The 56,427-nt window shown below is 65.5% G+C and carries 52 protein-coding genes, 1 tRNA gene and 1 other RNA gene (2 of these 54 running past the window's edge); 28 read left to right on the plus strand and 26 right to left on the minus strand.

The features are described 5' to 3' along the window. The 6 genes from H3H37_RS03110 to H3H37_RS03135 form a co-directional block, all read right to left on the minus strand. Positions 1-63, minus strand: the beginning of a protein-coding gene (locus H3H37_RS03110) for a hypothetical protein (protein WP_182160086.1). 315 nt of this gene lie to the left of the window's left edge; 63 of the gene's 378 nt are visible here — the first part of the coding sequence; the start codon lies at positions 61-63; the stop codon falls past the left edge of the window. A 10-nt stretch (positions 64-73) separates the two neighbouring features. After that, positions 74-454, minus strand: coding sequence for a phage holin family protein (locus H3H37_RS03115; RefSeq protein ID WP_182160312.1), 381 nt, complete (start codon positions 452-454; stop codon positions 74-76). A gap of 24 nt (positions 455-478) precedes the next feature. Further along, entirely contained in the window at positions 479-781 is a 303-nt protein-coding gene (locus H3H37_RS03120; RefSeq protein ID WP_182152609.1) for an ElaB/YgaM/YqjD family protein, read from the minus strand. Positions 782-842: 61 nt separating this feature from the next. Further along, the gene (locus H3H37_RS03125; protein WP_182160088.1) at positions 843-1,379 is read right to left on the minus strand and encodes a ferritin-like domain-containing protein; all 537 of its coding nucleotides are present in this window, start codon (positions 1,377-1,379) and stop codon (positions 843-845) included. 25 nt (positions 1,380-1,404) lie between these two features. After that, positions 1,405-2,292: an OmpA family protein gene (locus H3H37_RS03130; protein ID WP_182160090.1), complete on the minus strand. Its 888-nt coding sequence runs from the start codon at positions 2,290-2,292 to the stop codon at positions 1,405-1,407. 77 nt (positions 2,293-2,369) lie between these two features. Then, positions 2,370-2,768, minus strand: a complete 399-nt coding sequence (locus H3H37_RS03135; protein ID WP_182160092.1) for a DUF4398 domain-containing protein — start codon at positions 2,766-2,768, stop codon at positions 2,370-2,372. A gap of 260 nt (positions 2,769-3,028) precedes the next feature. Here H3H37_RS03135 and H3H37_RS03140 point away from each other — a divergent pair, with 260 nt between their 5' ends. From H3H37_RS03140 to H3H37_RS03175, 8 genes are all read left to right on the plus strand, one after another. Beyond that, positions 3,029-5,062, plus strand: a complete 2,034-nt coding sequence (locus H3H37_RS03140; protein ID WP_182160094.1) for an AsmA family protein — start codon at positions 3,029-3,031, stop codon at positions 5,060-5,062. A 115-nt stretch (positions 5,063-5,177) separates the two neighbouring features. Beyond that, entirely contained in the window at positions 5,178-5,399 is a 222-nt protein-coding gene (locus H3H37_RS03145; protein WP_182160096.1) for a YMGG-like glycine zipper-containing protein, read from the plus strand. Between the two features lie 169 nt (positions 5,400-5,568). Beyond that, complete coding sequence (locus H3H37_RS03150; RefSeq protein WP_182160098.1) at positions 5,569-6,258, plus strand: glycine zipper 2TM domain-containing protein; 690 nt, start codon at positions 5,569-5,571, stop codon at positions 6,256-6,258. 161 nt (positions 6,259-6,419) lie between these two features. After that, entirely contained in the window at positions 6,420-6,566 is a 147-nt protein-coding gene (locus H3H37_RS03155) for a lmo0937 family membrane protein (protein ID WP_182160100.1), read from the plus strand. A 100-nt stretch (positions 6,567-6,666) separates the two neighbouring features. Next, positions 6,667-7,197 (plus strand): DUF3617 domain-containing protein, encoded by a 531-nt coding sequence (locus tag H3H37_RS03160; protein ID WP_182160102.1) that lies wholly within the window; start codon positions 6,667-6,669, stop codon positions 7,195-7,197. Positions 7,198-7,404: 207 nt separating this feature from the next. Continuing rightward, entirely contained in the window at positions 7,405-8,709 is a 1,305-nt protein-coding gene (locus H3H37_RS03165; RefSeq protein WP_182160104.1) for an acetyl-CoA hydrolase/transferase family protein, read from the plus strand. Between the two features lie 115 nt (positions 8,710-8,824). After that, positions 8,825-10,273 carry a cardiolipin synthase gene (cls, locus tag H3H37_RS03170; RefSeq protein WP_182160106.1) on the plus strand — a complete coding sequence of 483 codons (1,449 nt, stop codon included), beginning with the start codon at positions 8,825-8,827 and terminating at the stop codon, positions 10,271-10,273. Between the two features lie 146 nt (positions 10,274-10,419). Beyond that, entirely contained in the window at positions 10,420-10,644 is a 225-nt protein-coding gene (locus H3H37_RS03175) for a hypothetical protein (protein ID WP_182160108.1), read from the plus strand. Positions 10,645-10,754: 110 nt separating this feature from the next. On the opposite strand, the gene H3H37_RS03180 is transcribed toward H3H37_RS03175, so the two are convergent. Together H3H37_RS03180 and H3H37_RS03185 are read right to left on the minus strand one after the other, a co-directional pair. Continuing rightward, entirely contained in the window at positions 10,755-11,837 is a 1,083-nt protein-coding gene (locus H3H37_RS03180) for an AI-2E family transporter (RefSeq protein ID WP_182160110.1), read from the minus strand. Between the two features lie 84 nt (positions 11,838-11,921). Further along, positions 11,922-12,830, minus strand: coding sequence for a LysR family transcriptional regulator (locus H3H37_RS03185; protein ID WP_182160112.1), 909 nt, complete (start codon positions 12,828-12,830; stop codon positions 11,922-11,924). 102 nt (positions 12,831-12,932) lie between these two features. Here H3H37_RS03185 and H3H37_RS03190 point away from each other — a divergent pair, with 102 nt between their 5' ends. Beyond that, complete coding sequence (locus H3H37_RS03190; RefSeq protein WP_182160114.1) at positions 12,933-13,946, plus strand: zinc-binding alcohol dehydrogenase family protein; 1,014 nt, start codon at positions 12,933-12,935, stop codon at positions 13,944-13,946. A gap of 31 nt (positions 13,947-13,977) precedes the next feature. Here the strand turns inward: H3H37_RS03190 and H3H37_RS03195 are convergent, their stop codons facing one another. The 3 genes from H3H37_RS03195 to tssK all read right to left on the minus strand — a co-directional run bounded on the left by H3H37_RS03195 (position 13,978) and on the right by tssK (position 17,371). After that, the gene (locus H3H37_RS03195; protein ID WP_182160116.1) at positions 13,978-14,571 is read right to left on the minus strand and encodes a hypothetical protein; all 594 of its coding nucleotides are present in this window, start codon (positions 14,569-14,571) and stop codon (positions 13,978-13,980) included. A 162-nt stretch (positions 14,572-14,733) separates the two neighbouring features. Then, positions 14,734-15,945, minus strand: coding sequence for an alanine transaminase (gene alaC, locus H3H37_RS03200; protein ID WP_182160118.1), 1,212 nt, complete (start codon positions 15,943-15,945; stop codon positions 14,734-14,736). A 136-nt stretch (positions 15,946-16,081) separates the two neighbouring features. Next, positions 16,082-17,371, minus strand: coding sequence for a type VI secretion system baseplate subunit TssK (gene tssK, locus H3H37_RS03205; protein ID WP_229218642.1), 1,290 nt, complete (start codon positions 17,369-17,371; stop codon positions 16,082-16,084). A gap of 281 nt (positions 17,372-17,652) precedes the next feature. Between tssK and H3H37_RS03210 the strand changes: the two genes are divergently transcribed. Further along, a complete protein-coding gene (locus H3H37_RS03210) occupies positions 17,653-18,078 on the plus strand; it encodes a hypothetical protein (RefSeq protein WP_182160120.1) in 426 nt (141 codons plus the stop codon). 30 nt (positions 18,079-18,108) lie between these two features. Here H3H37_RS03210 and H3H37_RS03215 read toward each other — a convergent pair whose 3' ends face one another. Further along, positions 18,109-18,543 (minus strand): hypothetical protein, encoded by a 435-nt coding sequence (locus H3H37_RS03215; RefSeq protein ID WP_182160121.1) that lies wholly within the window; start codon positions 18,541-18,543, stop codon positions 18,109-18,111. A 203-nt stretch (positions 18,544-18,746) separates the two neighbouring features. Beyond that, positions 18,747-19,667 carry a cupin-like domain-containing protein gene (locus H3H37_RS03220; RefSeq protein WP_182160123.1) on the minus strand — a complete coding sequence of 307 codons (921 nt, stop codon included), beginning with the start codon at positions 19,665-19,667 and terminating at the stop codon, positions 18,747-18,749. A 425-nt stretch (positions 19,668-20,092) separates the two neighbouring features. On the opposite strand from H3H37_RS03220, the gene H3H37_RS03225 reads away from it, so the two are divergent. The 4 genes from H3H37_RS03225 to H3H37_RS03240 all read left to right on the plus strand — a co-directional run bounded on the left by H3H37_RS03225 (position 20,093) and on the right by H3H37_RS03240 (position 25,383). Continuing rightward, positions 20,093-20,899 carry a cyclase family protein gene (locus H3H37_RS03225; RefSeq protein ID WP_182160125.1) on the plus strand — a complete coding sequence of 269 codons (807 nt, stop codon included), beginning with the start codon at positions 20,093-20,095 and terminating at the stop codon, positions 20,897-20,899. 4 nt (positions 20,900-20,903) lie between these two features. Next, positions 20,904-22,214 carry a fumarylacetoacetase gene (gene fahA, locus H3H37_RS03230; RefSeq protein ID WP_182160126.1) on the plus strand — a complete coding sequence of 437 codons (1,311 nt, stop codon included), beginning with the start codon at positions 20,904-20,906 and terminating at the stop codon, positions 22,212-22,214. A gap of 62 nt (positions 22,215-22,276) precedes the next feature. Next, the gene (locus H3H37_RS03235) at positions 22,277-23,986 is read left to right on the plus strand and encodes a CocE/NonD family hydrolase (RefSeq protein WP_182160128.1); all 1,710 of its coding nucleotides are present in this window, start codon (positions 22,277-22,279) and stop codon (positions 23,984-23,986) included. Between the two features lie 218 nt (positions 23,987-24,204). Beyond that, the gene (locus tag H3H37_RS03240; RefSeq protein WP_182160130.1) at positions 24,205-25,383 is read left to right on the plus strand and encodes an OmpP1/FadL family transporter; all 1,179 of its coding nucleotides are present in this window, start codon (positions 24,205-24,207) and stop codon (positions 25,381-25,383) included. A 126-nt stretch (positions 25,384-25,509) separates the two neighbouring features. On the opposite strand, the gene H3H37_RS03245 is transcribed toward H3H37_RS03240, so the two are convergent. Next, complete coding sequence (locus H3H37_RS03245) at positions 25,510-26,211, minus strand: TetR/AcrR family transcriptional regulator (RefSeq protein ID WP_182160132.1); 702 nt, start codon at positions 26,209-26,211, stop codon at positions 25,510-25,512. A gap of 351 nt (positions 26,212-26,562) precedes the next feature. On the opposite strand from H3H37_RS03245, the gene H3H37_RS03250 reads away from it, so the two are divergent. Beyond that, a tRNA-Ser gene (locus H3H37_RS03250) sits at positions 26,563-26,652 on the plus strand. 194 nt (positions 26,653-26,846) lie between these two features. After that, positions 26,847-27,185 (plus strand): YggL 50S ribosome-binding family protein, encoded by a 339-nt coding sequence (locus tag H3H37_RS03255; RefSeq protein WP_182160134.1) that lies wholly within the window; start codon positions 26,847-26,849, stop codon positions 27,183-27,185. Positions 27,186-27,223: 38 nt separating this feature from the next. Here the strand turns inward: H3H37_RS03255 and H3H37_RS03260 are convergent, their stop codons facing one another. The 4 genes from H3H37_RS03260 to H3H37_RS03275 form a co-directional block, all read right to left on the minus strand. Continuing rightward, a complete protein-coding gene (locus tag H3H37_RS03260; RefSeq protein ID WP_182160136.1) occupies positions 27,224-29,275 on the minus strand; it encodes a putative bifunctional diguanylate cyclase/phosphodiesterase in 2,052 nt (683 codons plus the stop codon). A gap of 2 nt (positions 29,276-29,277) precedes the next feature. Further along, positions 29,278-30,444 carry an EAL and HDOD domain-containing protein gene (locus H3H37_RS03265; RefSeq protein ID WP_182160138.1) on the minus strand — a complete coding sequence of 389 codons (1,167 nt, stop codon included), beginning with the start codon at positions 30,442-30,444 and terminating at the stop codon, positions 29,278-29,280. A gap of 292 nt (positions 30,445-30,736) precedes the next feature. Next, positions 30,737-31,384 carry a response regulator gene (locus H3H37_RS03270; protein ID WP_182160139.1) on the minus strand — a complete coding sequence of 216 codons (648 nt, stop codon included), beginning with the start codon at positions 31,382-31,384 and terminating at the stop codon, positions 30,737-30,739. Between the two features lie 28 nt (positions 31,385-31,412). Next, the gene (locus H3H37_RS03275; protein ID WP_182160141.1) at positions 31,413-32,765 is read right to left on the minus strand and encodes a cache domain-containing protein; all 1,353 of its coding nucleotides are present in this window, start codon (positions 32,763-32,765) and stop codon (positions 31,413-31,415) included. Positions 32,766-32,969: 204 nt separating this feature from the next. On the opposite strand from H3H37_RS03275, the gene H3H37_RS03280 reads away from it, so the two are divergent. The 7 genes from H3H37_RS03280 (at position 32,970) to H3H37_RS03310 (ending at position 40,370) form a co-directional block, all read left to right on the plus strand. After that, on the plus strand, positions 32,970-35,042 hold the full coding sequence (locus tag H3H37_RS03280) for a carbon starvation CstA family protein (RefSeq protein ID WP_182160143.1): 2,073 nt from the start codon (positions 32,970-32,972) through the stop codon (positions 35,040-35,042). Next, the gene (locus tag H3H37_RS03285; protein ID WP_182157093.1) at positions 35,042-35,242 is read left to right on the plus strand and encodes a YbdD/YjiX family protein; all 201 of its coding nucleotides are present in this window, start codon (positions 35,042-35,044) and stop codon (positions 35,240-35,242) included. The genes H3H37_RS03280 and H3H37_RS03285 overlap by 1 nt, the downstream gene beginning before the upstream one ends. A gap of 220 nt (positions 35,243-35,462) precedes the next feature. Continuing rightward, on the plus strand, positions 35,463-36,332 hold the full coding sequence (locus H3H37_RS03290; RefSeq protein WP_182160145.1) for a ThiF family adenylyltransferase: 870 nt from the start codon (positions 35,463-35,465) through the stop codon (positions 36,330-36,332). Continuing rightward, positions 36,329-37,423: a nitroreductase family protein gene (locus H3H37_RS03295; RefSeq protein WP_182160147.1), complete on the plus strand. Its 1,095-nt coding sequence runs from the start codon at positions 36,329-36,331 to the stop codon at positions 37,421-37,423. The genes H3H37_RS03290 and H3H37_RS03295 overlap by 4 nt, the downstream gene beginning before the upstream one ends. 2 nt (positions 37,424-37,425) lie before the next feature. Next, positions 37,426-38,094, plus strand: a complete 669-nt coding sequence (locus H3H37_RS03300; protein ID WP_182160149.1) for a DapH/DapD/GlmU-related protein — start codon at positions 37,426-37,428, stop codon at positions 38,092-38,094. A 175-nt stretch (positions 38,095-38,269) separates the two neighbouring features. Continuing rightward, positions 38,270-39,205: a PEP-CTERM sorting domain-containing protein gene (locus tag H3H37_RS03305; protein ID WP_182160151.1), complete on the plus strand. Its 936-nt coding sequence runs from the start codon at positions 38,270-38,272 to the stop codon at positions 39,203-39,205. A gap of 229 nt (positions 39,206-39,434) precedes the next feature. Then, complete coding sequence (locus tag H3H37_RS03310; RefSeq protein WP_182160153.1) at positions 39,435-40,370, plus strand: PEP-CTERM sorting domain-containing protein; 936 nt, start codon at positions 39,435-39,437, stop codon at positions 40,368-40,370. A 103-nt stretch (positions 40,371-40,473) separates the two neighbouring features. Here H3H37_RS03310 and H3H37_RS03315 read toward each other — a convergent pair whose 3' ends face one another. Beyond that, positions 40,474-41,697, minus strand: a complete 1,224-nt coding sequence (locus H3H37_RS03315) for a glycosyltransferase (RefSeq protein ID WP_182160154.1) — start codon at positions 41,695-41,697, stop codon at positions 40,474-40,476. A 317-nt stretch (positions 41,698-42,014) separates the two neighbouring features. On the opposite strand from H3H37_RS03315, the gene H3H37_RS03320 reads away from it, so the two are divergent. Genes H3H37_RS03320 through H3H37_RS03335 form a run of 4 tightly spaced genes read left to right on the plus strand, consistent with a single transcriptional unit; the run spans position 42,015 to position 47,920 of the window. Continuing rightward, on the plus strand, positions 42,015-45,182 hold the full coding sequence (locus H3H37_RS03320; protein WP_182160156.1) for a response regulator: 3,168 nt from the start codon (positions 42,015-42,017) through the stop codon (positions 45,180-45,182). Between the two features lies 1 nt (position 45,183). After that, a complete protein-coding gene (locus H3H37_RS03325; RefSeq protein ID WP_182160158.1) occupies positions 45,184-47,298 on the plus strand; it encodes a putative bifunctional diguanylate cyclase/phosphodiesterase in 2,115 nt (704 codons plus the stop codon). After that, on the plus strand, positions 47,295-47,564 hold the full coding sequence (locus H3H37_RS03330; protein WP_182160160.1) for a hypothetical protein: 270 nt from the start codon (positions 47,295-47,297) through the stop codon (positions 47,562-47,564). Before H3H37_RS03325 ends, H3H37_RS03330 begins: the two co-directional genes overlap by 4 nt. After that, positions 47,561-47,920 carry a hypothetical protein gene (locus tag H3H37_RS03335; RefSeq protein ID WP_182160162.1) on the plus strand — a complete coding sequence of 120 codons (360 nt, stop codon included), beginning with the start codon at positions 47,561-47,563 and terminating at the stop codon, positions 47,918-47,920. Before H3H37_RS03330 ends, H3H37_RS03335 begins: the two co-directional genes overlap by 4 nt. A gap of 34 nt (positions 47,921-47,954) precedes the next feature. Here the strand turns inward: H3H37_RS03335 and H3H37_RS03340 are convergent, their stop codons facing one another. From H3H37_RS03340 to ubiD, 7 genes are all read right to left on the minus strand, one after another. Further along, a complete protein-coding gene (locus H3H37_RS03340; protein ID WP_182160164.1) occupies positions 47,955-49,178 on the minus strand; it encodes a CaiB/BaiF CoA transferase family protein in 1,224 nt (407 codons plus the stop codon). A gap of 19 nt (positions 49,179-49,197) precedes the next feature. Beyond that, the gene (recR, locus tag H3H37_RS03345; RefSeq protein WP_182160166.1) at positions 49,198-49,788 is read right to left on the minus strand and encodes a recombination mediator RecR; all 591 of its coding nucleotides are present in this window, start codon (positions 49,786-49,788) and stop codon (positions 49,198-49,200) included. 15 nt (positions 49,789-49,803) lie between these two features. Next, positions 49,804-50,094: a YciI family protein gene (locus tag H3H37_RS03350; RefSeq protein WP_182160168.1), complete on the minus strand. Its 291-nt coding sequence runs from the start codon at positions 50,092-50,094 to the stop codon at positions 49,804-49,806. Between the two features lie 15 nt (positions 50,095-50,109). Then, positions 50,110-50,436: a YbaB/EbfC family nucleoid-associated protein gene (locus tag H3H37_RS03355; protein WP_182160170.1), complete on the minus strand. Its 327-nt coding sequence runs from the start codon at positions 50,434-50,436 to the stop codon at positions 50,110-50,112. A gap of 37 nt (positions 50,437-50,473) precedes the next feature. Further along, positions 50,474-53,359: a DNA polymerase III subunit gamma/tau gene (dnaX, locus tag H3H37_RS03360; RefSeq protein WP_182160172.1), complete on the minus strand. Its 2,886-nt coding sequence runs from the start codon at positions 53,357-53,359 to the stop codon at positions 50,474-50,476. A gap of 102 nt (positions 53,360-53,461) precedes the next feature. Beyond that, an RNA gene (gene ffs, locus H3H37_RS03365) (signal recognition particle sRNA small type) lies at positions 53,462-53,560 on the minus strand. A gap of 56 nt (positions 53,561-53,616) precedes the next feature. Further along, positions 53,617-55,101, minus strand: coding sequence for a 4-hydroxy-3-polyprenylbenzoate decarboxylase (gene ubiD / locus H3H37_RS03370; RefSeq protein ID WP_182160174.1), 1,485 nt, complete (start codon positions 55,099-55,101; stop codon positions 53,617-53,619). A gap of 472 nt (positions 55,102-55,573) precedes the next feature. Between ubiD and H3H37_RS03375 the strand changes: the two genes are divergently transcribed. Next, positions 55,574-56,427: the 5' portion of a lytic transglycosylase domain-containing protein gene (locus H3H37_RS03375; protein ID WP_182160176.1), read on the plus strand. Its footprint extends 55 nt past the window's final position; 854 of the gene's 909 nt are visible here — the first part of the coding sequence; it begins with the start codon at positions 55,574-55,576; the stop codon falls past the right edge of the window.

Genomic DNA, 56,427 nt, shown 5'->3' on the forward strand with positions numbered 1-56,427 from the left:
CCCTTCGCGTATCAGGCGCGCCTTGCTGGCGGCCAGCGTATCGCGCTCCATCTGTGTCGTCATGCTTCCTCCGCTACAGCAACATGTCACGGTCGGACTTGAGTTCGGCCATGGTCGCCGTCAGCGACAGCTTGCCTTCACGTATCATGCGATGCGCGTAGCGGACCAGGGCCAGCGTCGCCAGCACAAAGGCGCCCGTCATGATCAGCAGGATTTTCCAGCCCAGCGCGTCCCACGCCAGGTAGACGATGGTGACCGTGAAGTAGGCGAGCGCGAAGCAGCCGGCCACCACGGCCAGCGCGAACACCACCACCAGTTGCAGCAGGTGGTTGCGGACCTCGCCCAGCTCCAGCGCCGCCAGTTCCAGCCGCGACAGCGCCAGCCCCAGGATGCTGCGCGCCACCGTCGCCAGCGAGGCCAGCAGCCCCGGTGGCGGCACCGCCCCCTTGTCCATCGGATCGTTCTGGGCCACGGCGGCTTACTTGCGGCCGAGGATGACGCCCACCAGCAGGCCGACACCGGCCGCCAGCGCGATCGAGCGCCACGGATTCTCCTTCACATACACGTCGGCCGACTTGGCCATTTCCTTGCTCGCTTCGAGCGCGCTCTGCTGGGCCTCGTGGGCCTTGGCCAGCGCCGTGTCCAGTGCGCGCATGCCGCGTCCGCGCAGCTCCTCGGCCTTTTCCCCCGTCAGCGCGGTGGCGGCCGTAAACAGGGCCTGCGCATCCTTGACCAGGGTCTTGACGTCGTTGTTCACGGTACTGATATTGTTTTCCAGCATGATGAGGCTCCTGTAATGTGAGTGAAAGAACTTCCCTGCCCTACCTTACCGCAGATCGGACTCAATCGAGCAAATCGCGCATGTCGTCCGCATGTTCTTCTTCCACCGCCATGATCTTGATCAGCAAATGGGTGGTGGTCGGGTCGGCCGTGCCCAGCCGTTCTATCATCTGGCGGTACGATTCGATCGCCACCCGCTCGGCGATCAGGTCGGCCCGCACCATGGCTTGCACGTCGACAGACTCATCATACTCGGCATGGCTACGTGCGAGCAACGTTGCTGGATTGAAATCCGGCTCGCCATTGAGCTGGATGATGCGTTCGGCCAGCCAGTCCGCATGGTCCTGCTCCTGTTGCGCATGGGCCAGGAACTCGGCCTTGATGGCCGCGTTCTGGCGGCCCGTGACCGTGTAGTAGTGGCGCCGGTAGCGCGCCACGCAGACCAGCTCGGTGGCCAGCGCGTCGTTGAGCAGTTCCACCACGGCCGCGCGGTCGCCCTGGTAGCCGGCCGTGACGGGGCCGTCCTGCAGGTGCGACGCGGCGATGCGGATCGCTAACTTGTCGATGCCGCTGCGCGGCGTGGGTTGCAGGTCATCCATGATGTTCCTTTCCAAAGTGGGTGTTTCAGTGGCGGTTGGCGATCGGTGCGCCGTTTTGCGACAGCACGATCTCAACCCGCCGGTTCAGCTGGCGGTTGCCCGCGTTGTCGTTGCTGGCCACCGGGTAAGCCTCGCCATAGCCACGGGTGGCGATGCGGTCGGGCGCGATGCCCATGCCGGCCAGCGCATTGCGCACGGCCTCGGCGCGCCGCTGCGACAACTCCAGGTTGTGGGCCGCGCTGCCGGTGCTGTCGGTGAAGCCTTCCACCAGCACGCTGCTGGCCGGCTGCTGGCGCAGCACATCGGCCAGCCTTGCCGCCGTGCGCATGCCCTGCGCGCTGAGCTGGGCCTGGTCGACGTTGAACAACACGTCGCCGAACGTGATCACCAGGCCGCGGTCGGTCTGCTTGGCCTTGAGGTCGGCCAGTTCCTGTTGCAGGGCGCTGGCCTGGGCGTTGGCGGCCTGGGCCTGGGCATTGGCGCTTTGCGCCTGGGCCTGGGCTTGCTGGGCCTTCATGCGCTGCTGGTCGGCCTCCTGGGTGCGTTCCTGCACCAGCACCTGGTCGCGCTGGCGGCTGGCGTCGGCCACCTGGCGTTCGGCCGCCTTCTGGCGCGCCACTTCCTGCGCGGCCGCGATGCGCTGCTTGGCCGCGTAGGCCAGGCTGTCGATGGTGTTCAGGCTGTCGCGGTGGGCCGCAGCCGCGTTGGCGCGGTCCAGTGCCTCGGTCGCCTGTTGCAGCTCGGCCGGCGCGTCACGCGCCACGGCCGGGTTACCCTGGGCGGCCAGGTAATCGCCACGGGCCTGGTCGAGCAGGCTGGTGGTGGTGGGTGTGCTGCTGCAGGCGGCCATCAGCACCGACAGTGCGAACGCGGCCGGAATGGCATGGCTCTTGTGCATGATGATTTTTTTCATGATGTTCTCCTGGTCTGGCGCCAGCGCTGGCGCCCTGCATCGCTGACACGCGCTGTCCTGGCATGTCAGCGGCGCGGTCATTGCTGCTGGGTGTTGCGGTTGCGTTCGATTTCTTCGCGCAGCGCGCGGATGCTGTCCTGCAGCTGGGCGGCGGCGGTGCTGGCCCGGCCCGCGCTGGCCTTGCTCTGGGCCAGGTTGGCATCGGCCTGGGCCTGCACGGCCAGGTTTTCCGCCGTGCGGTAATCCTTGGCCGCCAGCGCCTGGTTGGCACGCATCAATTTGTCACGCGCGGACTGCATCTCGTCGGGCGCCAGTTCGCCGGCGCCTGCAATGGCCGCGCTGTCCACGGCCGCGCGCGAGGCGGCCACGTCGGCCGTGGCCGGCGTTTTCTGGCTGGCGCAGCCCGCGCACGCGGCCAGCAGGGCCGCGCCCGCCAGCCAGGGCCGGCCGCGTAGGGAAGAGAGGATGTGTCGCATGTTATTTCTCCTTATCACGTGGGGCCGCCTGCATCAGGACAGCCACAATGCCTACCCTTATAGGCGCATGCCGAACAGGATTCAGTACGTTGCCGCACATAGACCGGGACGCCACCATTGCCGCGCCACCGTCGCGCGCACAGGTGTAGGCTCACTGTCGTGGCGCGCTGGCCTGCGGAAGGCCACCGGGTGGCCAACGGCACGCCATTGCGCTATCCTCGCGCGCTCGACCACCGGCACAACAAACGAACAGGCTACGCATGTCCTCATCCCGTCCAGTCTCCCGCCCCGTCCGGCTCGTCCTGTGGGTCGCCGCCGTGGCCATCGCCCTGCCGGCGCTGGCCGTGGCCGTGCTGCTCAACGTGGACTGGAACCGCGCCCGTCCCTGGCTCAGCGCCCGCGTGGGCGACGCGCTGGGCCGCCCGTTCGCCATCCGTGGCGACCTGCGCCTGACCTGGGAACGCCAGGGCCACACGGCGGCCGACACCACCTGGCGCGACTACCTGCCACTGCCGCACCTGGTGGCCGACGATGTCCACCTGGGCAATCCCCCCGGCATGGCGGCCATGGCGGACAAGGCCGGCCCCGCCGCCGCGACGGACGACATGGCCAGCGTGCGCCAGTTCTCGTTCACGCTGGACTTGCTGCCGCTGCTAGAACACCGCATCGTGATTCCCGTGCTGCGCTTTGACACCCCGGCCGTGCTGCTGCGGCGCGACGCGCAAGGCCATGACAACTGGACCTTCAAGCCGGCCGAGCAGCCCTCGCCGTGGCGGCTGCAATTGCACCAGGTGGTGTTCTCCAAGGGCACGGTGCACTACGTCGACGCGCTGACCCGGGCCGATGCCACCGCCGAGGTCGACACGCTGGCCGGCGACCCGTTGTATGGCGTGGCCTGGCGCCTGCGCGGTCAATGGAACGGCCAGCCCGTGCAGGGCAGCGGCAAGGCCGGCGCCGTGCTGTCGCTGCAGCAGCAACTGGCGCCCTACCCGCTCACGGCGCGCCTGACCGTGGGCGCCACCGACATCAGCGTCACCGGCACCCTGACCAAGCCCACGGAACTGGCCGCGCTCGACGTGCAGCTGCAGGTGGCCGGCGCCAGCATGGCGCGCCTGTACGGCTTGACCGGCGTGCTGCTGCCGGAAACGCCGGCGTTCCGCACGGCCGGCCATCTGCGCGCCAGCCTCGGCCCGCACGCCAGCGACTGGCACTACGACCGCTTCACGGGCAAGGTGGGCGCCAGCGACATCGCCGGCGACCTGGCGTTCCGCACCGGCGGCGCCCGGCCCAGGCTGACGGGCGCCGTCCATTCCACGCTGCTGCAATTTTCCGACCTGGCGCCGCTGATCGGCGCCGACTCCAATGCCAGCAAACGCGCGCGCGGCGTGGCGCCGGTACAGCCGGGCGACAAGGTGTTGCCGGTGGAATCGTTCAAGACGGAGCGCTGGACCAGCATCGACGCCGACGTGCGCTTCCAGGCCCAGCGCATCGTGCGCGAACGCGAGCTGCCCATCCACCGGCTCGACACGGCGCTGCGCCTGCAGGACGGCGTGCTGACGCTGGCGCCGCTGAACTTCGACGTGGCCGGCGGCAAGCTCAGTTCCGACATCCGGCTCGACGGCAGCGGCAAGCGCACGCCGCACGCGCTGCAGGGCACGCTCAAGGCCAGCGCCCGCCATGTGCAACTCAAGCAGTTGTTCCCGGCCCTGCCCGCCAAGGAAACCAGTGTCGGCGAACTGAACGGCGAAGCGACGCTGTCGGCCACGGGCAATTCCGTGGCCAGCCTGCTGGCCTCGTCCAACGGTGAGCTGCGCACCGTGATCAACCAGGGCAGCGTGAGCAAGCTGTTGCTGGAGGAAATGGGGCTCAATATCGGCAACGTGGTGCTGGCCAAGCTGTTCGGCGACAAGCAGGTCAAGCTCAATTGCATGCTGACCGACTTCAGCGTCAGCGACGGCCTGATGCACACGCGCCAGTTCATCGTCGACACCGACGACGCCACGCTCAACGTCAACGGCACCGTCAGCCTGGCCCAGGAGAAACTGGATTTGACGCTCAAGCCCGACAGCAAGGGCTTGCGCGTGTTCTCGCTGCGCGCGCCGATCTACGTGCGCGGCACCTTCAAGCGGCCCGACGTGAGCCTGGACAAAGGCGTGCTGGCCCTGCGCGCGGGCGGCGCGCTGGCGCTGGCGGCGGTGGCGCCGGTGGCCGCCATCCTGCCGCTGGTCAACGCCGGCCCGGGCGGCACGGCCGTCAGCGGTTGTGCGCCGCTGCTGGCGCCGCAGCGCAAGTGACACCCATGACGCCGCCGGCCACCTATGTGTGCTGGCGTACTGACTGCCGGCCCGATCCGCCGTAGCCTGCAACCATCGTCACAGGAGGGCAAGCGCTCTCTTCAAGGAGGACATCATGGCTAGCACAGCAAAACTGATCGCCACCTCGGCAATGTTGATCGGCACCCTGGGCCTGAGCGCCTGCTCGGGCATGTCCACGCGCGACCGCAACACGGCCGTCGGGGCCGGCGTGGGCGCCGTGGCCGGTTCGGTGCTGACCAACGGCAGCGCCGTTGGCACGGTGGGCGGCGCGGCCGTCGGCGGCGTGATCGGCAACCAGGTCGACAAACGCCATTGACGCGCGCTGGCGGGCCCTTGCAAGTCTGACATCGGCGCGCAGGGGCCGCCACACCCATAATTGGCCGCTGTATGTACGCTGACGCACAGAAGCGCGCCTGGCATCGGAGGAAAATCGCTGCATTCCGATAGCGGCATGCAAGCCGCCCGTCATCCACCCAGGAAGCGTCATGCATATACACGAAGCCTCGGCCCAGCAGGTCACCCATCCCATTCTTATCGTCGCCGCCGTCGCCGTCGTGCTGTTCTGCAGCGTGGGCACGGCCGCCATCCTGGGCTGGCTGCCGTCGTCCTCGGGCAGCGGCTACCAGCCCGTGCCTGCCATCTCCCGGCCCGCGCCGGCCGTGCTGCCCGCGCCCCAGGCGCCGGCAGCCCCGGCACAACCGCTCCAGGCTGGCACCGAACCCATGCTGGCCCAGCAAGCGGCCGCGCCGGTGATGCTGGCCGCGGCCCAGCCGCCGGCCCCGGTCGCGGACCCGGCACAGCCACCGGCCGCGCAGCCCGCCGCGCCAGCCCCGCATTGCGGCAACTGCGGCGTGATCGCCGCCATCCATGAGGTGCACACCCGGGGCCAGGGCAGCGGCCTGGGCGCGGCCGGCGGCGCCGTGCTGGGCGGCCTGCTCGGCAACCAGGTGGGCAGCGGCCATGGCCGCCAGCTGGCGACCATCGCCGGGGCCGTGGGCGGCGCGGTGGCCGGCAACCAGATCGAAGGCAACATGAAGTCCAGCCATAGCTACAACGTCGTGGTGCGCATGGACGATGGCCGCACCCGCACCGTGCACCTGAAATCGCTCCAGAACTGGCGCGCCGGCGACCCGGTGCGTATCGTCAACGGCACGCTGCGCGCCGCGCCGCACTAACGGACGGCGCGGCCGGCGCGCGTGTACGGCACCGTACAGACCACGCGGGTGCCGGGGGTGAGAATCAGGGCCATACAAGACGCGGTATGTCACAGCAAATGGCCGCGTCATCCTGCACGCCGGCCTGAGTCCGGCGCTCACCCAACGCGAAGGATGCCATCATGCTCTATACCATTGCCGTTATCTTGCTTGTCCTCTGGCTGCTGGGGGTGGTCAGTTCCTACACCATCGGCGGCTTCATCCATATCCTGCTGGTCGTCGCCATCGTCATGGTGCTGCTGCGCCTGATCAGCGGACGCGGCGTCTGACCCCGCCATGGCGCGCCCGGGCACACCGGTCGCGCGCCACTCGCCTCATCGTCCTGTTCGGTATATGCTGCAAGCTTCGCTGCACTTCACAGGAGCTGCCATGTCCCGCCTGCCCGCCATCGTCTTTTTCCTCGCCGCCGCCCATGCGGGCGCCCAGACCATCCGGCCCGGGCAATGGGAAGTGAGCAGCAAAATGAAGAGCGCCAATCCCGAAGTGGATCAGGCCATGTCGATGGCGCTGCAGCAATTGAACAACCTGCCGCCCGCCCAGCGCCAGCAGATGGAACAAATGATGGGCCAGCACGGCGCCACCATGCCGCGCCTGGCCGCCGACGGGGGCGTGGCGATGCGCGCCTGCATCACGCCCGAAATGGCGGCCCGCCACGAACTGCCTGTCGGCCAGCAAGGCCAATGCAGCAGCCACACGCAGCAAGTGAACGGTGGCATGAACGTGAGCTTCAGTTGCACCAATCCGCCGTCCAGCGGCGAGGGGCAGGTGCGCTTCCAGGGCGACACGGCATTCACCATGCACATGAACGTGACCACCAGCGCGCGCGGCACGCCGGAACAGATGGCGGTGGACACGTCGGGGCGCTGGCTGGCGCCCGCCTGCGCGCAGCCTCAGCGCTGACCACGGCCGGCGCGCGACCGTTGCGCCCCCTCGCGCCACCCTGTATGACACCCGATCCGCCTTACAGCGTCCTGACGTCAGGCATGGTTGTGACGCGTCCGGCAACAAAAACAGAAATTAAATTTCCCGGCCATTGCGCTCGCGGCTCGCTGGTTTATAGTGAAAAAAAAGTAATACGAGACAACTATAAAGAAAGGCCGACGACTCATGCAACGCCCATCTGCACAAGCCCTCTACGACAGTAAACGCGGTACTGCCAGCGACGCCCTGCGCCTGCTGCGCAACGGTGACACCATCATCGTCCCGTCCGGCGTCGGGGAACCACCCACCCTGCTCACCGCCCTGTCCGAGGAGCGCCGCCAGTTCCGCGACATCAAGGTCGCGCAAATCCTGGCCATGCGCAAATACGCGTATTTCGATCCCGAGACGGTCGAGCACGTACGCCACACGGCCCTGTTCTTCGGTGGCGCCTCGCGCGCGGCCGGCCAGGCCGGCTGGGCCGATTTCGTGCCCGCCTATTTCTCCGAACTGCCCAGCCTGATCGAGCGCGGCCAGATCGCCGCCGACGTGGTGTTCGCGATGGCCTCGCCCATGGACGAACACGGCTTCTTCTCGCTCAGCCTCGGCGCCGACTACACGATGGCGGCCGTGGCCAAGGCCCGCGTCATCATGCTCGAAGTGAATCCCAACGTGCCCTTCGCCCACGGCCAGTGTCACGTACACGTGTCGCAGGTGGCGGCCGTGGTCGAGAGCAGCGAGCCGGTGATGGAAGTGGGCTTGCCCAAGATCGGGCCGGTGCAGGAAGCGATCGGCAAGTACGTGGCCGACATGATCGACGACGGCTCCACGCTGCAGATCGGCTACGGCGGCATTCCCGACGCCGTCGTGATGCAACTGACCAACAAGAACGACCTGGGCATCCACACGGAGATGATCGGCGACGGCATCATGACGCTGGTGGAAGCGGGCGCCATCACCAACCGCCGCAAGACGCTGTTGCCGGGCAAGATGGTGGCCACCTTCGCGCTCGGCTCCAAGCGCCTGTACGACTTCATGCACCACAACGCCATGTTGGAAATGCATCCGGTCAATTTCACCAACGATCCCTACATCGCCGGCCAGAACGACAAGCTGATCAGTATTAACGCCAGCCTGCAGGTGGACTTCCTGGGCCAGTGCGGCTCCGAGAGCATGGGCCACCTGCCCTACTCGGGCACGGGCGGCCAGGCCGACTTCGTGCGCGCCGCCAACCGCTCGCGCGGCGGCAAGTCCTTCATCGTGCTGCCCTCGACGGCCAAGGATGGCACCATCTCGCGCATCATGCCCACGCTCACGCCCGGCACCCACGTCACCACCAGCAAGAACGATGTGAACTACGTGGTCACCGAGTATGGCGTGGCGCAGCTGCGCGGCAAGTCGGCCAAACAGCGGGCCGAGGCGTTGATCGCCATCGCCCACCCGGACTTCCGGGCCGAGCTGCGCGCCGCTGCCAGCAAGATGCTGCTCTGCTGACGCGCGAGCGGCGCCGTCGGGACGCGCTGGCGCCCATGTACGCCAGCGCACGGAAAGGGCGGAGCGAACACGCTAGGCTGGCGTTTTCATCTATGCGGCCTGGCCGTTGCTCCGCATGCGCGCCCTCCTCCTTCGCTTCGCCGCCGTGCGCGGCGCATTCGCCACGCGTCTGACGTGGCGGGAGGGACCGCGCTGGCTGCGCTGGCTGCCGGTCGTGCTGCTGTGTTCGGCAGTCGGCAGTTGCGCCACCCTGCCCGACGTGCAGCAACTGGGCAACACCCTCACCCCGGCCGCCGCCCCCACCGTCAACGGCGCCCACGGCCCGCTCAGCGACGACCACGCACTGACCCTGCTGCGCAAGCGCTGGCCCAGGAACACGCTGGACCTGCAAGCGGCCGCCGCGCTGGAAGAAGCGGCCACCGGCGTGCCACTGATCGCCGGCAACAAGTGCACGCTGCTGTACGACGGTCCGCAGACCATGGCAGCCATGTCGGCCGCGATCGCCGCCGCCACCGACCACATCAACCTCGAAACCTACATCTTCGAACAGGACGCGCTGGGCCGGCAGTTCGCCGACCTGCTGATCGAACGGCAGCGGCAAGGCATCACCGTCAACATCCTGTATGACAGCGTGGGCACACTCGACGTGCCGGACGCCTTTTTCGAGCGCATGCGTGCGGCCGGCATCCATCTGGTGGCCTTCAACCCCGTCAATCCGGCCCGGCTGCACGGCGACGACTGGCGCATCAACAACCGCGACCACCGCAAGCTGCTGATCGTGGACGGCAAGGTCGCGTTCACGGGCGGCCTGAACATCAGCGGCAGCTATTCGCGCAGTTCGCTGTTCCGTTCCCGCCCGCCGGCCGACGCCGCGCAACTGGGCTGGCGTGACACGGAAGTGCGGGTCGAGGGTCCGGCCGTGGCCGCGTTCCAGTGGGTGTTCCTGCGCACCTGGTCCGGCCAGGATGCGGCCGACCTGCCCGACGCGCATTACTTCCCGCCGCCAGTGCGGGCCGGCGACAAGATCGTGCGCGTGCTGGCAAGCGACCCCGGCGGCAAGTTCGAAATCTACAAGGCCTACAACCTGGCGATCCAGCAGGCGCGCCGCAGCATCCACCTGACCTCGGCCTATTTCGTGCCGGACCCGCAGACGGTGGCCGCGCTGGCGGCGGCGGCCCGGCGCGGGGTGGACGTGCGCATCGTCGTGCCCGGCAAAACGGACCTGGGGCTGGTGCTCTACGCGGGACGGGCCAGCTACGAGGACCTGCTGGCCGCCGGTGTCCATATCCACGCGATGAAACAAGCCATCCTGCACGCCAAGACAGCCGTCATCGACGGCACCTGGTCCACCGTGGGATCGACCAATATCGACACCCGCAGTTTCCTGCACAACAGCGAGCTGAACGTGGTGGTGCTGGGCGACAGCTTCGGCGCGGAAATGGAGAGCGCGTTCCGCGAAGACTTGCGTGATTCCATCGAAATCACGCCCCAGGCCTGGCGCGCCCGGCCGCTGGGCGAGCGCCTGCGCGAATGGCTGGCGCGCATCATGGCGTACTGGTTGTAGGCGCAAAACCGCCGCGCGTGTGTGCGTTGGCGAAAAAACCACAATCCCGACAATTTACTGAATATTTGTACAGTACCTGTGGATTCATACAGTAGTTATGCTATTCTGATGACTCGTTCAACACATCTCCCTTCCAAGGAATTGTCATGACAACACTGAATAGCACTTTTGGTTCCCGTTTTGGTCTGCAATACGCACCGATGTCGTTCTTGCTTCGCATGGGCAAACGCGAAATGCTGGTGTGCCGTGACTTCCGCAAGCGCTACTACGCCGTCAATCCCGTGATCGAGCTCGACACGGGCGTCGAAGCGGGCCACCTGGAAATCCTGTTGCTGCGCCGCTGGCTGCTGATCCTGTCGAAAGCACACTGATGCGCGCCGGGCTGAGGAAGTGTTCGCGCTGACCGCGAACGCTTCCGCGCTCGCCGCCGGCCAAGCTGCCGGTCACGCTACCGTACGCACTGCCGCGTTCGCCCCCATATTCAAACACTGTGATCAGGACTGGCGACGGCCACGCGACTGTCAAACACATCGGCCTCGTACCACAAGGTCATGAACAGCACCATGACGACCGGACCGATGAACAGGCCAACCAGGCCCATCGTTTCCACGCCACCCAAGATGCCGAACAGCACGGCCAGGAACGGTAAGCGCGTCGCGTTGCCGATCATACCGGGGCGCACGAAATGGTCGGCCACGAACAGCACCACGCCGCCCCACGCGGCCACGCCCACGGCGGCCGGCACGCTGCCCTGCACCAGCAGCAAGGCTGCCGCGCTGACAAAGGCCAGCGGCGCGCCGAACGGAATGATGGCCAGGATGCCCGTCACCGCCGCCCACAACGCCGGCGACGCCAGGCCGGCCAGCGCGTAGCCGATACCGATCAGCACGCCCTCGGCCAAGCCCACCAGCACCAGGCCGTTGACGGTGGCGCGGATGGCCGTGGGGATCTTGGCCGCATAGCGGTCCCAGCGCTGCTGGCTGAAGCAGTGGTTGCCGATGGCCGTGATCTGGCGTGTCAACGCCATGCCGTCCTTGTAGAAGAAGAACAGGCACAGCAACGCCAGACCGAAATCGACGAGGCGGTGGAAGAAACCGGCGCCCATGCTCTTGAGCATGTCGCCGGCCGTGTGGAAGCTGCCCAGGCCACTGCCCGAGAGCAGATGGGCCAGGCCGTGCGGCTGGCTCAGCGTGGCCAGCCACCAGTCGGCGATGGCTTCACCGACGAGCGGCAAGCCATGCAGGAATACCGGCACGGCGATGCCGTCCGTATTGGCGCCCGCGATGAAGGCGGCCAGTTGCGGCGCCTGGCGCGCGGCCTGGGTCAGCGCCAGCAGCACCGGCAGCACGAACACACACGCGCACGCCAGCGTCAGCAGCGCCGCCGACAGGATGGCGCGGTTGCCCAGCCGCGCCAGCAGCCGGCGGTACAAGGGCCACGTGGCCACGCACAGGATGCCGGCCCACACCAGCGGCAGGAAAAAGCGCTGCATCACGAACGCGGCCAGCGCGATCAGGGTCAGGGAAAAGCTGGCGCTCAACAGGTCGCGCTGGGAGTCGGTCATGGATGGGCCTCCGGTTAACATTGAACGAATGGTAAGGGCATTTGCGGCTGCCACAACCATGCGCGCACAAATTTTTTCCTCGCTTCAACCGGCCAGCAGGCGCTCGCACTCGCCGCGCAGGAAGTCGCGCAAGTGCAGCACGGCCGGCGTCACCTGGCTGCGGTGCATGCACACCATGGTCAGCGGCGCCGCTTCGCAGGCATAGTCCGGCAGCAGACGCTCCAGCCGGCCGCTGCGCAGATCGGCGATCACGTCCAGCTGCGACTTGCACGCGATACCCATGCCCGCCACGGCCCAGCGCCGCACCACGTCCGCGTCGTCGGCGCTGCGGTCGCCGCCCACCAGCACGGATTGCGGCGGCGCGCCGTGCGGACCGTGGAAGGTCCAGCGGTCATGGATCACGCCATCGATGGCAAAGCGCAGGCAATTGTGCTCGCGCAGCGCGGCCGGCGTGGCCGGATAGCCATGGCGGCGCAGGTAGGCCGGCGCGGCGACCAGCACGCGCCGGTTGTGCGGCGCCAGCGGCAACGCCACCAGGCTGGAATCGTCAAGCTGGCCATAGCGTATGGCCAGGTCCACCGGCTGGCGGTACAGGTCGGACACCCGGTCGCCCACGCTCAGCTGCAACACGATGCGCGGATATTGCTGCTGGAACGCATCGAGCCAGCCCAGCACGATATTGCGGCCGATGTCGGACGGCAGCGCGATCTTCAGCGTGCCGGCGAAATCGTCGCGCCCCTGCAGCAGCGCCTCATGGCCTTCCTTGAGCAGGCGCAGCGCCTCGCGCGCGTGGGTGAGGTAGTGCTCGCCCTGCTCCGTCAGCCGCAACGAGCGCGTGGTGCGGGCGAACAGACGCAGCCCCAGCGCCCCTTCCAGCCGTTTGACGCCGGCGCTGGCCAGGGCCGGCGAAATCTCCAGTTCACGGGCGGCGGCCGACAGGCTGCCGTGCTCAGCCGTGCGCACGAACACGGTCAAATCATCCAAACGCAGCAATTTTCTCGATTCCTTTGAAAGTGTTTCGTCATTGACCTTCTTTTTCTTCAAGATCAGATAAATGATGATACGCCCATTCCTCAAGCCAACCGGAGTATTTCCATGAAAGCCATCGCCTACCGTCACAACCTGCCCATCACGGACGCCGACGCCCTGCTCGACGTCGACCTGCCCGCGCCGCAAGCGCTGGGGCGCGACTTGCTGGTGGAAGTGCGCGCCATCTCCGTCAATCCCGTCGACGTGAAAATCCGCACCGGCGTCGCGCCGGCGGAAGGCGAAATGAAAGTGATCGGCTGGGACGCGGCCGGCGTGGTCAAGGCCGTCGGCCCCGATGTCACCCTGTTCCGCCCCGGCGACGCGGTCTGGTACGCCGGCTCGCTGACCCGCCCCGGCACCAACAGCGAGCTGCACCTGGTGGACGAGCGCATCGCGGGCCGCAAGCCCGAGCGGCTCGATTTCGCCCAGGCGGCGGCGCTGCCACTGACGGCCATCACGGCCTGGGAATTGCTGTTCGACCGGCTGGGCGTGCCGCGCGGCGCCGGCGCGGCCGGGCAAGCGCTGCTGGTAGTGGGCGCGGCCGGCGGCGTCGGCTCCATCCTGGTGCAACTGGCGCGCCAGTTGACGGGGTTGACCGTGATCGGCACCGCCTCGCGTCCCGACACGGCGCAGTGGGTGTGCGACTTGGGCGCCCATCACGTGATCGACCATACCCAGCCGCTGGACCAGGAACTGGCGCGGCTCGGCTTGCCGCCGGTGCACTATGTCGCCAGCTTGAACCAGACCGCCCAGCACTGGAACGCCATCGCCGAACTGGTGGCGCCGCAAGGCAAGGTGGCGCTGATCGACGACCCGGCGGCCATCGACGTGCGCCTGCTCAAGCGCAAGAGCGTGTCGCTGCATTGGGAATTCATGTTCACGCGCTCCATGTTCGGCACGCCCGACATGCAGCAGCAGCACCAGTTGCTGAACGACGTGGCGCAACTGGTGGACACGGGCCTGATCAAGTCCACGCTGTCCGAACGCTACGGCAAGATCAACGCGGCCAACCTGAAGCGCGCCCACGCGCTGATCGAAAGCAATCGCGCAATGGGCAAAATCGTGCTGGAAGGATTCTGAGCGATTTTGAGTAGAACGACAGCGATCCGCGCTAGGCGCCGGACAGCGGCCCACCGGCCGCCAGTTCCTGCGCCCGCATGATGCGCAGCCGGGCCAGCACGGCGTCGTCATGGGCGCTCAGTTCGGCCTGCAACACGCCCGCCAGCGTGCACGAGTCGGCGATCTCCTGCAGCAATTCCTGCTGCCGGCGCCGCAACCGGGCCGACGCATAGCCCAACTGCGCGAACATGGTGTCGATCTCCAGGCAGCAGTCGCGCAGCGCCCACAGGGACTTGCGGGTCGATTCCACCGCGTCCGTCAGGCCCTTGTCGAGATCCAGCAGCTCCAGGCTGGCCCGGCCATCGGACGCCATCTTGCGCACCACGGCGAGCCAGCGGCGGAACTTGGCCGAGATATCACGCATGCGCACGATCTTCCTTTGCAGCATGCGGCAGTAATGCCAGCACAGCCAGCGCATGGGCAGCCGCGCCAGCACGGGCGGCAACCCCATGGCGTGCGAGCGCCGCTCCAGCCAGCGCACGCTCGCGAGCAGGCGTTCCAGGGAAATGCGGATGGGCACGTTGGACATGGTGCGTGGCTCCGGCAGGATGGCGTCGATCCACGCTACGGTAGCAAATGCGGGCACGCTACCGGTGCGCGACGCGCACACCATTTGACGTACCTTAAAAGATCGGACCGGGGGCGCCACGCTCAGTACGCATGCCGCCACGGACGGCGGCGGGAGGCTGTAGGAAGGCGGAGGGAAAGCGGGCGGAAACGGCTGACCGCGCCGTCCCCGCCACGCAGCTTAGCTAGCGGCGGCGCCCTCGCCCTTGCGCAGCATGGCCTTGATGCCGCGCAAGCCCTGGCGGATACGGGCTTCGTTCTCGATCAGCGCGAACCGCACGTAGTCATCGCCGTACTCGCCAAAACCGATGCCGGGCGACACGCATACCTTGGCCTCGGCCAGCAGCAGCTTGGAAAACTCCAGCGAGCCCAGGTGGCGATACGCTTCCGGGATGCGGGCCCAAATGTACATGGATGCCTTGGGCTTGTCGACCGGCCAGCCAGCCTCGTTCAGGCCCTTGTGCAGCACGTCGCGCCGGCTCTGGTATTGCGCCACGATCTCGCTCACGCAGTGCTGGTCGCCTTCGAGCGCGGCGATGGCGGCCACCTGCACCGGCGTGAAGCTGCCGTAATCGTGGTAGCTCTTAATGCGCGCCAGCGCCGCCACCAGTTCCTTGTTGCCCACCATGAAGCCGATGCGCCAGCCTGCCATGTTGTAGCTCTTGGACATGGTGAAGAACTCCACCGCCACGTCGCGCGCACCCGGCACCTGCATGATGGACGGCGCCTTCCAGCCATCGAAAGCAATGTCGGCGTAGGCCAGGTCGTGCACCACGAGGATGTTGTGCTGGCGCGCCAGCGCCACCACGCGCTCGAAGAATTCCAGTTCCACGCATTGGGCCGTGGGGTTGGACGGGAAGCCCAGCACCATCATCTTGGGCTTGGGATAGCTCTCGCGCACGGCCCGTTCCAGCTCGGCGAAAAAGTCCACGCCCGGCGTCATGCGCACGGAGCGGATATTGGCGCCCGCGATCACGGCGCCCCAGATGTGGATCGGATAGCTGGGATTGGGCACCAGCACCGTGTCGCCGCGGTCCAGCGTCGCGAGCATCAGGTGCGCCAGGCCTTCCTTGGAACCGATGGTGACGATGGCTTCCGATTCGGGATCGAAGTCCACGTCGTAACGCGTCTTGTACCACTTGGTGATGGCGCGCCGCAGCCGCGGGATGCCCTTGGAGGCGGAATAGCCATGCGTGTCGGGCCGCTGCACGGTCTCGATCAGCTTGTTGACGATGTGCGGCGGCGTGGCGCCATCCGGATTACCCATCGACATGTCGATGATGTCTTCGCCGCGCCGGCGGGCAGCCAGCTTCAGTTCGGCGGTGACGTTGAAAACGTAGGGCGGCAGGCGGTCGATGCGCGCGAAATTGCGCACAGGAGGAGTGGTAGTCATGAGTTATCTTTACGTAAGCGCCCGGAACCGTCCGAGCGACGTTGGCACAAGGCTGTGCCTGCAACCATACTAGCCGAAACAAATGCGCGCTGGCAAGCCCCACCGCCCGCCACGCCACCGCGCCATCACAACATCGCTAGCTGGCGATCGCGAACAACTCCAGCTTGAGCGACTTGATATTTGTCGGCGCATAGACGGCGATCGCTTCCGCCTTCAGCATGTTGTCGTACAGCGGCCCCTTGCTTTCGATCGAAAAATAATACGTGTTGGGCCGCACCGGCACTTGCGGCGGCACCTGCGGCATGTGCGTCAGCTCCACCCCGGGCAAGGCGAACTGGATGGCGCGCTCCACGTCGTCGGGCGCGCCCGCCTTGAGCAGGCGCGGCACGGCAGCCACCAGTTCCAGCGGCGGCATGTCGGCCTGCACGGCCAGGCACAGCGCCGTGTCGCGCCCGACGCGGGCCGCGTCCAGCGCGCCCTTGTGGTGGGTGGGCTTGGACGGTTCCACCTCCAGTGCGATGGCGACGTAACGCGACGAGATCACCGTGTCCACCAGGTCGCGGATGATGGCGTCCAGCCGCGCGAAGCCGGGTCCGGGGTCGGCATGGTCGTAGGCTGGCAGGTCGGCCAGCGCATACTTCTGCGTGAACGTCATCAGGCCGCCGGCCAGTGTCATCAATTGCTGGAACAGGGACTCCGGATGGTGCTGGCGGTAACGCGCGCCATGGGTCAGGCCGGCGCCGGCCGTGTTAAGCGTGCTCAGCATCCAGAACGAGGCGATGTCGCCGCTGTGCACTTCGATCACATTCCTGCTGGACTGGCGGTGGCGGCTGTACAGCGCCTCGATCTTCACGCTCAGCTTGCCCAACAGCTTGTCGAGCCGCTGCGCCAGCCAGGGCGCGGCGGCCACCGTCACGCTGGGCGGCAGGTAATCGGGGTCCAGCTCGAAGCCGCCGCCGGCCAGGCGCCGCACGCGCGCCACCGGCACGCTGATGCAATCGTCGAGCGCGTCCAGCTCCGACAGCAACCGCACGTGCGGCTGCAAATAGCTGACGTCCACGCTGACGGCATCCGAATACAGGTCCGGCGTGTCGCGCTCCACCGGCGCATAACGCGCGCCGTTGGCGGCGCCGCTGACCACATTGGCGCCATGGTCCTTGAAGCGCGACAAAGCCGCGTGGAAGGTGAAGCTTTGCGTGTCCGGCGGCAGCGTGGACAGGTCCACCGTCACCGGCAGCGGACACGACGCGGGCGCCTCGTACAACTCGCCGTCCGGGAAGATCAGCGACAGGGTCTCGGCCGTCAGCCGGTTGTTGGCCAAGCCGTCGCCATCCCATTGCAAGGCGCACACGCCCCACAGATGGGGATGCAGGGCGGCCGCCGTCCGCTGCAGGCGCGCTTCGTGGTAGCGGTCCAGTTGCTGCAGCTACTGTGGCCCCAGGGGCAATCCTTCGGACCACAAGACTTTGGGTGGCAGGCGCATGACGGTCTCCGGCTGGATGGAAATGTCATACCAGCATGCAACGGCCAGCGCCGGCAGTGTTGATGCGCCTCAGAAAGCATGTCCGTATCCAACAATTCTGCACAGCAACGCACTTTCCCATGCGGAAATTTGATGCGATAATCATGCTTGCGTTAACGGACACTTTCTGTGCCGTTCGCCCCTCCCCGTACCACATGCCCTGAGCGGCGTAGCACAGAATTTCCATGGACAGCGCGGCAATCACACAAGAGTTTCTGGATCAACAACTGAAAAGTTGCGGCTGGCATATTGCGGCCACACTGGGCCTCGGTTTGCTGGCCGTACCGCTGGCCATGTACGGCCAGGACAGCCTGGAAGCGGCGCGCCCCATCTTCCCCATCATCGACCAGAATTACGGCAGCTGGCAGGCCGCTTATCTGCTGGCGCTGCTCGTGCTGGGCCTGGTGTGGGCGGCCGCCATGCGCCAGAAGATCAACCATTTCCAGACCGGCTTGCACAACCTGCGCACCCAGCGCCGTATCGACGAGCACAAGCAACTGCGGGCGCGGCAGGCCGAGGAAGCCCGCCAGGCGCGCGCGGCGGCACTGGCCGAACAGGCGGCCCAGCCCGTGTTCCGGCACGGCGGCCGCAGCGGCAAGTTCGATTACTGACCGGCGGCCAGCGCCGCGCCCTGCCCTGGCTCAGGGCGTGCTCAGGTTGTCGTGGTTTTTTTCCCGGTCGAACAACAGGAATTTGAGCACCACATCCGACACATTGCGATCGTAGTTGGAACGCGCCGTACGCTCCTCCTCGAACCAGCGCCGCTGTTCGCCGGCCGTGGCCGGGGTCCGTCCCTGAAACGGCGACACGAACGGGGTCAGCACGTTGGAGCGGAAAGTTTCACTGTTAAATTCCGCCCGCAATTGCGTGCACAGCCGATAGTCGGACTTGATGCTGATGTGATAGCGCGGTGATTTCTTGATGCCGATACCGCCCGGTGAGTCCGAAATGAAACCCTTCTCCACTGCTTCGGTGATCTGCTTTTGCTCCAGGTCGCTGCGTGCGGACCAGATCCCGTCGGGAATCTGGACATAGCACTTGTCCCTGAGGCCGCCAATCTGTATGAAATGCGCCATGCGTTTCTCCTTGCGCCGCCAGCGGGCGGCCGGTTGAGGTGAGAGGAAAAGACGAACTGCAATCGCGAACCAGCTTTGCGAATGGGATGCGTGAAATACCTGTCAAATTATAAAGCCGGCAGCCAGCCTGACCTCACCGGCAGCACCATTGTTCACTGCCGCAGGGCGCAAGTGTTGTTTTTTTTGAAGCAATTCCGAGACAACTACGCGGGCCGCCGCACGGAGGTATCGCCATGCAGCGCGAACGGCACCGCCCTCGCCCAGCGGTTCGACGACAGCGAGAACGTCAGCGCGCGCACCTGGTGATACCAGCCGGCCGGCACGTAGAGCATGTCGCCGGGTTCGACGATGCACTCGATCATGGCCGCCTGGCGCGCCAGCGGGAAGCGCGCGAAATCAGGCGCCTCGGGGTCGAATGGCGAGCCGAACAGGATGGCGTTCGCTTCCTTGGGGTAGAGAAATTCCTCGTGGTGCGGCGGCGACAGGAAGATGCGCTTGGTGCCCCATACCTGGGCGAAGATGTTGTCATCGTAATCGCAGTGGAGCGGCGTCACGGTGCCCGCCGGGCCCACCCAGAAACGGGGCGGGCCCATCTTGTCGAAATACGCGGGCCAGTGGCACAGGCGGTTCAACTCGCGCAATTCCAGGTTGCCCAGGTACGGTGGCAAGGCATCGGTGCCGGCGGCCACCAGGTCCAGGTATTCCAGCATCGTCATGTCGCGCATGGCCCGGTCCGGCGCGAAGGCCGTGTTGATGTAGTCGCCTACGCGCGCGCGCACGGGCACGTGGCCGTAACGCTCGCGCAGGATGGACGGCGGCAAGGCGGTCAACGGCCAGCGGTTGACCAGGCCGCTGATCAGGAACGGCAAGCCCTGTTCCGCGCGCGCCCGGAACGCGGCCGCGTCCAGCGGACCGAGGCGCGGCACGGCGGTGATGGCGGGCAGATCGCGGGCGGCGCGCTGGATGGCGTCGCGCATGGCCTGGATCGAGGTCACGCCGCGCACCTGCGCGTCGCGCTCCTCCAGCGCCCGTTTCCTTGCGATGGCGTCCTCGGGCGAGGCGGCGATGAACGCCGACCTGGGAGGCGGCAGGCGCCGCGCCATGGCATTGTTTTCCTTCGACATAAACCTTCGCTATCTATCTTCTCGTTACCGCCACGCTGGCGGGCAGACAGTATAGCAAGGACGCGCGTGCAGAACGCGGCGACGCGCTGGCCATGCCGCGCCATGACCAGCCGCCCTCCCGGCGACGGATTTCTGAACAAAAAAAACCCACCGGCAAGGGTGGGCTGAATCCAATTCTTGGAGGAGTTGGAGGAGACAGGTGAATTATGCTGCATCACAGCATATAAGGCCAATTTTGAATTGTAATTAGTTGTATCACCGATGTGAATATCAACTTCGCGCATGCTCCGCTGCGCTCCTATTTGCGCTTGCAATCCAAACTGAACGAGTGTACAGTCCAATAAACTGAACGTACGTACAGTCAGTGTTTGGACGTGCTACCCGCTTCCCCACTTCCCGCACTTTATTTAAAGGAACTTATGACTATGACGCGCCGCTTCGTCGACCTGTCCATCTATCTGGAGAATGATGTGGTCTCTGACCCGCCAGGCTATGGTCCCAGGATTGAATACCAGTCGCATCGTTCAACCGCAGAACAGGTCGCTTCTTTCTTTCCGGGGATGAAACCTGGTGATCTGCCAGATGGCGAAGGCTGGGCAATCGAAAATGTTCAGCTCAATACGCACAACGGTACCCATCTGGACGCGCCCTATCACTTCCACAGCACCATGAATGAAGCAATGGGGCGGCGGGAGCGTGCTATCACCATCGACGAGGTGCCCCTTGAATGGTGTTTTCAGCCGGGGGTGAAGCTCGATTTCACCCATTTCGCGGATGGTTATGTGACGACCGCAGCCGATGTTGAGGCTGAGCTTGCGCGCATCGGCCACGTGCTCAAGCCTTTGGAGATCGTGCTCGTCAATACGCGAGCCGGTAAGCGCTACGGCCAGCCTGATTACGTTGCCTCCGGTTGCGGCATGGGCCTCGAAGCGACGATGTATCTGCTCGAACATGGTGTTTGTCTGACGGGAACGGATGCGTGGAGCTGGGATGCGCCATTCGTGCATACCGCCAAAAAATACGCGGAAACACATGATGCGTCGCTGATCTGGGAAGGACACAAGGCGGGACGCAACATCGGCTATTGCCATCTCGAGAAGCTGCACAACCTGGAGGCGCTGCCGCCCGACGGCTTCTTCATCTCATGCTTTCCCCACAAGATACGTGGGGGCTCGGCGGGCTGGACGCGCGCGGTCGCCATCTTCGACGATGCCTTGAACGCAGCAGGATAACGCCATGGAACTCAATCATACCCACGATGTATGCCGGCGCAGCTGGCTGGAACAGGCCAACACGCCGGACTGCGATTTTCCCTTGCAGAACTTGCCGCTCTGCGTATTCCGTCGGCGAGGGAGTGCCGAAGTCTGGCGAGGTGGTGTGGCAATTGGCGACCAAATCGTTGATCTTGCTGCATTACATCAGCATGCCTGCCTGCAAGACCTTGCAGCCGAGGCTGTGGCGGCTGCGGCAACCACCACCCTGAATGCGCTGTTGGACATGGGGCCGAACGCCTGGCGGGCCCTGCGGCACGGGCTTTTCGCGCTGCTCCAGGCAGGTAGTACCCAGGAGCGCCTGGTGCGCGAAACACTGGTGCCGCAGGTGGATGCAGAGTACACAATCGCGGTGCATATCGGTGACTATACGGACTTCTATACGTCGCTCGATCATGCCGTCAATTGCTGCCGCCAATTCGGGCTGGAGGTGTCGCCAAACTTCGACTGGTTGCCCATCGGCTATCACGGCCGGGTGTCGTCGATTGGGGTCAGCGGTCAGCAGATCTATCGGCCGATGGGACAGTCCAGGCCGGATCCGGCCGGTGCGCCCGTGTACGGGAAATGTGCCCGCCTTGATTACGAATTAGAAATCGGCGCTGTGATCGGCGTCGGCAATGCGCGAGGCACCGCGATTCCGCTGGCCCAGGCGCAGCAGCACATCTTCGGCCTGTGTCTCCTCAACGATTGGTCGGCACGCGACATCCAGACTTGGGAAATGCAACCGCTGGGACCTTTCCTCGCCAAAAATTTTGCGACCACGCTGTCGCCCTGGATAGTCACGCTCGAGGCGCTGCTGCCTTACCGTACCAGCTGGACGCGCGCACCAGAACGGCCCCAGCCACTCGATTATCTGCGTGCGGCAGCGAATGGCTCACACGGGGCTTTTGATATCCAGCTGGAGGTGTCGATCCAAAGTGCCAGCCAAGCCGCACAGGGCCGCCGCCCCCGTCCGCTGACCCGTACCAGTTTCCGCCATCAATACTGGACCCTGGGGCAAATGATTGCACACCATAGCATGGGTGGCTGCAACCTCCGGAACGGGGACTTGATCGGTAGCGGAACCGTCTCGGGACCGACTGCGGCAGAGGCCGGCGCGCTGATTGAACTCACACGTTCAGGCATACAACCAGTGGACATCGGCGACGGCGAACAACGCGGCTTTCTGGAGGATGGGGACACCGTCATATTCCGCGGCTGGTGCGACAGCGCAGGCTACGCGCGCATTGGTTTCGGCACCAATTTCGCCACGGTCGTGCCGCCGCTCACAGCATAGCACTGAGCGCCGGCCTTGCATTCACGATTTTCCACTACATTACAAGCATACAGGAGGCAGACATGCAAATAGATTGGGACATTGTCATCCCCATGGACGACGGGTTGGAACTTCGCGGCGACGTCTTTCGCCCGGACCAAGAGGGACGTTACCCTGTATTAATGTCCTATGGGCCTTATGCCAAGGGATTGCCATTCCAGGTCGGCTACCCTGCGCCGTGGCAATCGCTCACCACCAAACATCCTGAAGTTCTGCGGGGAAGCAGCGGCAAATATGCGAACTGGGAAACCGCCGATCCGGAACGATGGGTGCCGCTGGGCTACGTGTGCATTCGTGTCGACTCACGCGGCGCCGGCAGCTCGCCCGGCGTGATCGACCCGTTCTCGCCGCGCGAGGCACAGGACTTCTTCGACTGCATCGAATGGGCGGCGGCGCAACCCTGGAGCAACGGCAGGATAGGCCTGGCGGGCGTCTCCTACTACGCGGCCATCCAATGGCTGGTGGCGGCCAAGCGCCCTCCGCACCTGGCCGCCATCTGTCCCTTCGAAGGCTTCAGCGACTTTTATCGGGACGCCGTCCGGCACGGCGGCATGCTGTCCACGTTTATGATTTCGTGGTACCCGATGCAGGTGACCACCGTGCAACATGGATTGGGTCACCGCGGGTATATGAATCCCAATAACGGGGTACCGATAACGGGACCAGAAGAGCTGGATGAGAAAGAGCGCATGGCGAACCGGGTCGACATCAACGCTTTGCAGGTCGGCGCCGAGCTCATCACTTCAGACTACTTTGATGGCAGGCGCGCGGACTTGGCTGCGGTCGAAGTGCCGCTGCTCTCGTGCGGAAACTGGGGTGGGCAAGGGCTGCATCTGCGTGGGAATATCGAGGGATATCTGCGCGCCGGGTCGAAGCAGAAGTGGCTGGAGATGCATGGGCTTGAGCACTGGACGGAGTTTTACACAGATTATGGTGTGGAACTTCAACGTCGCTTCTTCGATCATTTCCTGAAGGGGGAAGATAATGGCTGGGACCGTGAGCCGCCGATCAAGCTGCAGGTACGCCACGTGGACGGATTCGTCGAACGCGCCGAGTACGAATGGCCCCTTGCCAGGACGAGGTGGACCCGCATGTATCTGGACGCCGACGCTCTCACCTTGAAACCAGAGGCGGCGACGACGTCGTCGGTGCGTACGTTCGACGCCATGAACGGCAAGGTGAGCTTCTCCACCGCGCCTTTTGAACAGGACACGGAGGTCACCGGGCCGCTGGCGGCAACGGTCTTTGTTTCCACAACCGCCCGCGATGTCGACTTGTTCCTGACCGTCCGCGCCTTCGACCCCGATGGGAAGGAGCATCTGGTGCTCGGCGCGGTCGATCCCCATGCGCCCATCGCGCAAGGTTGGCTGCGAGCATCCCATCGCAAGCTCGACCTTCAGGCCTCGCAGCCGTACCAACCGGTACACAGCCACGATGAACTCGTCCCGCTTGAACCGGATCACATATACGAGCTTCAGATCGAGATTCTACCGACCTGCTTCGTCTTCCCGAAAGGCTACCGCCTGGTGCTCACCGTGAGCGGTTCCGATTTCGAGCACGATTTGCCGGGGCCGCTTCCCAAATTTTATGGGAAGGAGCCACGTGGCTGCTCGGTGATGCTGCATGATCATCCGATCGATCGCAGTCATGAAAGATTTGCCGGCGTAACAAAGCTGCACTGCGGCGGCATCCACGCCGCCAGCCTCTTATTGCCGGTCATCGAGCCCGGCTGATTCATTCTCCAGGACGGGCATCACAGCGGCACGCCAACGCTCCCCACCTGTTGGCGAAGGCACGCTGCGCTCGCCCGTCCTGGCATCCCCTCCCCACACTGAATTGACGCCGCCAAAGCGGCGACATGGTGCTTTGGAAACATATTCCGAAGCTGGCTAAACACGCGCCTACAAAACACATCGACGCGTTCATCCACCTAATAATGAAGGAGACAATCATGAAAAATCAGGCAAAGGCTTTGCTCTTCGCAGCGACCGTAAGCTGCGTGCCTTCCATAGTCCATGCGACCACAGGCATCTATCTGACAGGGTATGGCGCCAAAGAACAGGGCATGGGGGGCGCCGGCATCGCCGTGGCGCAGTCCGCCATGTCCGCAGCCGCCAATCCGGCTGGCATGGCGTTCCTCGGCGATCGCCTGGACGCCGGCGTGGGGGCGTTGCTGGGAGATTCGAACACGAAAGTGTACGGGCGGGAATTCCGTATGGACTCAGTTGTCGTCCCGTTTCTGGAGGTCGGATACAGCCATGCCGTCAATCAAAATATCAGTGTGGGATTTTCCAATTGGGCCTCGGGCGGGGGAACCAAATACGGCAGCCCGTTTGGTGGCATACCCGGGAATTCGGCGACGGATTCCCAAGGCGTTTTTCTCCATTTTGCGCCGACAATGACCTATAAAATCGCAGAGCGGCAGGCGCTTGCCGTATCGTTGGTTGCCAGCCTGGCCACGCTGCGCATTGACGGCATTGAAGCCCAATCCGGCCAGCCTAACCGTGGACGCGAGTGGGAGCCCGGGCTGGGCATCAAGTTTGGTTGGCTTGGCAAATTTTCCGACGAGTTCTCGTTCGGGGCATTCTACGCTTCGAAGATCTACTACAAAAAATTCAAGGAATACAGCCAGCTGCTGCCCGACGGCGGTGATCTGGACGAACCAGCGCATTGGGGCGTCGGCCTTGCGTTCAAGCCGACATCGAACCTGCAGATCGCGATCGATTACCTCCGGTTCGATTACGCGAAGACCAAAGGCTTTGGCAACCGATTGAATTTTTCGGTGCCGCTTGGCAATACTGACGGGTCAGGATTTGGCCTGCGGGATGTGAGCGTGCTCCCGGTGGGGGTGTCCTACGAGCTGTCTTCCAGATGGACAATCCGTGGCGGGATGGCGCTTGGCCAAAGCCCGATCACATCAGACAACACGGCATTCACCTTCTTGTTGCCGGTCACGCCAGACAAGACGTTCACCATCGGCGCGACGGCGCATCTGGCAAGCGGATCCGACATCTCGTTCGTCTACGCGCTAACGCCACGCAAGCGCATTGACGGGACGGGCGCTAGCACAGGCGTGAATCCGGAAGCTGGCGCCAGCTACATTGGCGTCGGGTTTTCGAAGAAGTTTTGATCGATAGCGTCGGGCCAGGTGGGGAGCGGTCTGGGCCTTTGCGGGCATGGGCGCCGGTTTATGGTCGCGCCCAATGACCGATCCCCATCAGGCATGATGAGCCGCGCCGGTGGTCCGCCACCGCGCTCAGCCGGCCGACTTGGCGCTGCCGGCCCGAATACCACCGGCAATAAAAGTGACCAGATGCTTTGTCTTGCTTTGCAAGTCGTTGGCCTTGATCTTGCCGTCGGAGAGACGTTCTATGCGGCTGTCAAAGACGCTCATCACGAGCGCCCCGACGGCAAACAAATAGGCCCAATGGGCATAATCGGCACCATTGTCAGGCAGCGCCTTGCGGATCGCCTGGATGAACTCCCTTGCAAATGGATCGAAATGGTCGCTCACAATGCCGCGCGCAGCCTCGCGCGGATCGGCGGCCTCGCGCGCGACCAATTTTGCGTAGCAAATGCCAGCCTCGGTATTCTGGATTTGCGTGACCGGTAGAACGAAGGCACGCACAATGTGGTCGATCGGATCCGCGCCATCGGCGACGGGATCGCGCAGGGCTGCCAAGCGCGCATCAAGCAACGTCTTGCGGCGGTCGAACACGGCGCGATACAGCTTCTGCTTGGTTTCAAAGTGATAGACGATCAGTGGTAGTCCGACCTCGGCAGCGGACGCAATGTCACGCATCGATACGCCGTCGAAGCTGCCTTCGGCGAACAGGCGTTCCGCCGCGTCGAGTATCCGCTCGCGCTTATTGGTCTGATGGGGAGCCTGCTCTTGCGGCTCACCCCGCGCCTTGGGTGACGCTCTGGTCGCCGCGCGCTGAGCATCTCTGCCTTCCATTCGGTGTCCGCCACAAAAGGCTCAATTGTAACGTACGGGCATCTGGTGCGCGTCAATAATCTTGGCCGGTGCAGCGGGTTATATGGGTGTCTCGGGCACCAGAAGGTTGCTACTCGGTAATCTGTGAAGAACCAAAAAAAAGCCCACCGGCAAGGGTGGGCTGAATCCAATTCTTGGAGGAGTTGGAGGAGACAGGTTCAGTATGCTGCAATACAGCATATTCGTCTAATTCTAAATTGTAATTAGTTGTATCACGGATGTGAATGTCACACCCCAGTCGCGTCGCCTCATCAACAAAGGCGCTGCGGTTGCTACCAACGGACAGTGAATTCTGTATAATGCTGCCACTCAGGAAGCGTGGCCGAGCGGTTGAAGGCAGCAGTCTTGAAAACTGCCGACGGGGAGACCCGTTCGTGAGTTCGAATCTCACCGCTTCCGCCAGAAAATAAAACAAACCGCCGAAAGGCGGTTTTTTATTTTCTGGCGGAAGCGAGCAGAGCGCCTGCGCGCTCTGCGTGTTAGATTCGAAGGGCATGCCCCTGCGAGGCTATCCCGCCCCGAATCGGCCCACTATTGGGCACTCCGCGCCCAGCATCGCACGCCGGACGCGCGCACCCCATGATGAAAGGAACCCAATGGGAGCAATAAATCGGCACAACAGACGTCAGCGCAAGAAAAAACACCTGGGGGAATTCCAAGAATTTGGATTTCAGGTCGACGCTGACATAAGTGGACCAATGAACGAAGCTGATCGTGACTCCTTCGTTGACCAGTTCTTACTTGAGCTCATAGAAGCCAACGGACTTGGATTCGGGGGCGGGATCAACAACACGTTTAGCGGCTACATCGTAGCGATGAAGGCAAATGTCAAGATTGATGAAACCCACCGTGAGCTGGTGCGCGCCTGGCTTGAACGCCAGTCAATGCTGAAAAACGTTGTCATCGGCCCGTTGCAGGACGCTTGGTATAACTAAGACTAACTGCGCCTAGTTCTCGACTACACCGGGCGGTATCAGGCGGCTTTATCCGCCTGAGCGGGCTGCCAGTTATCGCGCAAGGCCTGCTCGAACTGGGCCGCCGGCAACGGTTGCGAGAACAGATAACCCTGCACTTCGTCGCAACCCGACGATTTGAGGAAGGCCAACTGCTCCACCGTCTCCACACCCTCGGCGATCACCTTGTGCTTGAGCTGCTGGGCGATGCTGATGATAGTGCTGGCGATCGCGCAATCGTTCGCGTCCGACGGTATCCCGGTGGTGAACGAACGGTCGATCTTGAGCGTGTCGATCGGGAAGCGCTTCAGGTAGGACAAGCTCGAATACCCGGTCCCGAAGTCGTCGAGCGACAAGGTCACGCCGAGCGCCGTGATGCGGTCCATGATGCCGATCACGCGGTCGATGTTGTGCATCAGCGTGCTTTCGGTGATCTCCAGCTCCAGCCACGACGGCTCCAGCCCGTAGCGCTTGAGCGTCTCCGTCACCCGCCCCGGCAGCGCCGACGTGAATTCGCGCGCCGACACGTTCACGGCCAGCCGGATCGGCGGCAAGCCCGCCTCTTTCCACTTCTGCGCCTGCGCGCACGCAGCCTCCAGCACCCATTCGCCGACCTGCACGACCAGCCCGGTGGCCTCGGCCAGCGGGATGAATTCGGCCGGCGGCACCAGCCCCCGTTCCGGATGATGCCAGCGCACCAGCGCCTCGGCGCCGATGATCTTGCCGCTGCTGATGGAAAACTTGGGCTGGTAATGGAGCAACAACTGGCCGTTGCCCAGCGCATGCCGCAGTCCCGTTTCGATGCGCATGCGCTCCTGCATGCCCTGGTTCATGTCCTGACTGTAGAACGCCACGTGGTCGCCATCGGCGTCGCCCTGCTGCTTGGCGCGGTACATGGCGATGTCGGCCAGCCGCAGCAAGGTTTCGGCGTCGGCGCCATCCTGCGGATAAACGCTGATGCCGATGCTGCCGCCGACCCGCAAATCATGGCCGTCGATCAGGAACGGGGCGCTGAGCGCCGTCAGCAGCTTGTGCGCCACCATGCTCGCTTCGTAGTGCTGGCTGATGTCGAACAGGCCGACGGCGAACTCGTCGCCGCCCAGCCGCGCCACCAGGTCCTGGTCGCGCAACACGCTGCGGAAACGGCGCGCCGCTTCGCGCAGCAGCTCGTCGCCGGCGTGGCGGCCCAGGGTGTCGTTGATCAGCTTGAACCGGTTGAGGTCGATGAACAGCACGCAGCCCTGCAGCTTGCTGCGCTGGGCCACCGTCAGCGCCTGGTCCACCAGCTTGGTCAGCAGGCTGCGGTTGGGCAGGCCCGTGAGCGCGTCGTAATACGCCAGGTGGTGGATGCGCTCCTCGGCCAGCTTGCGCTCGGTGATGTCGGTCAGGTAGGCGATCAGGCCGATCGAGCGGTCGTTGATGTCGCACAGCGGCGACAGCGACAGGCTGGCCCAGAACACTTCGCCATTCTTTTTCTTGCGCCGCACTTCCATCAGGCGCCCGCCCTGCTCCAGGAACGCGTCGCGGAAGCCGGTGTCTTCGTCGTCGTACAGGAACAGGATGTTGCGGCCCACGGCTTCCACGGCGCTGTAGCCGAACAGCCGTTCGGCGCCCTTGTTCCAGCTGGTGATGAAGCCATTCAAATCCATCGTCAGCACCGATTCGTGCATCTGGTCGAGGATCTGGGACTGGTGCTGCAACTGGGCTTCGACCTGCACGTAGGCATGGGTGGAACGCTGCGCCAGCGAGTGCACTTGCAGCACGCTGCCGGCCAGGCTGGCCAGGCTGGCCAGATGCTGCTCGTCGAGTGCACTGTAGTTGTCGCGCCCGCTCACCACGAAGCGGCCGAACAGCTGGTGCTCGAAGCGCACTTCCTGCACCAGGCCGCTGACCGGCGCGCCGCCCTCGCCAGCCTGTTCGTCGACCGGCAGATAGTAGCCGGCCGGGCTGGCCAGCACTTCGCGTGCGATGCGTCCCAGCTCCTGCGCCAATGCCTGGCCCCGCAAACGCAATACCGCGTCGCAGAGGGCGGCGCTGTGCTGCAGGAAGTTGGAGACGGGATGGGCCAGCATGGCTATAAGTTCCTGCTCACCTGGATCGCCCAGTGATAGGCGTGTAGCTGGCCTTGCCAGTAGGTTTCGTGATCGATGCCAGCCGCGTCCAGCGCGGCGGGGTCGGCCTGTTCGACCAGGGTCAGCAGTTCACCCAGCGGGCCGGTGCGCTCCAGCAGCGCGCGCACCACGTCCAGGTCCAGGCTCAGGGCGCTGACGATGTCGGCCATGGGCATGCCCAGCAGCACATCGAGCAGCGAGAACACGCCGGCCACGAAGGCCATGTCCTGCTGGTCGCGGTCGCCGCCACGGGCCTTGCTCAGCGTTTCCATTTGCGATGCGCGCACGGCCGCCAGCGGCAGCAAGGGGTTGACGCCGCCCTCGTCCTGCTGGCGCGCGTACAGCAGCAGTTGCAGCCAGCGCTGCAACTGGCGCCGGCCCAGCACGTTGATGGCCTGGCCGAAACTGTGGATCGGGGTGCTGAGCGCGAACGCGGCCGAATTCACCAGCTTGAGCAGGTGGTAGGACAGGGCCGGGTCTTGCTTGAGCAGTTGTTCCAGTTCGCGCGAATCGGCGTCGCGCGCCAGCATGCCCAGCAGCGCCAGCAGGCGCTTGCGCGAAGTGCCGTCGCCGCTGGCGGCGTCCTCGGCCGGATGGCGGGCGAACTCGCCCATGAACCAGCTGAAACCGGCCGCGCGGCATTCGGCCTGGCGGGCCTGGCTGTCGACGTGGCTGGCCAGGTGCGGACCCGGCTGCGCCACCAGCGACAAGGCGGGCGGCAGTTCGGCCGCGCAGTTGAACAGCAGCGCGCGCGCGCCGGCCTTGGTGGCGGCGGGACCGGCCACGCCATCGACCATGATGCGGTAGCCAGCTTCGGCCAGCGCACCGCACTTCTTTTGCATGGCTTCATCAAGCAAGGCGACGGCCGGCACGCGCAGGATCACGCGGTGCGGCGGCAGCGAGGCCAGGTGGTTCGCTTCCAGCACGCGCGGATCGGGCAGCGGCACGATGCAGTCGAGCGGCGCGAGCGCGCTCAGCGCGTCGGGATAGTTGAGCAGGGTCAGCGTGGCCTGCAGCACGTTGTCGGTGCCGGGCGACCATTCAAATGCCAGCGCCACCCACTCGTTGTGGGCATTGGACACGGCATGCAGGCGCACGAGCGGAAACGGACTGGGTTGAGGCACGGACATCGGAATCTCGGTTGGGTCGTGCGCGTTATCTTAGTTCAAGTATTGTTGGAGAGCAATCAGTTGCTGCGCAACGTATCCAAGCCAACCACCTTCAGACCAATCTTTACACGCGCAACGTTTTATTTTTTGCAAGTAACAATTTTCCCTAGTGGGAACGGGAATATAGCAGATATTGACGAGGGAACCGGACACAGTTGAACAATGCTCAATGGTATTAGTAGTGGCCTTCAACTTTTTCGCCACAGACCAGTTCGCCATGCAGTTCGCCCTACCGTTCCCCTACCGGCCGGCACTAGCCGCCGCGTCCGAACTGGGCGTGCTGGACCGCGAAGCGGATCAGTTCGGCCTGCCCTTCGATGCCCAGTTTGCGCTTGATGTTGAGGCGGTGGGTTTCCACCGTGCGCACGCTCAAATCCAGCGCGCGCGCGATCTGCTTGTTCGATTCGCCGTTGGCGATGTGGCGCAGCACTTCATGCTCGCGCACCGTCAGCTGGTTGTCCTGGGTCTGCGGCTTGGCCAGCTGGCGCGCCAGGCCGGCACTGTAGTAGATGCCGCCCGACATCACCGTCTCGATGGCCACCACGATATCCTTGCCCGGCGCATCCTTGAGCACGTAGCCGCGCGCACCGGCCTGCATGGCCTGGGTCACGTATTCGAGCTTGTCGTGCATGGACAGCACCAGCACGGCGATGGCCGGATAGGCCAGCCGGAACTGGGCCGTGGCCTCGATGCCATTGCTGCCGCGCATGTTGATGTCCATCAGCACCAGATCGGGCCGGTGCAGGCCAGCCTGTTCCAGCGCCTCGGCCGCCCCGCCCGCCTCGGCCACCACCTGGAATTGCGGCATGGCTTCGAGCCGGGCCCGCAAGCCATCGCGCACCAGCGGATGGTCGTCGACCAGCAGGATCTTGATTACCGAATTGCTTACCGAATTGCTCACCGAGTTGCTCACATTCGTCCTTGCGTACTCAAGTATTGTTCAGGGCCCGCGCCGTCACCACCGTGCCCTCCGGCGACGAGGCGATGGCAAATTGGCCGCCGATCGCTTCCATGCGCTCCATCATATTGCGCAAACCGATTCCGTGCTTGGGATGGAGCGCGATACTGTCCACGTCAAAGCCCACGCCATCGTCGCGGATGGTGAGCGTGACGCCGGCGCCATCGCCGACCAGGCCGATATCGATGCGGTGCGCGCCAGCGTGGCGGCCGATGTTGGTCAGCGCTTCCTGGGCCACCCGGAACAGCACCGTATTGGCCACGTCGGGCAAGCCGTCCGTGGCGCCCTCGGCCGTGAAGTGAATGGGGATCGCGCTGCTGAGCGTCACTTCGTGGGCCAGGTGGTCGAGCGCGGCCGCCAGGCCCAGGTCGTCGAGGATGGCCGGGCGCAGGTTGTGCGAGATGCGCCGCACTTCGCCCAGCACGTTGTTGAGCTGCTCGGCCGTGTGCTCGAACGCGGCCTGGGCCGCCTGGCACTGGGCCGCGTCGCCGCCCAGGCGGATGATGCCGGCCTCGATCTGCAGCTTGATCGATACCAGCCACTGGCTGATGCCGTCGTGCAAATCGCGCGACAGCCGCGCCCGCTCCTCCTCCTGCGATTCCACCACGCGCTGGGCCAGCACCTTGAGCTTGGCGTCGGCCACACGCGATTCGCTGATGTTGAGCGCCAGCCCGGAGCCGCCCACCACCAGCGCGGCGGCGATGGCGATGGCGGCGATCCACAGCATGGTGTTGCGGATGTTGGCCGACTGCTGGGCGTCGATGCGGGCCAGCGCCCGGTCCACGTCATCGAGGTAGATGCCGGTGCCCAGCATCCAGCCCCAGTCCGGCAGCGCCACCACGTAACCGAGCTTGGGCGCAGCCTTGTGGCTCGATGGCTTGACCCAGGAATAGCGCACCAGCCCGCCGCCGGCGCGGGCCCGCTCCAGCAGGCGCTGGATGGTGGGATTGCCCTGCTCGTCGCGCAGCTCGAACAGGTTCTGGCCCACCAGTTCCGGCTGGCGCGGATGCATCAGGGCCTTGCCCTGCATGTCGTACAGGAAGAAATAGCCATCGTCGCCATAGCTGAGCGAGGACAGGATGCGCTTGGCCTCGTCCAGCGCGGCCGTGTCGCCGCGCCCGGCCAGGTGGGCGATCGAATGCTGGGCCAGCGCCACGTAGTGCTTGAGTTCGGCTTCCTTGCTGGCCAGGTAGGCTTGCTGGAAGGTGGCGCGCTGCTGTTCGGCCAGCGCACTGGCCTGGTGCAGCACCGCCAGCGCAATCGCGCACAGCGCCAGGATCAGCGGCGTGATGGCCAGGAAGATGACTTTTTGCCGCAGTTTCATGTCGCGTCCACCGAAAAGGTTCCGTGCCGCATTCTACGCCGGACGGGCCAGGGTCGCGTACGTAGTTCCACGTAGCAAAGCTGCGTAGTGCTGCGCTTGTTCCAGATATTGCAATCCTGAATACTATCCATAAGCTGCGGGCATGCCAAAACACAACACCGGGCAGGTGCACAACGCAGCGTTCCACATTCTCTGGAGGGAAGTATGCAACACACACCAAACCGGCTCGTGAGCCGGCTGGGCTGGACAGCCCTGTCCCTGGCCGGCGCCTGCGCGCTGGGCGTCATCGGCCTCAAGCGGGGCGAATCGATCAGCGCCATCTGGATCGTCATCGCCGCCGTCTGCGTCTACCTGATCGCTTACCGCTTCTACAGCCTGTTCATCGCCGACAAGGTGCTGGGCCTCGATGGCCGCCGCATGACGCCGGCCAACAAGCACAACGACGGCCTCGACCACGTACCGACCAACAAGTACGTGCTGTTCGGCCACCACTTCGCCGCCATCGCCGGCGCCGGCCCGCTGGTCGGCCCGGTGCTGGCCGCCCAGATGGGCTACCTGCCCGGCATGCTGTGGATCCTGGCCGGCGTCGTGTTCGCCGGCGCCGTGCAGGACTTCATCGTGCTGTTCATCTCCATGCGCCGCGACGGCCGCTCGCTGGGCGACCTGATCAAGTCCGAGCTGGGCCAGGTGCCCGGCATGATTGCGCTGCTGGGCACCTTCATGATCATGGTCATCATCCTGGCCGTGCTGGCCCTGATCGTGGTCAAGGCGCTCACCAACTCGCCATGGGGCAGCTTCACCGTGATGGCCACCATCCCCATCGCCCTGTTCATGGGCGTGTACTCGCGCTATATCCGCGTGGGCCGCATCGGCGAAGTGTCCGTGATCGGCTTCATCCTGCTGATGGGCGCCATCTTCGGCGGCCAGTACGTGCAGGGCAATCCGGCGCTGGCGCCGATGTTCACCTTCACCGGCACCGAACTGACCTGGATGCTGATCGGCTATGGCTTCATCGCCTCCGTGCTGCCCGTGTGGCTGCTGCTGGCGCCGCGCGACTACCTGTCGACCTTCCTCAAGATCGGCACCATCGTCGGCCTGGCGCTGGGCATCGTGCTGGTGGCCCCCTACCTGAAGATGCCGGCCATGACCAAGTTCATCGACGGCACCGGCCCGGTCTGGTCGGGCAGCCTGTTCCCGTTCCTGTTCATCACCATCGCCTGCGGCGCCGTGTCCGGCTTCCACGCGCTGATTGCCTCCGGCACCACGCCCAAGATGATCGAAAATGAACGCCACGCCCGCTTCATCGGCTACGGCGCCATGCTGATGGAATCGTTCGTCGCCATCATGGCCCTGGTGGCCGCCTCCACCATCGAACCGGGCGTGTACTTCGCCATGAACAGCCCGGCCGCGCTGATCGGCACCTCGGCCGAAACGGCCGCCCATGCCGTGTCGCAATGGGGCTTCTACATCACGCCCGAAATGCTGAGCCAGACCGCCAAGGACGTCGGTGAGCTGTCCATCATCTCGCGCGCCGGCGGTGCGCCGACCCTGGCCGTCGGCATGGCCAACATCCTGTCCGGTGTGCTGGGCGGCAAGACCATGATGGCGTTCTGGTACCACTTCGCCATCCTGTTCGAAGCGCTGTTCATCCTCACCGCCGTGGACGCGGGCACCCGCGCCGGCCGCTTCATGCTGCAGGACTTGCTGGGCGCCTTCGTGCCGGCCATGAAGAAGACGGAAAACGTCTACGCCAACCTGCTGGCCACCGGCCTGTGCGTGGCGGCCTGGGGCTACTTCCTGTACCAGGGCGTGGTCGATCCACTCGGCGGCATCAACACGCTGTGGCCGCTGTTCGGCATCGCCAACCAGATGCTGGCCGCCATCGCGCTGATCCTGGGCACCTGCGTGCTGTTCAAGATGAAACGCGGCCAGTACGCCTGGGTCACGCTGGCGCCCACGGCCTGGCTGCTGCTGTGCACGCTGACGGCGGGCTGGCAGAAGATCTTCGAGGACAACCCCAAGGTCGGCTTCCTGGCCCACGCAGCCAAGTACCAGGGCGCCTTCGACGACGGCAAGCTGCTGGCGCCAGCCAAGTCGATGGTGCAGATGCAACAGGTGATCTTCAACGACTACCTGGACGCCTCGCTGGCTGGCTTCTTCATGGTGGTGGTGCTGTCGGTGCTGGTGTTCGGTGTGCGCACCGTGCTGGCGGCCCGCGCCAACGCCCAGCCCAGCACCCAGGAAAGCCCGCTGGTGCTGATGCCGACGGTGCAGTGATGTTCGGCGAACTGGTCAAGGCTGGCCGCTACCTGGGCCAGAGCGTACGCCTGATGGTGGGCCTGCCCGAGTACGACACCTACGTGTCGCACCGGGAAGCGACCCACCCGGGCGAACCGATGATGAGCTACGAGGAATTCTTCCGCGAACGCCAGGAAGCCCGCTACGGCGGCGCCGGCAAGCGCGGCGGCTGCTGCTGACCCGGCCGGCGCCGCGCCTCCGCCCTCGTAGCTCCCCCTGGTATCACCCTCTCGTATCTCCTCTGTTTCTGCCTTTGTTCCGCACCGCCCTTGCCGGCCGTGCGGAACTTTTTTTTGGCGCTCCAGGTCTAACTATGCTGACCCGGGCAACCGGGCTCGGCACCTACTCCGCGGCAACGGCAGCGGCAACGGCAGCATCAGCGAGACCAAGAGCGACACCATGAGCGACACTTTTTCCTATCAAGAAGCGTTTTCCCGCAACCTGGGCTGGGTCACGCCGGCCGAACAAGCCGTGCTGCGCAACAAGCGCATCGCCATCGCCGGCATGGGCGGCGTGGGCGGCATCCACCTGCTGACGCTGGCTCGGCTGGGCGTGGGCGCCTTCCACATCGCTGACTTCGACCAGTTCGACGTCGCCAACTTCAACCGCCAGGCCGGCGCCGCCATGTCCACGCTGGGCCAGCCCAAGGTGGACGTGCTGGCCACCATGGCGCGCGACATCAACCCCAGGCTGGCGCTCACGCGCTTCCCCAACGGCGTGCATGACGACAACATGGCCGTCTTCCTGGACGGCGTGGACCTGTACGTGGACGGCCTCGACTTCTTCGCCTTCGCCGCGCGCCAGGCCACCTTCGCCGCCTGCGCCCGCCTGCGCATACCGGCCATCACGGCCGCGCCGCTGGGCATGGGCACGGCCGTGCTCACCTTCCTGCCCGGCCGCATGACGTTCGAGGACTATTTCGGCTGGGGCCAGCGCAGCGACACGGAAAAAGCCCTGCGCTTCCTTGTGGGCCTGGCGCCGGCCGGCCTGCACCGGGCCTACCTGGTGGACCCGTCCAGCATCAACCTGGCCCAGCGGCGCGGGCCGTCGACCATCATGGCCTGCCAGTTGTGCGCGGGCGCGGCCGCCACCGAGGCGCTCAAGATCCTGCTGGGACGCGGCCCGGTGCTGGCCGCGCCGCACGGCTGGCAGTTCGATGCCTACCGCAACCGGCTGGTGCGCACCTGGCGTCCCGGCGGCAACCGCCACCCGCTGCAACGGCTGGCCATGCTGATGGCGCAACGCGGCCTACCGAAGGGGAAACCATGAGTACGCTGGACCCCACGCTGGAGAAGATACTGGACCTGGCCCGCTGGGCGCCCAGCGGCGACAACACCCAGCCGTGGCGCTTTGAAATCATCGACGCGCGCCACCTGGTCGTGCACGGCTTCGACACGCGCGACCATTGCGTCTACGACCTCGATGGCCACCCCAGCCAGATGTCGCTGGGCGCCCTGCTGGAGACAATGAGCTGCGCGGCCAGCCTGTTCCACCTGTCGATGCAGGTGCAGCGACGGCCCGGCCTGCCCGACAACCAGCCCACCTTCGACGTCGCCTTCAGCAGCCGGCCAGCGGCCGAGCCGGACCCGCTGGCCCAGGCCATCGAGCAGCGCCGCGTGCAACGCCGCCCGCTGAGCACGCGCGCGCTGACGCCGGCCGAACGCCAGGCCCTGCAAGCGGCCTTGCCGGCCGGCTACCGCGTGCAATGGCTGTCCAGCTGGACTGAGCGCTGGGCCATGGCCAGGCTGCTGTACCGCAATGCCGGCCTGCGCCTGACCATGCCCGAGGCGCACCAGGTGCACCGCGCCGTGATCGAATGGAGAGCCCGCTACAGCAACGACCGCATCCCGGAACAGGCGCTCGGCGTCGATCCGCTGACGGCGCGCCTGATGCAGTGGGTGATGCAAAGCTGGGAGCGGGTTGCGTTCTTCAACACCTGGCTGGCCGGCACGGTGGCGCCGCGGCTGCAGATGGACCTGGTGCCGGCGCTGGCCTGCGCCGCCCACTTCGTGCTGGTGGCCGGGCAGCGGCCGCAATCGGTGGACGACTACGTGGCCGCCGGGCGCGCCATGCAACGCTTCTGGCTGGCGGCGGCGCGCGCCGGCCTGCAACTGCAGCCGGAACTGACGCCGCTGATCTTCGCCCGCTACGTGCGCGACAACCGCCCGTTCTCGCGCGCGCCCGGCATGCAGGCGCGTGCGCGCGCGCTCGCCCAACAGGCCCAGCTGCTGATCGGCAAACACGCGTTCGACCATGCCGTGTTCATGGGCCGCATCGGCGCCGGCGCGCCGGCCCGGGCGCGCTCGCTGCGTCTGCCGCTGAGCACGCTGATCGTGCCCGCCGCGCCGGGACGGGAGTAGCCATGCGCGCCATCCAGCCCAGGGAAATCGCGTGCTTCCTGTCCCTGCTCACGCTGATCGTGCTGGCCGGACTGGGCAGCACCGCCTTGCTGCTGGGGCGCTTGCCGCTCGGGGATTTTCGCGGCGTGCTGCTGGTGCTGGCCGCGCTGGTGCTGACCTACCTGTGGGCCTTCCTCGTGTATCGCCTGTTCCTGCGGGCCATGCCGCTGCGCGAGGGGCCGGTGGCGCCCGGTTCGCGCGACGAGTTCGTGGCCAACGTCAACATCCTGTTCTACCTGCTGCTGTTCAACTCACTGATCCGCACCCACTTCCTGCCGGTGCCCCTGCTGCGCCTGGTGTACCTGGCGCTGGGCGCGCGGCTGGGCGCCAACACCTACAGCGCCGGCGTGCTGCTCGACCCGCCGCTGACGCGCATCGGCGCCAACACCATCATCGGCCATGACGCCGCGATTTTCGCCCACGTGATCGAAGGCAGCCGCATGGAATTGAAGGCCGTCACGATCGGCGATGGCGCCACCATCGGCGCCACGGCCGTCGTCATGGCCGGGGTGTCGATCGGCGACGGCGCCATCGTCTCGGCCGGCGCCGTCGTCGTCAAGGACAGCCAGATCGGCGCCGGTGAAGTGTGGGGCGGCGTGCCGGCCCGGCGCCTGAAGGGACCGGCGCACTAACAAGCTGTCGGCGTTCTTGACAGTCGCCCCGGCGGCCCCGGCCACAGTGCCGCGCCAAGTCCCTGATTGGACAAGGAAAAGCGCCGATGGCAGGGAATTTGCTCAGAACTTTGCACAAAGCCGCAACAAGGGTTTTGCGAAAAGACAAGCTGTCCAACCTTCCCTGGAGATACTCATGAACATCCTTCCAGCCACGCTCCCCCGCGCGCTCATGGTTACGGCGCTGGCCGCCGCCCTGGCGGCGCCGGCGGTCGCCATGGCCGATCCCGTCATCGGCCTGTCCACGGCCGGCAACGGCGTCTACGACACCTATGCCGACCTGTGGACCAACGTCACCGACACCGGCCTGGCCACCGGCTTCGTTCCCGGCCTGACCGTGGGGGGCCCCGGCGGCGCGGCGCCCTACCTGACGGAACTGCGGACCCAGATGGTGGTCGGCACCATGTCCAACAGCAACATCCCGGCCATCGTCACGCCGGCCGGCCTGAACAGCACGTTCGAGCTGAGCAAGATCGTGCGTTTCCAGGAACTGGTGGATGCCCAGACCCCGACCACCGCCCACTTCACCCTGCCCGGCAGCCAGTCGGCCGCCATGGACGTGGACCCGGCCCATGCGGGTGTGCAGAACTTCGCCGTGTTCTTCGACCGGCTCGGCACCAGCAAGGCCGTGCCCGGCAACGGGACCGGCACGGTGCGCTGCTATGGCGCCGGCGTCACGTCGGCCGGTTGCGGCGCCACTGGCGACCCCGACGGCGACGGCACCCTGATCATGTCCGGCCATCTGGTCTTCAACGACGCCAGCTTCACGGCCAGCGGCGGGGTCGGCACGGGCTCGTTCGATTCCCGCTTTGCCATCGATTATGTCGACCCGTTGTTCCTGGACATCACGACGGCCGGCATCTTCCGCGACAAGTTCACGGGCACCACCAATGTGCCCTCGTTCTTCCAGCCCGACACCATGTGGGATGGCACCACGCCGACCACGGTGCCGTTCCTGAAAGTGGATTCCTCGCAAAGCTTCGCCGCCGTGCCCGAGCCGGCCACGCTGGCCTTGCTGGGCCTGGGCTTCGCTGGCCTGGCACTGGGCCAGCGCCGCAAACAGGCTGGCTGATGTGCGCAACAGTTGACCGTCGTCCTTGATCCGGCAGCCCCTGCCGGATTTTTTTACATTTGCCCTGCGAAATTTCCATCGCGTTTCACCGGGCTCAAGCCAAGTCATTGTTTTTCAAATGAAAATGCAAGCTGGCTTGGAACTTGCGTTGATCTGGCTACGATCCCTAGCCGGGGTCCGTGCAGCACCATCCCGTACCAGACTTGCTTCACTCACCTTGGGAGTAGCCATGAAACACACTTCACTCACGCTGGGCGCCCTGGCCATCGCGGTCATGGCGGCCTTGCCCACCGCCGCGCAAGCGGGCGCCACCATCGGCCTGTCCACGCTGGGCAATGGTGTCTACGACACCTATGCCGACCTGTGGACCAACGTGACCGACACGGCCGTATCCACGGGCTTCGTGCCCGGCCTGACGGTCGGCCCCGGCGGCGCCGCGCCGTACCTGACGGAATTGCGCACCCAAAACGTCACCGGCACCATGAGCAACAGCAACATCCCCGCCATCGTCACGCCCGCCGGCCTGAACTCGGCGTTCGAGCTGAGCACCGTGGTGCGCTTCCAGGAACTGGTCGACGCCCAGACGCCCACCACGGCCCACTTCAGCATGCCGGCCACGCAATCGGCCGCCATGGATGTGGACCCGCTGCATGCGGGGGTCCAGAACTTCGCCGTCTATTTCGACCGGCTCACGCCCGTGGGCGGCCCCAACAGCAAGGCCGTTCCCGGCAACGGCACCGGCACCGTGCGCTGCTACGGCACCGGTGTCACGTCGGCCGGCTGCACGGGCGCCGGCGACACGGACGGCGATGGCACGCTGGTCCTGTCGGCCCACCTGATCTTCAACGACGCCAGCTTCACGGCCGCCGGCCCGATCGGCACCGGTTCCTTCGATTCACGCTTCATGATCGACTACGTCAATCCGCTGTTCCTCGACGTGGTGTCCGGCTCCATCGTGAGCAACAAGGAAACCGGCACCACCAACGTGCCCTCGTTCTTCACGCCGGACGTGATGTGGGATGGCACGGCGCCCACCACGGTGCCGGAACTGAAGGTCGATGGTTCGGTCAGCTTCACGGCCGTGCCGGAACCGGCCACGCTGGCCCTGATGGGGCTGGGCTTCGCAGGCTTGGCGCTGGGCACCCGTCGCCGGCCTGCCGCATAAGCGATCAGCGGCAGCGGCAGCGGCTGCGCCACGGCCACGGCCACGGCTAAGGCTAAGGCTAAGGCTAAGGCTAAGGTCAAGGCCAAGCTCGCTACCACTGCCGCTAAGGCGGCGACCCGGACGGTGATGCGAGCGCGCTCGCCAGCAGGGCCGCAAAACGCTCGCCGGCCGGGTAGTGGCGAAATTGCTGGGCGATGCGCAAGGCCGCGCCATAGGCGTGCGGCTGGTTCAGCAAGGACTCGGCGGCGTGGCGCACGGCGGCCGCGCTGAGCCGGTCAGCCCGTAGCAAGGCGCCGCCGCCAGCGGCCACGACGCCATGCATGTTCAGGAACTGGTCCAGGTTGCCGGCGATGCCCAGCACCGGCACGGCGGCCGTCAACGCTTGCTGACTGGTGGGGCTGCCACCATTGCAGACGACAAGGCTGGCGCGCCGGGCCGCTTCGTCGCCCGGCAGGTAGCTGGTCACGCGCGCATTGTCGGGGATGGTCGCCGGCATGGACTTGCCCGCCGTGGCGGCCACCACCATCACCGGCAAACCGGCCAGGCCTTCCAGCACCGTGGACAGCAACGCGCCCTGCCCCGAACTGCCCAGCGTCACATACACCACCGGCAACTCCGGCGGCAAGCTGTCCCACCACGGTGGCGGCGCCACGGGCGGCGACCACGTCACCGGCCCCAGATAGCGGTGGCTGGGCGGCATGGCCACCGGTGGGAACAGTTCGGGAATATCGGCATAGGCGGTCCAGTCGGCGTCCGTGTAAACGCGCCGCAAATCCCAACCGAGCGAAGGCAAGCCGTGCAGGCGCCGCACGCGGTTCAGCGGCACCGTGTGCGCGGCGAACGCCAGCGGACGCACCAGTCGGAACAAACCGTTCGCCAGCGCCAGCGGCAAATGGCGCGACAGCGGTATGGCCGGCACCCGGTAATGCTGGCGCACGTACGGGCTCCAGTAGGCATTGCTCACCGTGACATAGGGCAACCGCGCCAGCCGCGCGCTAATGGACAGCGACAGCCGGAAATCGCCGACCACCAGGTCCGGCCGCACCTCGGCCAGCAGCCTCCTGTCGTCTTCCACGTAGCTGCGCAAGGTCGGCTCGTCATACACGGGCTTGCCCGCCGCCAGCGCGGCCAGGAATTGCGCACCGGGGATGCTGGTGATGGGCCACCAGGTCAACGCGCCACCGGCCAGCATGGCCTGATGGCCGGGCGCGCACGCGAAGTGCACGTCATAACGCCGCGCATCGAGGGCGCCGGCCAGCGCCAGCGGTCGTCCCACATGGGCCAGCGTGACCGCCTCGGCCACAAACAGGATCTTCTTGCGCTGCATGCTGCTCGCCTCCCTGCTTGCAGCTTGCAGCGCACCAGTCGGTGCCATTTGACCTGGCTCAATAGTGGGCCAGATGGTCAGAAACGTGGAGAACAGGGGCTTCGCCACCGATGGCAAAACGCTAGGCGCTCGCGGCCATACCAGGATTAGATGCAGATCAACGTGGGCAACAATCCCGAGCTTATATTTTTCCTCGTAGCACTTTCCGCGCCCTTCCCGGCACGGACGACGCGTCACCGTCGTGGCGCCAGAACCAGCCGCCCAAACCAACAGAGCGCCACAGTGTCGCCAGCCTGACCGCGACTGGAAAAGCCACCATGTTCAATGTCGAACGCGCAAGCCTGAGCCAGAAACTGACCCTGATCGCCGTGCTGTCGACCGGCAGCGCGCTGCTGCTGATGTTCGCGGTGTTTGTGGCCACCACCGTGCTCGGCCACAGGGACAGCGAGCGGCGCCAACTGTCCTCGCTGGCGGCCGTGATCGGCGCCAGCGCGACGGACGCGCTGCGGGCGGGCGACCATCACCGCGCCGCCCGGGCGCTGGCCGTACTCAGCGCCAAGCAGGACATCGTGCAAGCGGCCCTGTACGACGCCGACGGCGCCGTGCTGGCCGCCTACCGCCAGCCAGCCGCCGCAGCGTTGGCCGTGCCGGCATCGGGCAGCACTGGCCAAGCCGTGCCGGAACCGGGCGGCACGGGTCTGGCCACGCCGGACCTGGGTAGCGCTGGCCTGGCCGTACCTGATCTGGGCAGCGCGGGCCTGGCCGCACTGGGCGGCGTCGCGCACAGCCAGGCCAGCGGCAACCTGTGGGCGCCCGCCCTGCGGCTGACGCTGCCCATCATCGACGGCGGCCAGCTGGCGGGTGCCGTGATGCTGGAGGCGACCCAGACCGGCATGTGGCTGGACATCGTGCAATACGTGGGCGCGGCAGGCGTGGCGACGCTCGTCTCGCTGCTGGTGGCGCTGGTGCTGGCGGCCCGCTTCCGCGCCAGCATCGCCGAGCCGGTCACCAGCCTGATCGCAGCCGCCCAGCGCGTCACCAGCAGCCAGACCTATGCGCACCGCCTGCAACACCAGCGCAGCGACGAACTTGGCTTGTTGATCGACAGCTTCAACAACATGCTGGCCCAGGTCGAAGGCCGCGACGCCAAGCTGGCCCAATACCGCGACCAGTTGGAGCGGCAGGTGGGCGTGCGCACTGAGCAGCTGGAGAAAGCCAAGAACGCGGCCGAGGCCGCCAGCCAGGCCAAGAGCGCCTTCCTGGCCACCATGAGCCACGAAATCCGCACCCCCATGAACGGCGTGCTGGGCATGACCGAATTGTTGCTGGCCACGCCGCTGACGGAACAGCAGCGCCACTACACGACCATGGTGCAGCGCTCGGGTGAGAATTTGCTGGTCATCATCAACGACATCCTCGACTTCTCCAAGATCGAGGCAGGCAAGCTGACGGTGGAATATATCCATTTCAACCTGCGCGAACTGCTGGACGACATCGAGCACGTGTTCGGGCCGCAAGCCCAGGCCAAAGGCTTGCGGCTGGAACTGGCGATCGCCGCGCGCATCCCGATCGGCGTGTATGGCGACCCCAACCGGCTGCGCCAGGTCATCGTCAATTTGCTGGGCAACGCCGTCAAGTTCACGGAGACCGGCAAGATCACGCTGCAGGTGGCCCTCATGGACGAGGACGCGCAAGCCGTGGGCTTGCGCTTCGAAGTGCACGACACGGGCATCGGCGTGTCGGGCGAGGCGCGGGCCCGGATCTTCGATTCCTTCTCCCAGGCCGACGGTTCCACCACCCGCAAGCATGGTGGCACCGGCCTCGGACTGGCCATCTCCAAGCAACTGGTCGAATTGATGGGCGGGAAAATTGGCGTCGACAATGCGCTATCGCAAGGGTCGATCTTTTGGTTCACAGTAAATTTTGACAAGCGCCGCGTCGATGCCGACGATCCCGCGTTCAACCGCAAACTCACCCAGGGGCTCAACGCTTTGATCGTCGATGAACATCCGGCCAGCCGCGCCGAGCTGGAGCGCCTGCTGGCGAGTTGGCAAACGCAATGCGACAGCAGCGATGCCGATACCTGCCTGGAACGGCTGCGGCAAGCGGCCGCGCGTGGCCAGCCCTACGATGTGGCCATCCTCGACATGGCCTTGCCGCGCACCAGCGGCCTGGCGCTGGCGGCCGCCATCCGTGCCGAGACGGCGCTGGCCGGCCTCAAGGTGCTGCTGCTGAGCACCGAACGCGAGGCAGCCGACAGCGTGCAGCGGCGCGCCGCCGGCGTCGCGTTCCAGCTGATCAAGCCGGCACGCGACTGCGATTTATACGATTGCCTCACCGCCAGCCCGGCCGGGGCCGACCAGCCCCGGCCGCCACCGCCGCCCACCCGCAGCGAAGCGCTGCGCAGCGCCCCGGTGGCCAGCGAAGAGCCGCTCTCGCCCGCCAGCCCGACACCCGCGCCCGCCCCCCGCACCGCCGTGCCCGCCGTCCGGCTCGCAGGCACGGCCGGCGCCAGCGCCAGCGCCAGTGCCACCACCACTGCCAGCACCAGTGTCAGCACCGGCACCAGCGCTGCCACCGCGCCCGCGCGCAAGCGACGCAAGGTGCTGCTGGCGGAAGACAATCCGGTCAACGTGGAAGTGGCCAGCGCCATGCTGGAAGGATTGGGACTGGACGTGCGTCGCGCCGGCAATGGCGCCGAAGCGCTGCGCTGCGTGCAGACCGAGCATATCGACCTGGTGCTGATGGATTGCCAGATGCCCGTGATGGATGGTTTCGCCGCCACCTCCGAGATCCGCCGCCACGAAAAGCAGCAAGGCAGAGCACGCAGCCTGCCCATCATCGCCATCACGGCCAACGCGCTGCAAGGGGACCGCGAATCGTGCCTGGCGGCCGGTATGGACGACTACCTGAGCAAACCATTCACCCAGCAGGCACTGGCCCAGACCATCGCGCTCTGGCTGAAGCTGCCGCGCGCCGTGCTGCAAGGGCCGTCGCGCGCCGCGCCGCCAGTCCGCTCCGTCCCGGCGCCCGCAGCGGCCGCGTCGCTCGCTGCGGCGCCGGCTACGCCCCCCACGTCCACGTCCATGTCAGCGTCAGCGCCAGAGCCCACCTCCGCACCAACCCCGCACGACAACATCAACCGCCAGGCGCTGGACAATATCCGCGCCCTCAGTCCCAGCAACGGCAACGCCCTGCTCGAACGCGTGCTGCAAGCCTACGTCAACGACACGCCCACCCATTTGCAGACCTTGCGCCAGGCCATCGCAGCGGCCGACGCCGGCAGCGTGCGCAAGGCGGCCCACAGCCTCAAGTCCAGCAGCGCCAACGTGGGCGCGGAAGCGCTGGCGCAGGCGTGCAAGGAAATGGAACAACTGGGGCGCAACGGCAGCACGGCGGGCGCGGCCGACATGCTGGCCGGCATGGAACGGGAATTCCAGGCCGTGCGCCAGTCGCTGAACACCATCCTGGAAAAGGAAACCTGATATGGCACCGTCTCTCTCCCCCAAACGCGGCCTGGTCCTGGTCGCGGACGACGATCCCGTGATGCGTCTGCTGATGCGGGAAATGCTGGACCAGGTCGGCCTCGACACGCTGGAAGCAGAAGACGGCGCCCAGGCGCTGGCCTGCTATCGCGGCATGGCACCGGACCTGGTGCTGCTGGACGTGGACATGCCCGCCATGGATGGCTACGCCGTCTGCCGCGCGATCCGGGCTGGGGAGACACAGGCCAGCGTGCCCATCATCATGGTCACCGGCAGCGACGACCTGGAAGCGGTCACCCTGGCCTACGAGGTGGGCGCGACGGATTTCGTGTCCAAGCCCATCAACTGGCCCATCCTCGGGCACCGCGTGCTGTACGTGCTGCGCGCCAGCGACGCCATCGCCCGCCTGCGCATCGCCGACGCCCAGAACCGGGCCGTGCTGGCCGCCATCCCCGACACGTTTTTCCGCCTCGACCAGGATGGCTATTATCTCGACTACGAGCAGGGCCACGACGCCAGCGGCGGTGTCGCCACCGAACAATGCGCGGGCCGCCACCTGCGCGACGTGCTGCCGCACGACATCGCGCAGCGCCTGCTGGAACAAGCGCAAGCCGTGCTGGAACACCAACAGATCCGCTCGGTCGACTACGAACTGGTGCGCCATGACACCATCCACCATTTCGAAGCGCGGCTGGTGGCCACGGGGCCGGACGAGGTGCTGGGCCTGGTGCGCGACATCAGCGAGCGCAAGCGCACGGAGGAACAGATACGGCGCCTGGCCTATTGCGACAGCCTGACGGGCATCCCCAACCGGCAAGCGTTCCTGGAAACGCTGGAACGGGAACTGGCCCGCTCGCGCCATGGCGGCAAGAAGTTCGCCGTGCTGTTCATGGACCTCGACTCGTTCAAGCGCATCAATGACACGCTGGGCCACAACGTGGGCGACCATTTGCTCAAAGCGGTCTCGGAGCGGCTGCGCGAGACGATACGGCCCAGCGACCTGGTGTCGCGCGCCGAGCAGCAAGGCAACAACCTGGCCCGGCTGGGCGGCGACGAATTCACCATCCTGATCCCCGACCTGGAACGGGTGGAGAATGCGCTCAACGTGGCGCACCGGGTCAAGGAAGCGATGCGCCGGCCGTTCCTGATCGAAGGCCACGAAATCTTCGTCACGGCCAGCATCGGCATCTCGCTGTACCCGGAGGACGGCGAGGACTGCAACTCGCTGCTCAAGTACGCCGACACGGCCATGTACCACGCCAAGAACTGCGGCAAGAACAACGCCAAACTGTACAGCTCGTCGCTGACCATGCAGATCATGAGCCACGTCAAGCTGGAAGTGGGCTTGCGCCGGGCCTTGCAGAACAACGAGCTGTATCTGCTGTACCAGCCGCAGATCGACGTGCCCAGCGGCCAGATCGTAGGCGTGGAGGCGCTGGTGCGCTGGCGCCACCCGGAACGGGGCATCATCTCGCCCACCGAGTTTATCCCGCTGGCCGAGGAGACGGGCTTGATCGTGCCGATCGGCGAATGGGTGCTGCGCACGGCCTGCGCCCAGGCGCGCAACTGGGCCGACATGGGGACGCAGCCGGTGCGCATGGCCGTCAACCTGTCGGCCAAGCAGTTCAAGGACGACAACCTGACCCAGATCGTGCTGTCCGCGCTGCAGGAGACCGGCCTGGCGCCGGGCCTGCTGGAACTGGAATTAACCGAGGGCACGCTGATGGACGACGCGCGCGCCACCATGTTCACGCTGGAACAATTGCGCGGCATCGGCGTGTATTTGTCGATCGACGACTTCGGCACCGGCTACTCGTCGATGAACTACCTCAAGCGCTTCGACGTGCGTGCGCTCAAGATCGACAAAAGCTTCATCAGCGGCCTGCCGCAGGATTCGGAAAACGCCGCCATCACACGCGCCATCATCGCCATGGCCCACGGGCTGAAGATGGCGGTGGTGGCCGAAGGCGTGGAGACAGATGAGCAACTGGTGATGCTGGAGCATTACGGTTGCGACCTGGCGCAGGGCTATTACCTCGGCCATCCGTCGCCACCGGAGTCGGTCACGCTGATGCTGGGCAACCAGTATGCACTGGCCACACCGGCAACTTCATGAACCGGCTGGCACAGGCCGCGAACATCGCACGCTTTGTCGGCAAGCTGCCAGCCAACGCTCGCCCGACCGTGCAATTCCGGCCGCTGCCCAATGGTGGCATTGCCGCCCAAGCCACCCCCGCTGGCCGCGTGACCGGCTCATTCGCCGTCTATGAAAAGCAGATAGACGCGGACGGCATGACGGTCCAATACAGCAAAACCACCTACGACCCGTTTGGGATTATCATCAACGTCAAAGACAAGCTGGCGGGAGGAGTGTTCCCATGATCGCTGTGGAAAACGAACGGCTGGAACTGGTGCGGCGACTGTTGGCCTGCGCCCAGCCTTTGCATGCCACGCTATCCGCGCTAAGCGCTATTGGCTGGGATTACGAGGGGCTGCCGGTGCTGTTGACCGAAGAGCATATCGCCGCCGTGCTGCGCCGTTTCCTGACCGGCAACTTGTCGGCCATGGACGTCGAAACCTGGGCCAATGGTGTGGAGGGCCGGGACGATATCGCCACCGCGCCTGCCAGCGAACACAGGATGACTGAGATCGTGCATGAGCTCGCCAATCCGGCGTTGCATCATCCGCTAGCGCCCGCCAGGGCGCGTGCGCTGCTTGCGGAGCTGGCCGCCAGCTAAGAGAAGGCTATCTCTTGCTGCTTATTCCCCCCGCTTACAGCACCTTGTCCTGCCTGAACGCGGCAATCTGCTGCGCGCTGTAGCCGAGCGCGGCCAGCACTTCGTCGTTGTGCTGGCCCAATGCTGGCCCCATCCACTTGGTGTGGCCCGGCGTGGCCGACAGTTTGGGCGAGATGGCCGGCAGCTTGACCGGCGTGCCGTCCGGGAAATGGTGTTGTTCGAACATGTCGCGCGCCAGGAATTGCGGGTCGCTCATCATGTCGCGCACCGAGTAGATCTTGCTGGACGGGACGTCGGCCGCCTTCAGCACGGCCAGCGCGCCGTCGATGTCCTGGGTGTCGCACCACGACTGGATGGCGTGGTCGATCTCGGCCGTGCGCGGCACGCGGCCATCGTTGCGGGCCAGTTGCGGGTCGCCCGCCAGGTCGATGCGGCCGATGGCCAGCATCAACCGCTTGAAGATGGCGTCGCCATTGCCGGCGATAACGATGTTGTCGCCATCGCGCGTGGTGTAGGTGTTGGACGGCACGATGCCGGGCAGCGCGCCGCCCGTGCGCTCACGGATCACGCCGGCCTGGTCGTATTCGGGCACCAGCGATTCCATCAGGTTGAACACGGACTCGTACAGCGCCACGTCCACCATCTGGCCCTCGCCGCGTTCGCGCCCGCCGGTGGCATCGCGGTGACGCAGTGCCATCATGGCGCCGATCACGCCATGCAGCGCGGCCACCGAATCGCCGATCGAGATGCCCACCCGGAGCGGCGGGCGGTCCGGGAAGCCGGACACGTAGCGCAGCCCGCCCATCGATTCGCCCACGGCGCCAAAGCCGGGCAAGTCTTTCATCGGCCCGGTCTGGCCGAAGCCGGACAGGCGCACCATGATGGTGGCCGGGTTCACAGCCTTGAGCTGCTCGTAGCCGAGATCCCACTTCTCCAGCACGCCGGGCCGGTAGTTCTCGATGATGATGTCGGCCTCCAGCGCCAGCTGGCGCGCGATGGCGCGGCCGCGCTCATCCTTCATGTTGAGCGTGACGCTCTTCTTGTTGCGCGCCTGCACCGACCACCACAGCGAGGTGCCATCCTTGAGCACACGCCACTGGCGGATCGGATCGCCGCCCTCGGGCGCTTCGATCTTGATCACTTCGGCGCCGAATTCGGCCAGCATGCGGGCGCAGAACGGGCCCGCGATCAGGGTGCCCAGTTCCAGGACTTTGATGCCGGCCAGCGGCCCGGCCAGATTCGGTGCGGATGTCGTCATGAGATCGTTTGAAGTGGGGTCAGGTGCTGCGGCGGTCCAGCATGGCGCGCGCGATGGTGCCGGCGTCGACATACTCAAGCTCGCCGCCGACGGGAACGCCGCGCGCCAGCCGGCTCACGTTGAGGCCGCGCGCCTTCAGCATCTCGCTGATGTAGTGCGCCGTCGCCTCGCCTTCATTGGTGAAATTGGTGGCCAGCACCACTTCGCTGACCACGCCATCGCTGGCGCGCGCCAGCAGCTTTTCCAGGTGGATGTCCTTGGGGCCGATGCCGTCGAGCGGCGAGAGCCGGCCCATCAGCACGAAGTACAAGCCCTTGTAGGTCAGGGTCTGCTCTATCATCAGCTGGTCAGCAGGGGTTTCCACCACGCATAGCAGACGGCGGTCGCGCTGCTCGTCGTCGCAGGTGTCGCACACCTCCTCTTCCGTGAAGGTGTTGCACAGCGCGCAGTGGTGCACAGCCTCGACGGCCTGGTGCAGGGCGCGCGACAGCATGTCGGCCCCTTCGCGGTCATGCTGCAGCAGGTGGAAGGCCATGCGCTGGGCCGACTTGGGGCCGATGCCCGGCAGGCGGCGCAACGCTTCCGTCAGGAATTCTAGCGATTTGGACATGACCTGGACCTGCGCTCACGCCTGGCGGAACGCGCTCAGGGCATCGACCGACATGGTGGGAATGAATTCCGTGATCTGGTAACTGGCCGCGCCGGCCTCGTTGAACGGATCGAGTTCGATCACGGCCTCGATGTCGGCGCGGCTGTCGGCCGTGGCCAGGATCACGCCGCCGGTGCGCGGCACCATGCGGCCCGACATGAGGAAGGTGCCGTTATCGTACTGCTCACGCAAGAATTCCCGGTGCGCGCCGAGCAGCGCATCGATCTCCTCGGCCGGCTTCAAATACGTGAGCGTGATGATGAACATGGCAGTCGGTGAGGCTTAGAAAGGCATCTTGAAGCCGGCCGGCAGGTTCATGCCCGCCGTCAGGCCGCCCATCTTCTCGGCGGAGGTCGCTTCAGCCTTGCGCACGGCGTCGTTGAAAGCGGCGGCCACCAGGTCTTCCAGCATGTCCTTGTCGTCGGCCAGCAGCGACGGGTCGATCGAGACGCGCTTCACATCGTTCTTGCAGGTCATGACAACCTTCACCAGGCCGGCGCCGGACTGGCCTTCCACTTCGATCAGGGCCAGCTGTTCCTGGGCCTTCTTCATGTTGTCCTGCATCGCTTGCGCCTGCTTCATCAGGCCAGCCAGTTGGTTTTTCATCATGGTGAAATACTCCGTCAAATAAGGAATGTAGGATAAATCAGTTCGCGGCCGGCGCCGTTTGCGGCGGCGGCACGATGGAGCCGGGCACCACGAAGGCGCCGAACTCGCGGATCATGCTATTTACAAAAGGATCGTTGGCGACAGTTTCCTCGGCGGCGCGCTGGCATGCCTCGCGGAACGCCTGCGCTTCCGCGCTGGCCGTGTACCAGGCCGGGCCCAGTTCCGTGTCTACCCGCACGGCGCGACCGAAGCGCTCGGTCAGCGCCACCGTCAGTTTTTCCACGTTACCCGGCGTGCGCCACGTTTCAATCGGCACCTTCAGCTTGAACACGGCGGCGTTGCCGTCGATCGAGCAGCTGATCAGTTCCGCCTGCATGGCCAATTGCTGGGCCACGCCACGCAGCGGCAAGGCGGCGGCCACGGCCGGCCAGTTGCCGTCCCAGCCCAGTTCGGGCACCGGCGTGATCACATAAGCGTAGGGCGCCTTGGCCGGCGGCGGCGCTGGGCGGGCCGCTGGCGCTGCCTGCTGCTGACCGCCATGGCTGCCCTGTGCGCTGGCGACCGCCATCTCGCCGGCATCGGCCGGGCCGGACATGGCCACGGCCGTGTCATCGGAAAACTCCGTCACCCAAGGCGGCAAGTCGTCCTCAGGATCGGCCTGCTTCGGCGCGGGCTGAGCGTACGTTTGCGGCGCCGGCTGCGTGTATTGCGGCTGAGGACGCGGCGCGGCCTGCTGCGGCGCGACCTGGCGGACCGGCGCTTCCAGTACGGCCGTGTTGGCATCACCCGCCATCGCCGGCGGCATGTCTTCCCATGGCGCCGGTGCGCGCGCGACGGCTGGGGCTGCGGTGGGCGACATGGCGGCCTGCGGCGTCATCGCCGTTGCGGCAGCAGAAGGTGCGGCCGGGGAATACGGTGCGGGCGATGCGGCAGTTGAAGGCGCGGCGTTCGAATAACCCGCCGGTGCCGACGCGGAAGCTGACGGCGCGGCGTTCGGATAACCCGCTGGTGCGGCTGCCCCGGCAGCTGACGGCACGGCGTTCGAAAAGCCTGCTGGTGCGGTCGGCGCGGACGGCGCTGGCGCAGATGGTGCCGATGGTGCGGCATCTGCAGGTGCAGATGGTGCGGTACCCGCAGGCGGTGCGGCCGGCGCAGGCGCGCTGGCAGGCGGCAGTGGACGGGCACCGCCGGTGGCCGCCTTGGAGGCGGCCCGGGCCGCTTCCAGCGCAGCATTGATGGCGGCGCGGGCCGGGCTGACGGGCCCACCCGTTGCGGCCGGCGCTGCGGGTGCTGCCGCTGCTGCTGCCGCTGCAACCGGTGCTGGCGCGGCGGGCGTTGGCACGGCGGCCGCAGGCGGCATCGGTGCGGCGGCCTGCGTAGCGGCCGGCGCATCCGACCACGCGGAAGCGTCGCCCGCGCCCTGCTCCGTCCGCGCGGCGGCCGGATGAGCGACGGATTGCGCAGGCGCAGCAGCGGCTGGCGATGCGGCAACCGATGCTGCGGCCGGTGCGGCGAATTGCTGCGCCGATGCGGCCGGATGCGGCGACGGCGCGGCGCCGTCGCCGCGGGGCATTGCACCGTCGGCGCGCGTCATGGCTGCGTCCGCGCGGACCATCGCACCATCAGCGCGAGGGATGGCGGCGTCGGCACGCGCCATGGCGGCGGCCGCGCCAGCCACCACGGCGGGCGGCGTCACGCTGGCATGGCTGGCGTTGACATGCGCGGCTGCGCGCGCGGCCGGTGCGGCGGCGGCACGTGCGGCGGCCACGGCGGCCGGACGGGACATGGCCGGGGCGGCCGCAGGCACACCTTCAGCGCCACCTACGCCGGGCCGAAAGGCCAGCATGCGCAGCAGCGTCATCGAGAAGCCCGCATATTCGTCCGGCGCCAGGCCCAGTTCGTTGCGGCCGTGGACGGCGATCTGGTAGAACAGTTGCACTTCTTCCGCGTCGAAGGCGGCGGCCAGGCGCGTGATGTCGGCATACTCAGGCAAGTCCGACGGCAACGCCGCCGGCACCGTCTGCGCCAGCGCGATCCGGTGCAGCAAGGTCCCAAGGTCCTGCAGGGCGCCGTTGTAGGACAGGCTGCGGGTGGCCATCTCGTCGGCCACGGCCAGCAGGTCGGCGCCGTCCTGGTTGGCCAGCGCGTCGAGCAGACGCACCAGATAGGACTGGTCGAGCGCGCCCAGCATGCCTTGCACGGCGTCCAGCGTCACTTCGCCGGCCGCGTAGGCGATGGCCTGGTCGGTCAGCGAAAGCGCATCGCGCATGGAACCGTGGGCGCCCTGCGCCAGCAAGCGCAAGGCCGGCTGTTCGAAACTGATGCCCTCCTGGCCCAGGATGTTGTCCAGGTGGCTGATGATGTGGCCCGGCGGCATCTGCTTGAGGTTGAACTGCAGGCAGCGCGACAGCACGGTCACGGGTATCTTTTGCGGGTCGGTCGTGGCCAGGATGAACTTGACGTGCTCGGGCGGTTCTTCCAGCGTCTTCAGCATCGAGTTGAAGGCGTGGTTGGTCAGCATGTGCACTTCGTCGATCATGTAGACCTTGAAGCGGGCGTTGGTGGGCGCGTACACGGCCTGCTCCAGCAACTGCGCCATCTCATCGACGCCACGGTTGGACGCCGCGTCCATCTCTATATAGTCAACGAAGCGGCCGGCATCGATCGCCGTGCATGCCTCGCACACGCCGCACGGGGTGGCGGTGATGCCGCCATTGCCATCCGGGCCGATGCAGTTGAGCGACTTGGCCAGAATACGCGACAGCGTGGTCTTGCCCACGCCACGGGTACCGGTGAACAGGTACGCGTGGTGCAGGCGGCCGCTGTGCAGCGCGTGCGTGAGCGCGCGCACGACGTGCTCCTGGCCGACGAGCGTTTCGAAGTTCCGGGGACGGTATTTACGGGCGAGGACTTGATAGGACATGCTGAGATTTTACCGTAGATAGCTGGGGTGCGGGACAGTCCCGCGCCGCCTGCATGCCAGAAACGAAAAAAGCCGCCGAAGCAGCTTTTTTTGAAATACGAAGGAGGCGAGCCTGATCTGCGGCACTTATGGTGAACGGCCGTGGCTGCTTCGTTCCCGACCTGACCAGGTTAGCCATGCCACAATGCGCAGGGGCCCGCCAGCCGCCATTATAACCGACCCCGCGCCCTCGTGGGAAGGGATGGCGATTTCCCCTTCTACAACCCCAGCTGCTGCCAGATATCGTCCACGCGCGCCTTCACTTCCGGCGTCATGGTGATAGTCGTACCCCACTCGCGGCTGGTCTCGCCCGGCCACTTGTTGGTGGCATCGATGCCCATCTTGCTGCCCAGGCCGCTCACCGGCGAGGCAAAATCCAGGTAATCGATAGGCGTGTTGTCGACCAGCGTCGTATCGCGCGTGGGATCGACGCGGGTCGTGATGGCCCAGATCACTTCCTTCCAGTCGCGGATATTGACGTCCTCGTCCACCACCACGATGAACTTGGTATACATAAACTGGCGCAGGAAACTCCACACGCCGAACATCACGCGCTTGGCGTGGCCCGCGTACTGCTTGCGGATCTGCACCACGGCCATCCGGTAGCTGCAACCTTCCGGCGGCAGATAGAAATCCGTGATCTCGGTGAACTGCTTTTGCAGCAAGGGCACGAACACCTCGTTCAGCGCCAGTCCCAGCACGGCCGGCTCATCGGGCGGCTTGCCTGTATAAGTCGAGTGATAAATAGGATCGCGCCGCATCGTGATGCGGTCGATCGTGAACACGGGGAAGGAATCCTGCTCATTGTAATAGCCGGTGTGGTCGCCATACGGCCCCTCCAGCGCGTGCTCGTAGCCGGACGGATGGTTTTCATCGGGGTAGATATGGCCTTCGAGCACGATTTCGGCCGAGGCGGGCACGCGCAATTCGCTGCCGATGGCCTTGACCAGCTCCGTGCGGCTGCCGCGCAGCAAGCCCGCGAACTGGTATTCAGACAGGCTGTCGGGCACGGGCGTGACGGCGCCCAGGATCGTGGCCGGATCGGCGCCCAGCGCCACGCACACGGGATAAGGCTTGCCCTTGCTCTGGATCGCATGTTCGCGGAAGTCCAGCGCCCCGCCCCGGTGCGCCAGCCAGCGCATGATGACCTTGTTCGGCCCCAGCACCTGCTGGCGATAGATGCCCAGGTTCTGGCGCTTCTTGTTCGGTCCCTTGGTAATCACCAGCCCCCATGTAATAAGAGGCGCCACGTCGCCGGGCCAGCAATGCTGGATCGGCAGGCGGCCCAGGTCCACATCGGCGCCCTCCCACACGATTTCCTGGCACGGCGCACCGCGCATTTCCTTGGGCGACATATCCCACACGGCTTTGACCAGCGAACCCAGGCCCAGCAAATCCTTGAAATCGCGCGGCGGTTCCGGCTCCTTCAGGCGCGCCAGCACGTGGCCGATCTTGCGCAACTCACTAATATCTTCCGCCCCCATGCCCAGCGCCACGCGGCGCGTGGTGCCGAACAGATTACCGAGCACCGGCATGCTGTGACCGGTCGGATTCTGGAACAGCAAGGCCGGTCCGCCGGCCCGCAAAGTACGGTCGCAGACCTCCGTCATCTCCAACATCGGCGAAACGGGTACGGAAACAGGCCTAAGTTCGCCTAATTGTTGAAGCTGAGAAATAAAATCTCGCAAATCCGAATATTTCATGACTTTTTAATTTTTTTTGACTGTGAACCACATTGCTCAAAAATCCAGGACAAGTGGTTGATTTTATTGGTTTTCCGCGTAATGCAAGCAAAAAAGTAAGATTTATAAGTTATAAGAGACAAATTCGTTAGTATTGACGTGATATAAAACGGCTTCTACAATTTGCCCTACTTGATGAGGACACGGCCCGATGGCCCAAATAAGTTGTCACTCATTCATTCACGGAGTCGGGGCTCCACATGACATTTTAAGGAGTGTTTTCAAAAGGCGTCTGCCTTACCCCCGAAAAAAGTTGTATTGCCACTGATTGAATACCACAGGGAAAGATCAGCTCAAGCAAGCAATGACGGCGTCCAACGCGCGCTCCCAGCGGCGACGGACGAGGCTATTTCTGATGCACGGCATTAGCGATTCCATAGCTGCGTTCAGCGCGGCGGGGGAGCGCTCGTTACGGACATTTCAGGGGATTTCTATGACTAATCGTTTTAGCGCGGCAACGAAGATTGCCCGACAACTGGCCAGCCAGCCAGCCGCGTGGTTCGCCACGACGCGCGTATCGGCACGTGGTGTGCTCACGACAGCACAACACACCTTGACTGTATTAGGTATCTCGGCCCTGGTGGTCGTCGCTGTACTGTTCGCACGTCCTGAACTGGCCAAGCAACTGAGCCAGAGCTTCCTGCAAGAACCGGCTCCCGAAGTGGCCGCCGTGACCGCCCCACCGCTGTCCGAACTGATGGAAGTGCCGGCTACCGCTCCCGTGGTCAACAATGCGCCGCTGACGGCCGAGGAAAAGGCCCTGCTGGGCACGAAGAAGCAACAACAATGGGTGACGTCCTGGCTGTCCAAGCGCTATCGCGTGGCCGGCGACGCCGCCAACATGCTGGTCTCGACCGCTTACCTGACGGCCCGTGAAATCAAGCTGGACCCGCTGCTGATCCTGGCCGTGATGGCCATCGAATCGGGCCTGAACCCGTTCGCGGAAAGCCCGGTCGGCGCGCAAGGCCTGATGCAAGTGATGTCGAAAGTGCACCACGACAAGTTCCAGGAGATGGGCGGCGTGCAGGCGGCGCTGAACCCAGTGGCCAACATCCGCGTCGGCTCGCTGATCCTGAAGGATTACGTGACCCGTGGCGGCTCGGTGGAAGCCGGCCTGAAGACCTATGTGGGCGCCGCCGCGTTCGAAACGGATGATGGCTACGGTTCGCGCGTCCTGGCCGAATACAACCGCTTGAAGCAGGTTTCGGCCGGCAAGAAAGTGCCGATCACCACGCCGATGATGGCCGCAGCTCCCGCGCCCGCGCCTGCTGTCCAGAAAGACCCTGC

This window comes from Rugamonas brunnea, from assembly GCF_014042345.1.
GTDB classification, from domain to species: Bacteria; Pseudomonadota; Gammaproteobacteria; order Burkholderiales; family Burkholderiaceae_D; genus Rugamonas; species Rugamonas brunnea.

What these genes read in the sequence shown, in the direction of transcription:
- H3H37_RS03115 (WP_182160312.1), bottom strand. Translation starts at nt 454, where the DNA reads ATGGACAAGGGGGCGGTGCCGCCACCGGGGCTGCTGGCCTCGCTGGCG.
- H3H37_RS03120 (WP_182152609.1), bottom strand. Translation starts at nt 781, where the DNA reads ATGCTGGAAAACAATATCAGTACCGTGAACAACGACGTCAAGACCCTG.
- H3H37_RS03125 (WP_182160088.1), bottom strand. Translation starts at nt 1,379, where the DNA reads ATGGATGACCTGCAACCCACGCCGCGCAGCGGCATCGACAAGTTAGCG.
- H3H37_RS03130 (WP_182160090.1), bottom strand. Translation starts at nt 2,292, where the DNA reads ATGAAAAAAATCATCATGCACAAGAGCCATGCCATTCCGGCCGCGTTC.
- H3H37_RS03135 (WP_182160092.1), bottom strand. Translation starts at nt 2,768, where the DNA reads ATGCGACACATCCTCTCTTCCCTACGCGGCCGGCCCTGGCTGGCGGGC.
- H3H37_RS03140 (WP_182160094.1), top strand. Translation starts at nt 3,029, where the DNA reads ATGTCCTCATCCCGTCCAGTCTCCCGCCCCGTCCGGCTCGTCCTGTGG.
- H3H37_RS03145 (WP_182160096.1), top strand. Translation starts at nt 5,178, where the DNA reads ATGGCTAGCACAGCAAAACTGATCGCCACCTCGGCAATGTTGATCGGC.
- H3H37_RS03150 (WP_182160098.1), top strand. Translation starts at nt 5,569, where the DNA reads ATGCATATACACGAAGCCTCGGCCCAGCAGGTCACCCATCCCATTCTT.
- H3H37_RS03155 (WP_182160100.1), top strand. Translation starts at nt 6,420, where the DNA reads ATGCTCTATACCATTGCCGTTATCTTGCTTGTCCTCTGGCTGCTGGGG.
- H3H37_RS03160 (WP_182160102.1), top strand. Translation starts at nt 6,667, where the DNA reads ATGTCCCGCCTGCCCGCCATCGTCTTTTTCCTCGCCGCCGCCCATGCG.
- H3H37_RS03165 (WP_182160104.1), top strand. Translation starts at nt 7,405, where the DNA reads ATGCAACGCCCATCTGCACAAGCCCTCTACGACAGTAAACGCGGTACT.
- cls (WP_182160106.1), top strand. Translation starts at nt 8,825, where the DNA reads ATGCGCGCCCTCCTCCTTCGCTTCGCCGCCGTGCGCGGCGCATTCGCC.
- H3H37_RS03175 (WP_182160108.1), top strand. Translation starts at nt 10,420, where the DNA reads ATGACAACACTGAATAGCACTTTTGGTTCCCGTTTTGGTCTGCAATAC.
- H3H37_RS03180 (WP_182160110.1), bottom strand. Translation starts at nt 11,837, where the DNA reads ATGACCGACTCCCAGCGCGACCTGTTGAGCGCCAGCTTTTCCCTGACC.
- H3H37_RS03190 (WP_182160114.1), top strand. Translation starts at nt 12,933, where the DNA reads ATGAAAGCCATCGCCTACCGTCACAACCTGCCCATCACGGACGCCGAC.
- alaC (WP_182160118.1), bottom strand. Translation starts at nt 15,945, where the DNA reads ATGACTACCACTCCTCCTGTGCGCAATTTCGCGCGCATCGACCGCCTG.
- H3H37_RS03210 (WP_182160120.1), top strand. Translation starts at nt 17,653, where the DNA reads ATGGACAGCGCGGCAATCACACAAGAGTTTCTGGATCAACAACTGAAA.
- H3H37_RS03215 (WP_182160121.1), bottom strand. Translation starts at nt 18,543, where the DNA reads ATGGCGCATTTCATACAGATTGGCGGCCTCAGGGACAAGTGCTATGTC.
- H3H37_RS03220 (WP_182160123.1), bottom strand. Translation starts at nt 19,667, where the DNA reads ATGTCGAAGGAAAACAATGCCATGGCGCGGCGCCTGCCGCCTCCCAGG.
- H3H37_RS03225 (WP_182160125.1), top strand. Translation starts at nt 20,093, where the DNA reads ATGACGCGCCGCTTCGTCGACCTGTCCATCTATCTGGAGAATGATGTG.
- fahA (WP_182160126.1), top strand. Translation starts at nt 20,904, where the DNA reads ATGGAACTCAATCATACCCACGATGTATGCCGGCGCAGCTGGCTGGAA.
- H3H37_RS03235 (WP_182160128.1), top strand. Translation starts at nt 22,277, where the DNA reads ATGCAAATAGATTGGGACATTGTCATCCCCATGGACGACGGGTTGGAA.
- H3H37_RS03240 (WP_182160130.1), top strand. Translation starts at nt 24,205, where the DNA reads ATGAAAAATCAGGCAAAGGCTTTGCTCTTCGCAGCGACCGTAAGCTGC.
- H3H37_RS03245 (WP_182160132.1), bottom strand. Translation starts at nt 26,211, where the DNA reads ATGGAAGGCAGAGATGCTCAGCGCGCGGCGACCAGAGCGTCACCCAAG.
- H3H37_RS03255 (WP_182160134.1), top strand. Translation starts at nt 26,847, where the DNA reads ATGGGAGCAATAAATCGGCACAACAGACGTCAGCGCAAGAAAAAACAC.
- H3H37_RS03260 (WP_182160136.1), bottom strand. Translation starts at nt 29,275, where the DNA reads ATGCTGGCCCATCCCGTCTCCAACTTCCTGCAGCACAGCGCCGCCCTC.
- H3H37_RS03265 (WP_182160138.1), bottom strand. Translation starts at nt 30,444, where the DNA reads ATGTCCGTGCCTCAACCCAGTCCGTTTCCGCTCGTGCGCCTGCATGCC.
- H3H37_RS03275 (WP_182160141.1), bottom strand. Translation starts at nt 32,765, where the DNA reads ATGAAACTGCGGCAAAAAGTCATCTTCCTGGCCATCACGCCGCTGATC.
- H3H37_RS03280 (WP_182160143.1), top strand. Translation starts at nt 32,970, where the DNA reads ATGCAACACACACCAAACCGGCTCGTGAGCCGGCTGGGCTGGACAGCC.
- H3H37_RS03285 (WP_182157093.1), top strand. Translation starts at nt 35,042, where the DNA reads ATGTTCGGCGAACTGGTCAAGGCTGGCCGCTACCTGGGCCAGAGCGTA.
- H3H37_RS03290 (WP_182160145.1), top strand. Translation starts at nt 35,463, where the DNA reads ATGAGCGACACTTTTTCCTATCAAGAAGCGTTTTCCCGCAACCTGGGC.
- H3H37_RS03295 (WP_182160147.1), top strand. Translation starts at nt 36,329, where the DNA reads ATGAGTACGCTGGACCCCACGCTGGAGAAGATACTGGACCTGGCCCGC.
- H3H37_RS03300 (WP_182160149.1), top strand. Translation starts at nt 37,426, where the DNA reads ATGCGCGCCATCCAGCCCAGGGAAATCGCGTGCTTCCTGTCCCTGCTC.
- H3H37_RS03305 (WP_182160151.1), top strand. Translation starts at nt 38,270, where the DNA reads ATGAACATCCTTCCAGCCACGCTCCCCCGCGCGCTCATGGTTACGGCG.
- H3H37_RS03310 (WP_182160153.1), top strand. Translation starts at nt 39,435, where the DNA reads ATGAAACACACTTCACTCACGCTGGGCGCCCTGGCCATCGCGGTCATG.
- H3H37_RS03315 (WP_182160154.1), bottom strand. Translation starts at nt 41,697, where the DNA reads ATGCAGCGCAAGAAGATCCTGTTTGTGGCCGAGGCGGTCACGCTGGCC.
- H3H37_RS03320 (WP_182160156.1), top strand. Translation starts at nt 42,015, where the DNA reads ATGTTCAATGTCGAACGCGCAAGCCTGAGCCAGAAACTGACCCTGATC.
- H3H37_RS03325 (WP_182160158.1), top strand. Translation starts at nt 45,184, where the DNA reads ATGGCACCGTCTCTCTCCCCCAAACGCGGCCTGGTCCTGGTCGCGGAC.
- H3H37_RS03330 (WP_182160160.1), top strand. Translation starts at nt 47,295, where the DNA reads ATGAACCGGCTGGCACAGGCCGCGAACATCGCACGCTTTGTCGGCAAG.
- H3H37_RS03335 (WP_182160162.1), top strand. Translation starts at nt 47,561, where the DNA reads ATGATCGCTGTGGAAAACGAACGGCTGGAACTGGTGCGGCGACTGTTG.
- H3H37_RS03340 (WP_182160164.1), bottom strand. Translation starts at nt 49,178, where the DNA reads ATGACGACATCCGCACCGAATCTGGCCGGGCCGCTGGCCGGCATCAAA.
- recR (WP_182160166.1), bottom strand. Translation starts at nt 49,788, where the DNA reads ATGTCCAAATCGCTAGAATTCCTGACGGAAGCGTTGCGCCGCCTGCCG.
- H3H37_RS03350 (WP_182160168.1), bottom strand. Translation starts at nt 50,094, where the DNA reads ATGTTCATCATCACGCTCACGTATTTGAAGCCGGCCGAGGAGATCGAT.
- H3H37_RS03355 (WP_182160170.1), bottom strand. Translation starts at nt 50,436, where the DNA reads ATGATGAAAAACCAACTGGCTGGCCTGATGAAGCAGGCGCAAGCGATG.
- dnaX (WP_182160172.1), bottom strand. Translation starts at nt 53,359, where the DNA reads ATGTCCTATCAAGTCCTCGCCCGTAAATACCGTCCCCGGAACTTCGAA.
- ubiD (WP_182160174.1), bottom strand. Translation starts at nt 55,101, where the DNA reads ATGAAATATTCGGATTTGCGAGATTTTATTTCTCAGCTTCAACAATTA.